Consider the following 55,642-nt stretch of genomic DNA (forward strand, 5'->3'; position numbering starts at 1 on the left):
TCTTTGCCGCTTCGGTGGGACTCTGATCTGATAGTTGAAGGCGATTAGGCAGACAGCACACTTACTTCTGCGCCCCCGCTGCTCTTCGGAGCGGCGGGGGCACTTTTCGTGCGCCTGCGGGGCGCGTAGCCTGGGCGCATGTGCGGGAGAGTCATCGTCGACTATGACGAGAACATGGACGTAGCGGGCGGCGGCGAGATAGCGGCGTGGATGCAGCAGCGTCCCGATGGTTACGCGCCGAGCTGGAACCTGAAACCCACCCAGGACATCCCCGTCGCGCTGACGGACCACAAGTCAGGCGAGAAGCAGCTGCGTTACGCCTATTGGAGTCTCGTACCCATCTGGTCGAAAGAACTCAAGACGAAGTTTCCCACCTTCAATGCGCGGTCTGAGACTGCAGCGGAGAAGGCGAGCTTCAAGGCGTCGGTGAAGAGCCGGCGCTGCATCATCCCAGTTACGGGCTTCTACGAGTGGACCGGCCCCAAGTCGAAACGAACACCGCACGCGATCTTCGGCCCGCGGCCAGTTCTCCCGATGGCTGGCCTGTACTCGTGGTGGCACGAGCCCGATGCCGGCGACAATGAGGGCTGGCATCTCACGGCGACGATCCTCACGCGCGCCTCAGCCGGAGTGATGCAATCGCTGCACGACCGCATGCCGGTCTTCATGGCAGACGAGCTCGTACGGGATTGGCTCGACCCCGAGACCGAGGGTGATCAGCTGCTCGTCGACGCGGTATCGGAGGCGTCGGTGCCGATCTCTGAGCAGCTGCGCGAGTGGGTGGTGCGCCCGCTGCGTGGTGACGGGCCAGAGCTGATCGAGCCGGCTTAGTCGCCGTCGTAGTTCTCGAGGTAGGCGTTCTGGCAATTCATCGATCGTCGCATAATTCACGACTCGCCTACTCGGCTTGCGAATCACGATCTCGCGCCTACAATCGAACATATGTTCGAAGCGGTGATCGGCCCCAAAATGCAGGTGAACGACGACACGGTCATGGTCTGGATGGAGCACGACCTGCCCGCACGCCTCGTCTACCGCCGCTCCAGGTGGCGGGTCATCGGCACCCCGACGCCGATCATCGAAGTGCCCGACGAGGAGATGCACCCGCTCATCACGCACCCCACAGCCCGCCGCACAGGCTGGCGCTGCACGGTGCAGTCCGCGTCGAGCAGCGAAGTGCGCACGCTCGCCCTGCGCCGTCACGCCGGCGAGTGGAGGGCAGAGGAGCCACGATGAAACGAGGCGACCTCTCACCGACCGCGGAGAGCGATATCGATCGGATGCTCGACCGGTGGAACGCGAAGAGCATCCCGCTCGGCCTCGCGAAGAGGCAAGCAGAGCGCACGGGGCTGCCGCACATGTGCGAACCCGTACCGGTCACGGTGTCGCTACAGATGATCCGTACCTGGGTCGATGACCAGGTGCTCGACGGCGAGGTCATCGCGTACACGTCGAAGGCAGTGCTCGTACGGATGGAGCTCCCGGGCTGGACGGGGCCTCAGGAGGTTTGGGTCTGGGCGAACGCCGTCGAGCGCAAGAGCCCGAAGAGGCCTAAGCCTGACGCACGCTGAGCATCTGCCACCCTGCGGGGATCAGCTTGCGTAGCTCGTCCATGGTCTCGGCCTCGATCTCGCCCGCGATGTCGCGCCCAAGCACCGGGAACGCGGCCAGGATCGCGTCGGCAAGCCAGACATCCTGCACCTTCGGGATTCCTTCCCTGCCGGGCATGTATTCGGTGATGAGCTGGAGCAGTCGTTCCCGCGCGTCTCCGTCCGGTACCGTGAGCGCTGAGATGGTGTCGGCAGCTTGCTCGATCAGGTCGGCTCCGGTGTGATGCACATGGACGCTCGCGCGCAGGGCGGTTGCGTACTCTCGCAGGTCCGCGATCCGTGCGCGGGTCTTCTCATCGGCCATGGTCAGTCTCCTCTCCGAGAATGGCGCGAGCAAGGTACAGGGCGAGGTCCACCGTCGCTGCGGCCTGCTCGCCATGAATCTGCGCGCCGAACAGGCCGCGCGCGAACCGCAACATGTCAAGCATCGGGTCCACCGTGCGAGACAGGGCGAGAATCGCATCGACGTGCGGCTTCGAATCTGTCGTGAAGATGCACCTATCGGTGGAAAGCCCCGGCCCCTCATACACATATATGTCGTAGTCGGGGTCGAACGGGTCGCGGATGGGCGCGGCCCAGAGGTCCAGCCCCGCCTCGTCGCGCATCTTTTCGAGCTTGCTGATCGCACGCTCCAGAGTCTCGGTCGCGGTCGGCGCGGTTCGTCTATTCGTCATGGTTTTCTCCTGTCAGGTCTTCGGGGGTGATATCGAGACGAGCAAGCACAGCCAGCTCGGCGGTAGTGAGTGGGCGTGTCATCCGGCGACCTCCGCAAATGCCAGATCCCAGGCATCACGCTCAGCCGGCGGCGCGAGCAGTGCTGCGAGGATCGCTTCGGCGAGCAGCGGCGGCACAGCGTTCCCTATCGCGAGGAACCGGGAGCCCTGATTCCCTGGCCACCGCATCGACGGCGGGAAGCTCTGCAGCGCAGCGGCTTCGAGGTAGGTGAGGCGCAGCGAGGTTCCCGACTGCTCCCCGTGCTCGTGGTGCTCACGCGCGGTAATGCGCGGGTCGCCCGCAATGGTTGTTGCCGGCGCGTCGAGCCATTCCCAGGCCGCGAGTTCCTGCCGGAACACGAACCCGCCCGGCTCCATCCCGCCGGCGTTCCCGCGGATCGTGAATGCTGGCTGATCGAGCGTTCGGCCTGGGCGGTCGCCGCGGCGCTCCACCATGCCGGCACCCATCGCCTTGCGAGCGACAAATCGAAATAGATCGGCTTGGCCCGTGATCGTCTGAGCGGGCGCATCGATGGAGCGGGAGTGATACTCAGTCATGCCGGGCGGGCGCTGATTGCCCCGCAGCACCCAGTCATCGCTATCCGTCCACCTGGCGAGCTTCGCGATGGGCTCGGCTCCGCCCGTCTCTGTCCCGCCACCTGTGATCGTGGGTGACGGGCGCGACGCAAGGCCGAAGCCGAGCGCCTCAGCCATCGACACCCACTTCTCCACACCCGGGTCAAGGCGGCCCGGATCGGTCGAGTAGTAGCGCGAGTGCGTTGGCACCGGCGGCTCCACTTTGCCGTCGAGGCGGGCCATGAGGATCGCCCGCTTCCTGGTCTGTGGCACCCCGTACTGCTCTGCGCGGAGGATGCCCGCCCACACCGAGTAGCCGATGCTTCGCAGCACGATCGCGTAGGCGTGCCAGACAGGTAGCACCTCGGGTACTTGCTCGAGCGCGACCAGGCGGGGGCGGTGCTGCCAGATGTGCGCGAGCGGGGTGAGGACGAGCGCTGTGCGTGGGTCGAGGGTTTCGGTCAACTGGTGCAGTGCGGCGGCATCCTCGAAGCGGCGCTCGAAGATCGCTTCGTGCACATCGTCGAGCGCTTTTCGGCCCTCACCTTTCCCGGCCATTGAGAAGGTTTGGCAGGGCGGGCTGGCGATGTACATTTCGTGCTCAGGCACCAGTTCGGAGTTGAAGAGTCCGGTCCACACGTCCCGGTAGACCGTCCGCATGCCGTTCGCTGAGCGCATGCGGATCGCGGACGGGGCGATCTCCACCCCATACTCACGAATCCCGAGACGTTCACACGCGACACCCCAGCCCAGGCCCGCGAAGTGGTCGACCGCGATGATCGGAGCGCTCATGCTGTACCGCCTCGGTGCGTGCGTGTTTTCACGTTGTCCTCCTGGTGGAATGAGGAGAGCGCCCCACTGATGCGATGGGGCGCTCTCTGGGTACGAAAATGCCCCGCTACTGGGCGGGGCTCGGTGATGTCAGCAGGTGCTTTCAGAAGGGCTGGTTGTCATCAAACCCACCCCCGAAATCTGCGTTCTGAGCAGAGTTCGTGTCACCGGATGACCATCCGCCCGTCTGGGGTGCTCCTGCCGTGGCAGGGCCTCCCTGAAAGCCGCCCTGACCGCGATCCTGTGTGCGGCTGACCTGAGCGGTGGCGAAACGCAGCGACGGGCCGACCTCTTCGACCTCAAGGTCGAGCGAGGTGCGCTGCTGCCCCTGGTTGTCGGTGTAGCTGCGCTGCGTGAGGCGGCCCTGCACGATGACGCGCATGCCCTTCGTGAGCGATGCCGCGATGTTGTCGGCGTATTCGCCGTACGCGCGACATCCCAGCCACAACGCTTCCCCATCGGACCAGTCGCCGGACTGCTTGTCGCGGACTCTCGGGGTGGATGCGATACGGAACGTGCACCACGACTTCCCCGACTGAGAAATGCGCGGTTCGGGATCGGCTACGAGGTTGCCGATTACGGTGATGAGCGGTTCGCCGGCCATCAGTTATCGCCCCCGCTTGTCTTCAGATCGATATCTGGGATGATCGCTTCCGGCTTGAACATGACCTTGTAGTGATAGGCGCTCACAGCCGATGTTTCGAGCTGCTCGATGAAGTAGGTGACGTTGTCGGAGAGTCCGAGGAAGTGCTTCTTGTACTCCCCGTCTGCGACCTTGCACGTCACTTCGAGCTGTGATTCATCCATGTCAGGTTCGATGGAGCACTTGCCTTCAATGCTGAGCAGGTAGGTGTCAGTGATTCCGTTGAGGAACACGATGCGCCGGTCCACTTTGAAGTAGTCCGATTCTCGCGAGATGTTGTGTGATGCCACGCTCGCGTCGCTACAAGCTGCGAGTCCGAGGACTGCTCCTACCGCAATGACTGCGGGGATGATTTTCTTCATTGGTTCTCCTTCTGGTTGATTCGGTCTGCGACCCGCTGCACAGCATCAGGCCGGAACGGGGTTACTTCTTCGGTTTCCATCACGAGCACCCGCACCCCAACCGGGTTGCCCGCATGCTCGTAACGCTTCACGGCGTGCAGGTCGACCACGCGGGAATCCTCCGCGAGCAGGCCGCCGTCTTTCATGCCGTCAAGGAGCGCCCGGGCGAGCTTGTCGACATCCGGTTTCACTCCGGGGAGCAGCCACCTCGGGCGCTGCGGTTTGGGCAGGTAGAACACCGCGAACACAACAACTGGGCAGTCGAATGACGCACCCGTGTCTGCTGCGGCTGCGACCTTTGCCCGCCACGGCTTCAGCTTTGTGGCGTTCGCGTCGCGAAGCCATGTCTTCCCGCCACCCTTCGCGACAGTTTTGGACCCCTGAGGGATCGGCAATCCCTCGACTGAGAATGCGACACCACTCATGCGGCCTCCCTTCGTTCTTTCATGAGGGCCGCGAGCTTTGCCCGCGCCTCGGCTAGTTCCCGGTCGCGGTCAGCGAGTTTGGCTTCCACGGACCTCCGCTTCTGGTGCGCGATCCGGTAGGCGGTCATGAGATCGCCGCCCGGCACCGCGCGCTCGCTCTGCCTAAGCCGCGCGAGCTCCGCCTCACGGCCCTCGGCCTCGGCCAGTAGCGCTGCGATCCACTCCGCTGCGATCTGCGCGAGCGTCCCCGGTGGCGTGTAGTGCAGACACGCACTGATCACATCAGCGTCGCGCTCACGTACTGCAGCCACGAACTCACGCAGCACCGGAAGATGCTCATCGACGACGGTCATGTGATCACCTCCGTGTCGATCCATTCCTGAATCTTCAGCGGGTCGTTCTTGATTGCGCGCTCGGTGTAGGCGTGGGGGTAGCGAACTGGTGCGGGTGACTGCTCCACGATCCACTTTGAGAGCCGCAGAGCAGCTGATTCGTCGATCACGGTGTCGCAGATTGTCTCTACCAACTCGGCGATGCGACGTGGATCGACTGGACGAGAGGTGGAGCTGTTTTCAAGTCCGTCAGTCTTGCTCGCGCGCGTTACATCAAGACTGACTGACTTAGTAAGTAATCTCTCTATCTCTAGCTCTGACTCTGACTCTGACTCTGGTTTCGTTTGGGTTCCGCTGGGTTCCGTCCGGTTCTGTTTCGAAACCCCCTGGGTTACTGCTGGGTTCCCCCTCGGTTTCCGAGGACGGCCACCCTTCGCCCCATTCTCACGAGCGATCCGGGCCAACTCCTCACGCTCCGCACGAGTCTGCTGATGCTCCGCATAATCCCTGATCACATAGCAACCAGCGTCATCTTTCACGAGCAGTGGGCGACTCGGATGCGACCCCAACAACGCTTCAAGATGCGCCAACGGCCACATGAACTCAGCATCCTCAGAAGCAAACACTCCGTCGTTGTCAGCGATACGCGCCTCACCCAACATCTCAATGAACGTCCACCGAACCTCTACTGGCAGGCGCGTGATCTTCGGGTGCCTATGAAAGTCCACCACGATCTGGGTGAACAGGCGCTTATCCTTCGCCAACGTCTTCCTCCTCTCTGTTTGGCGCTTCCCCTACAGCCCGCATCGCGACGGCCTCACGGCACGCCCATGCGAGATCGGGCATTCTGTTAGCGGTCGCGTAGTGCTCGGCGGCGAGGATGTCTGAGATGCGCCCGTTCCCGAACGCGATCTGGTACGCCTCCTCAAAACGGTTGCCCGCTCCTGCTTCCGTCGTCGTCAAGCCACCACACCTCCCCGTCTGGGTACTCGACCGGGGTTACTCGCGCCCGGATCGCTGTCTTCTCATGAGTGGAATCACCACGCACCCTGACCCCCCTGCGTTCGAGTTCGTCACGGTCAGCGTTGGATTCCTTGTAGCCGTTGCAGATCCCACACGCAGCGATCAGGTTCGAGGGCCGGTCGAGCACCCCCGACTTCGCTCCCCCGTGGCCTCGGTTCGCACGGTGGTCGGCACAGGTCGCGTCGCCCATGCAGTCGGGGGCGATGCGGAGAACGCAAAGGCCGCGGTCCCGTTCGAGAACCGCGGCCTTCGTCTTCGCAGGAATGCTCTTGCTCATGGCACCTCGCAGAGCTCGTGCCCGAACAGGGTCGCTTTCCCGCAGTGCACGCAGTGCGCGCGTCCCTCGGCGTGCCGGCACCCGCACTCGCCGCAGTCGATGATCCGCATGCCAGCCGGTGTCGTGGTCATGGGTTCTCCTTCCGGCAGGGGCAGGCAGACGAAAGGCTCGGGCTGTGATCAATCCAGCCCGAGCCAAAACAACGCTCACAACCAGGTTTCGGGTTCATCAGGAACCACCTCGATACGAGTTGTACGCTGCCGTGACAGCCTTGTTGATGTTCAACATCGAGAAGATCCGCGCCTGCAACGCCTTCGAGAGATCCTCAAGATGGTGGTACTCCGCTTTCAGATTCAGCCACGCCTCATATTCAGCACGGGACTCGACCTCGGCTTGAGCGCGCGCGTACGTGACGTTCTTCCCTGCGTCGATCCAGTGCGCCATGCGACTGTTCTTCTTCTGCGAGTAAGCGACCTCAGCCGCATACCGACGACTGTTCGTGTCTCTCAGTGCTTCAACGAGTGCGTCGAACAGGTCATTCGCTTCGCCGATCTTCTGTTCCATCTGTGCCGGGTTCGCCGGCTGGAACGTTCGCATCTGCTCCGCTCGCCGGGTCAGGTTGCTGTCCGTCATCGTCCACCTCCTCCGCATCGACCATGTTCTGCTCCTGCGCTTGCAGCACCCCAAGGCGTGCGGCACGCTTCACCCGCAGTTCGTCACTGCCGGCTCTTGCTTCTCGAATCCGTGCTGAGACATCCTCAAGCTCGTTGAGCGTTTCGCATGCTTCGATCAGCGCCGCCCAGTCAGTGCCGCTGTCGTCAACGACTTCGGCTTCGTCCTGCCGGGCGGACATCTCGTCGTCGGTGTACATGCCCGAGAGGTCTTGCGGGAACGCTTTGCGGAACGCGAGCGCTTCGGCACACTTGGCAAGCTGCCCCGGCCCCCGCTGCTTCCACATTGCAGTCAGATCACCCTTGCGGGTGTACTGGGCGTACTCATCCCACGTCGCAACACCAACCGCGGGCTTGTCCGGGTTCCAGTCGTGCCGGTACACGTTCACTCGGGCGGCGAGAGGGTGCTCGCCGTGCAGCGCCTTCACGAACACAGGAACCCATTCACCAGTCTGGGTCAGCCACTCCGCAGCGTCTTGCCCTGCATACTTCGATGAGCGTTCAGCAATGACTCGGAACCCATCGATAGCAGTCTGAATCGACCACTCCACGGTGCCGCCGCTCAGCCGGCCGATGCAGTAGATCTGCTTCGCAAGCGGGTCGAGCCCGGTTCGCTGGCACGTGTGCATGAACCGCGCCACAACTGGGCGAGGGGCGAGCTCCTTCTGCCCTTCCTTCGCGCCGTAGCTGTGTTTGAACACCAGACCTGACGCTTCGACAACAGCCTTCTCTTCGGCTGTCCATGCCGCCGCGTCTGATGACTTCGGCATAGTTGCTACCGCACTCAAAATGGAGCCTCCTCAAGTTCCTGTTTGGCCGCATCCAATGCGGCGATTACCTGCTCAGCAATAGGGATAATCAGCCCCATCGCAGCGATGATCTTCGGGTGATCACGCGGCACTTCCAGACGCGAGTACCCGCCTTCTCGTTCGACCCATTCGTCATGTTCACCTCGCACGAGCGTGAGCGTCCCGAACAGCACTCGCTCGGCTTCCGGGAAGCAGAACAGTTGCGCGGCGAGCTGCCGCCACTCCCCCGCATCCGGGTCCGGCTTGATGACACCGTGCCGTGTTTTGCACTCCGCAAGGGTGAACGGGTCACGGTCTGAGATACCGTCTGGCGTGCACGCGATCCGCTCATGCGTTGGTGAATGCACGAACGCTTTGTTCTCAGGCACCCCGAGATACGCGAGAATCATCGGCTCCCATCGGTGCCCCGATTGCGTGGTCTCGTTCCCGAAGAACGACTTCGGTCGGATCTTCGCGGCGACGTACTTCTCGATCGAGTTCGGGTTCGCGAACATCTTCATGTCCGATGCCCCGATGTAGGGGGCGCGAGCGCGCAGCCATTCCGAACGATCTTCTCCCGAGACAACGATGCGCTCGCGCCAACTCATGCCGCTTGCCCGTCGACCATCTCAACGAACGTCGCCACAAGCCCTCCCACGTCGGGGCGACCCCGCTCAATGATCACCGTGTATCCGCGCTCGGCAGCGATCTCATCGATCCTGGCAAGCGACCCTTCATCCATCAGGTCACCGTTCTTCACGATCACCAACCGAAGATCCGGCTGGCCAGCGGTGGCGATCGCGAACGCCGCCTCCTCACGCTGCCCGGTGTTGACCTGCGAGAACGGCACCCCGTCGAACAGCACACCCTCATCCGATACAGACAGTGCGGGGTGCGGGAAGGTGGCCTGCTTCAGCCCGTCCGCCTTGAGCTTCTGAATGTGCTTCACCAAGGCCGCAGCCTCTTCGTGATCCTTCCGCTTCGACTCGGCCTCTTCCTCGAGCGCACGGTAGATCTGCCCGAGCTGCACGTTCCGGTTCACCTCGTCCACGTTCGCGACCTGCGCTTCGAGCTCGGTCGTGGCAATGAGTGGCTGCTCAGCGGCCTTCTTTGCCTCTGTACGTGCCGCGCTCTCCTCGGCATACTGTTGCCGCAGTCGCTCGATCTGCGCTTCCAGATCGTTGATCTGGTCCGTGATCCTGTCCTGAGCTGCACTGTGCTGCTGCTCAGCCCGGACAGCCTGATCGATCCGCGCGTTGTGGGCCCGCGCTTCTTCGAGCCTCGCGACAAGATCAGCGGTCGACACGGGCGCATCCGGCGTACCAGGTGCGGGCCGTTCAGCGTTCGTCACTGCACCATCAGCGGCACGCGCAGCCTGCCCCTTCTTGAGCCGCTCATCCTCGGCGGCACGCTCTCGTGATTCGAGCTCATCGAGATCGAACGGCAGATCGACCGCCCGCAGCAGCATGTCCCTCTGCGGCTTCGGATCCAGAAGCAGGAAACGTGACGGATCGAAGATCAGCCCGCCTGTCAGGTTCGCGATTACCTCTGCCGGCTTCGCATGCTTCGCGCCGTCGAGCGCATGGACCGTCAGCACCGACTTCGGCTTTCCATCCTTGCCGCGCTTCCACTCTCGCGTGATCTTCACATCGAGTTCGGTGTCCGTGAATTCGGCCCGCGCCTCTTCCTCACCTTCGTGAATGGGGTGCGGGGTGAGCCGAATGCCACGGGCATCGAACAACTCCACGATGCCGTCGATAAAGCTCGACTTCCCGGCTGCGTTCTTACCCTGCACGATGACGGACCCACCATCGGTGGATACTTCCACCGTGCCGCGGATGCCCTTGTAGTTTTCGATCTTGAACGTCTGCATGATCTCTACGACCAGCCTCTCTGCCGATCCATCTCGGCGTCTCTGGAATTGGTTTGTGCCGCGTTCCACGCGGCGGCGTCCTGCTCTACGCCGCAGATGGGCTCCTGACCTTGGGATGCCGGCCACCCTGACGGGTCGTCGGGGCACCATCCGGTGTCTGGGTCGTACTCAAGATCACGGCCCCAAGGATCCTCACGCGGCTCCATCAGGTGTCTCCCTCTTGTGAATTGGGCGATCGCATGCGGGGTTCGATACTCCGCGCACGGGATGGTTGCCGCAGTTCCCGCAGCGCACCGACGGATGCGACTGGTCCACGTCGGATACAGTGAGGCCCCCACCGAGGTTGGTGGGGGCCGGGGTGCCGTAGTCGGTCGGCGCAGTCATGGCGTCGAGGTAAGCGTCACTCATCAGACACCTCCGGCCAGATACGGCGGGCATCGGTGATCTCGGTGGCGGTGAGTTCGTAAGGTTCCTCTTCCGCGTGATCCATGAACACGATGCCTTCTTCGGCGTACTCCATGACCTGAAGAGCAACCTCATCAAACGTGGGCCCGGTTGAAAGCTTTGCCACCCACACTTCGCCGGGCTTCGCTTCGTGCCACTGCTTCGGTTCAGGATGAGCAGCGAAGTAGGCGGCGGCGGCTTCAGAGAGCGCCGGGTTCGTCTCACGCCATGCCGCCTGACCTTCGTGACGCATGTGCAGTCTGCCGGTGCGATCGTCGAGAACGTTCACGGCACGAGCCCGGTTGCCCGGCTGGTGATTCTCGGCTTCGTAGACCGTCAGGTAGGCATTGAAACGCCATCGCCCGAGTTCCTGGTCGCGTTCGTGCTGAAAGAACTCACGCAGAGCTTGAACGTCACCGTCGTAGATATTTGTGCGGCAACCAAAGTCGGGCGCAACGGCTATGCCTTTCGCAACACCGGGCGCGGTGATCGGGACCACCTGCGTTCCGTTGCTTGCTGTGAACTTCTCCATCACTCCACCTCCTTGCAGCGTGCTTGGTGCGCGTCGTCCCACTCGATTGCAGGACCAAGCTCATCGGTCACATGTGCCCCGCACTTGTTGCAGGTGATCGTGACGCTCATTTCTCCTCCTTGAGTCCGACCCACACCATGAGTGCGGGCCCGTAGATACGAATGAGGGCCGCCACCAGTACCACCAGCAACGGCCCCAGAACCTCGTTCGGGATCACCTCAACCATCAGAGCCGCCCTTCACCGTGTCGAACATGGGACGCAGCATCTCGATCAACGCCGCACCCACCGTCGTGTTCTGATGCATCCGCCCGATCTCAAGCAAAGCCATGAACACATCCGCTTCACTGTCTGCCCTCACAACAGTCACGATCTCTCTTGCCATCACCGGCTCCTTCCTTCTTCCAAGTCGTTGTGCGGGGGATGCGCCCGTGGGACCTACCACGGCACGCTCGTCTGGGTCGCCGCATGCGCGGTTCACCCGTCGGCACTCCCCCGAGCACCGGCCCTCGCCAATCTGGGACTTCCGTGCTCGTGCGCCGATCCGCGAGCGCACGCACGAGCGGGCAGTCACCGCGTTTTGATCCATTCGAGGATCCCGAGCGACTTGAGTTCGGTGATCGTGAAAGCGTCACTAGTCGACGACTCTGCAAGCCTGATCAGGCGCTTGATCGCTACCTCGTTCTCGCTCTCCTGCTGTACAGGAGGCTTGGGGACCGTCTTGGCAGCCTCTACCGTCCACACTGGGTGTCGATAGTTGGTGCCGCTGTCGTTGATGCGCTTCGCGAACGCCTCGATCTCAATCTTGTCGTCTGTCAGATCGCGGACCGCTTGTCGCAGGTTCTTCTTCGCCCGCCCGATGCGAGCACGGTCTTTCTCCCATTCCGCGAGCGAGCTCTCATGACGCTGACGACTACGTTCCGCCTGCTCCTTCAATCTCGCCGCGAGCGCCTCAATTACTGCTTCCTTGCTGAAACCGGCCATGACAACCTGCCTTTCATCTCGTTGTTGTCGTGGCGGTCGGAGGTTCGAACTCCGTGACGCACCGGGTATCCCAGTCGTGCGCCAGCACCATGCACCGCCCGCGCTTCACCCCGCGCCGGTTCCCCCACAAAGGGGGGCCAAAAGACTCTGCCGCCGGGACATACCGGTCGGACTCTCATTCACCGCGCCACTACCGCCCCCACCACGAGACGGTCAACATGACCTGGATCCATATGTGCAGTTCCCTCTGGGGACCGGGCTCGTAGTAGAGCATCGGGATTTCGGGAAGCTGTTTGTAGTTGTGAGCCGTGAGGCCGTGCATTGCGCCCGACTCGAACGGGACTGGTGACCTGAAAACGGCAATGCTGTAGCTGTGCCAGGGTCGGAACCCCAGCGAGAGATGGGCGGGCGCCTAGACGACGCGGATGATGTCCATGCGGATGAGATCTTCAACAGTCAGATGCCGAAGAGACTTACGACGCCCACGCTGAGGACAAGCGACGCTCTCGAGATCGTCCTCGGAGATCACCCCTCCGCGAACCATCTGCTTCAGGGCCGCGTTCGAGCGACGGCGCTGCGCCTCGTCCACCTTGCGGATCTCCTCAATGAGATATGGCTGGTTCATGACGCCCCCTCCTCAGTCGCGCGGAGGGCATCGTTTACAGCGGCCAGCTCTTCGAGGACCCGTGCACGCTTATCCTTGAGCCACTTCGCTTTGCGCTGCGCGTTCGCTGCCGAGACTGTCATCCACTCAGGCGTGCACTCCACCAGCACTGCCCGCCCGCCCCAGTGGTTGATGATGTCGACGCGGCGCTGAGCTGCCGACCGTGACCGGAAGATCCGATCAGTGGAAGGCCAGAAGAACGGCTTGTACCCCTGCGGCCAGTACTCATTCTCCGGGGGCACGGTCCCCCACTTCTCGATGGCGTACTCACGCCACCCGGCGGGCTCCGAGAGCGGTTCCCCGTACATCTCGTAGTCGTAGTTCTCCTCGGCGTCGTGAACCCACTCGGCCTTGTACAGACGCTGCGCGCTCATGCTGCGATCTCCTTCTTGGGAAGTTCCAGGTGCCCGTGCTCACGGACATAGTTCTCGATGCGGGTCCAGGCGTACTCGACACCTTTCGGTGTGAGCTTCCCCGTTGCGTAGGCGTGACCGTTCTCGGCTGTGCCTTTGACCGTTGTGGACAGCCCGCGCCGCTCACCGGAAAGCGTGGCCTCACCCTGATCAGCGCGGTGCCCGACCACGAACATGTCGAGCTTGCGGCCCAGGAACTCCATGACCTGCGGCTGCTTGACCGCGAACCCTTCAGCGAGCGCCCACTTGATAATCTCCCTGGCGAACGCCTGCCGGCTGACGTTGCCCTTGCCAAGGTTGTGAGTTCGAGCCTGAGCAGCAAGCGGAGTCAGCGTCTCGATCTCCTGCGCCTGCTCCTGCACCTTGGCGTGCAGTTCACCCACAAGCTCAAGCGTGCGCTCCTCGAGCGACTTCGGAGCCGAGTAGCTGCCGGTGCGACGGATCTCCGGCAGCACCGTCTCGAACACCCAACGCTCGAACTGCTCAGCTGCGGGGAGGCGGGAAGAGACGATCATGCGGAGCACGTCTGCCTCGTTGATGACCCTGGCCTTCTGCGTTCCGCCTGCCGTCTGAAGGGGGTGGTGATTCGCCACCCCCTTGCAGTGGGCCTTGATCGCGTTCACGGGGTCCGCATATCCGAGGACCTGGGCTACGTCTCGGGCGACGAACCACGGCTCTCCGTCGATCGTCACCGTGCGGACCGCCCAGCCCTCGAAGTTGAAGCTCTGCTCTACCGCACTCACTTTGCGCCCTCCGATGGCTCGAGCTGCTCGCACTCCGAATGCATTGACTCGTCATACGGGCCAAGGTTGCTTCCGCAGCTCCTGCAAGGGCGAGAGGTGTTATTCTGGATTTGGGACATTGCTTCTCCTAGTTGTTGATGTTCTGGCCCGCTGTTACCGCAGCGGGCTTTCTCGTTCCGTACGTGTGCGCCTCGATAAAGGCGTTGATCGAAGATGCGGGGATCCTGCGCTTCGACTTCCCCTCGCCGAAGTTCGCGGTCACGAACGTCCCGTCCTTCAAGCGGTCATAAACCCAGTCCTGGGACATGCCCAAGAGTCGGGCGACCTCTGACACGGGGTAGTGCCGTTCAACCTCCCCCGGGCGGATGGGCATCTCTGCGCGTATCATCAGGCCACCTTCTTCTCTGCAGCTGCCTGAGTGGGATCCGCGATGAAGGCGCATAGGCGGCCAATAGTGTTGGCAACGTACTTCTCAGTCACGTTTTCCGCCTTGCCCGTTTCGACTTGAGAGAGGTATCCCGCCGAGCGGCCCGTCAAAGCCGCGGCTTCTGACAAGGTGAGGCCGGCAAGCTCTCTCACTGTGCGGATACTCATCCCCGCTGCAACTGCTGAATCATTCCTCATGGGGAAGAAACTACCAGAGTTCCTCACAGATAGAAACCACAACACTGTAATTCTTCCCCAAAGCTAGACTTGATTGGGGAACTTATGTAGTGTTAACCCCATGCACGAGAGCCAAAATGGGGAAGAACTCGAAACTCGGATCTTCGATGTCGATTCCATGACAGCAGAAGACCGAATGAAAGCTGGCGTGTTAGTCGGCCAGATCATTGACGCACGCAAGATCAAACGAATCGCCCTCGCTGAAGCAGCGAACGTCGACCGGAAGACCCTCCGAACGCTCGAGAGTGGCACGCGCGCACCTCAGCCTGAGGTTCTCAAGCGTGTTCTCGAAGCACTAGGGCTTCCGCAGAAGGGCGACTTCGACCTTCGCTACAGTGATCGCACGCGCGCCTTTATGGCTAGCGTCGCCCCGATCTTCGACCAACTCCCCGCAGAGGCAATGGATGACGCACAGAACGATGTCGTCGTGCTCCTAACAGGCAAACTTGCGCGGGCCACCCACAACAGCGGGGTAATCAGCCACATGGACAACTTCCGGCGTAGGAATGACAGTAGTGCCAGCGAAGATGAAAGTTCGACGGAAGAGAAGGCAGCAGCATTCGACGCGAATAAGATCAAGCGCCGTGACGACGATTCGGAGTTCTTCTAATGCTCAACCATCAGTTCTACGACATTCTGGATAACCTCGGGTACACCGTCGAGTACGCTGACCTGTCCGGCAGGGATCGCCTTGGTGAATGCATTCCGGCAAAGAAGCTAGTTCGACTCCATCATGACCTCACCGAGCGCGAACACCCATTTGTGCTCGGACACGAGACCTGGCACGCCATCAATGGCGATGAACCAACCATGTTCGGGTGCTTCGATGCCCGCATGGAACGACGTGCTGACGAGTGGTCTGCCTCGCGCTGCATCGATATGAATCGCTTTCGGGAGCTCGAGGAACAGTTCTCGGGCCACGTGCCGACGATTGCGTTCCACCTGGGCGTGCCGGACGAGGCTGTCAATGTCTACACGAGCATGCTACTCAGGCTTGGGGACGATCTGTTTATGGGCTCGAAGATGGGGGCCGGGCAATGGCGAATGAAAATTGAGGTTGCCTGATGGCCAAGGGGCGCGCCACAAACGGAGCGGGAAGCGTTTATAAGACCGAGAAGGGGTGGCGAGGCAGCATCCTTCTAAACGGTCGCCGCCGCTACGCATCAGGGAAGAACAAGACCGAGGTTACCGAGAAGCTTCGCCAGCTCAAGCGCCAGGCTGATGAAGGCTTTGTCCAGTCGGGCCGCTCCCCGAAGCTGAAGGATTGGATTGAGCATTGGCTCGATGCCACTGCCCCGCTCGCCGATCCTGCCGAGTCCAAGCGTGCCAAGCGCCACAGTTTCAAGACCGATGAAAATTACCGTGATGTGGTGCGCCTCTACTTGCCTGACTGGCTTGGGAACATCATGTTGTCGAAGCTCCTCCCCGACCATCTTGAGGACGCCTATAGCGATCTCGCGGCGAAGAAGCTTGCACAGTCCACGATCTACAAGCTGCACTCAGTGATACGCGCGAGCCTCACACTCGCTGTGAAGCGCGGACATGTCCCTCAGAACGCCGCGAAGAACCTCATCAGCCCACCGCAACCGACAGCTTCAAAGAAGATGGAGGCCTTCTCGCGCGCCGACCAGCGAGCTATACGGACTGCCCTCGTTGAGTCGCGGTCTCGCACACGATGGGAGATCGCTCTCACTCTCGGTGCCCGACCGGGCGAGGTCCTTGGGCTGGAGTGGCAGCACATGGACTTCGAGGAACGATCCATCCTGATTGAGCAACAGATCCAAATGATCGACGGGACACTTACCTTGGTCCCGTACACGAAGAACGCGACGAGCCGTCGCAAGATCCCGATGCCAGAGTTCATAGCTGTTCTGCTCCTAGAGCACCGTGAATCTCAGCTATTGGAGCGCGGTGCAGCCGGGGACAAGTGGGTGGACTGGAGCCCTGATGGTCGTGCGCACGCATTCGTGTTCACGTCGCGCGCCAAGCCTGGCCGGCCGATCACCCCTAGCGGTGATCGTACGCAGTGGAAGCGCATCCTAACGAGCGCCGGGCTTCCCGAGTCGGCCCCCTACCGTGCTCGACATACCGCTGCTTCGGAGATGATCGCTGCGGGGCTCGACCTGACCGTTATCGCTGAGATCCTCGGACACGCGAACACGACGATCCTGCAAGAGGTCTACGCTCACGCGATCGAGGAACGCAAGCTCGCTGCGGCGACAGTCCTGGATCTCGCCTTCGCGTCGACGCATTCAATTGATGCACTAATTGATGCACCAAACGAAAAAGAGCCCCGCACCTGAACGGGTGCAGAGCTCTTCTTCCCTGTGATATCAACGGAGTTGGGTGGTGCCCTGGAGAGGAATCGAACCTCCGACACCTTCTTTAGGAGAGAAGTGCTCTATCCACTGAGCTACCAAGGCGGGGCCCACAGGGCCTCTGCGAGTCTATCAGCCCGCAGACAGCACAGCGGGCGGGGTCGAAACCCCGCCCGCTGTGTGAAACTTCTTGACCTTTAGCCGAAGCGCACGACGCCGCTGGGGGCCCCATCGAGGAACGCGCTCGCAACCACGGTCTGGTTGCCCTGGAAGCCACCGTGCACGGCCTGACCGTTGCCGATGTAGACCGCCACGTGGCGACCCGACCAGATCAGCACATCGCCGGGGGCGTAGTCGCCGCTGGTAACGAGGGTGCCGCCGAGGCCCGTGTATTCGCCAATCTGCGTGCCGAGGTCACCAGCGGGGATGCCGACGGCGCGCAGCGACTTCTCGACCAGGGCGGTGCAGTCCTGCATCACGCCGAGCTGGGCGAGGGCCGCGTTCACGATGCCCTGAGCGCCGACACCCGCGGGGATGTCCTTACCCGAGAACGACGATGACGTCTGAGTCTTGAGCTCCTCAGCACGCTTGGCAGCCTCCTCGGCTTCCTTCTGCTGACGTTCCTGCTCAAGAGCCTCGGTCGACACGGCACCGTCAGGAGCGGCGATCGGCACGATCGCCTCCTCAACGACGGGCGTCTCGAGGCTCTGCGCTGCGGCAAAGCCATCAGGCAGGCCCTGCGACTCGGGTGCGGTCGCATAGGCAGGAAGGCTGAAAGTGCCGACCAGTCCGAAGCTGAGTGCCGCAGCACCCGCCATCTGTGCGATTCGCTTTGCCTTCTTTGCGGTCGGCTGGGCGGCGTCACCGGAGGCTACGAGCTCCGTGCTGGGATTCTGTGTCACGAGATTATCTGCCTAACGTTGCTTTGCGGTGTCTCTGCGTGAGAAACGGCCCTTTCGAGCCGCGACCGTTTAAGAGTAACTGAAGATCACGGGAATGTCACGCTCAGGTCACGAAACCCTCAACCTCCCTTGAAACTTCAAGGATCATTGGGTTTCTCGGGCGAAAAACTCTCTCGACGCCGAGAGATCAGATGACGCCCTGTTCGAGCATCGCCTGGGCAACGGTCACAAAACCCGCCGAGTTCGCCCCGAGCACATAGTCACCGGGGCGACCGTAGCGTTCAGAGGCTTCATACGCCGCGGCGTGCACATCGCGCATAATGTCGTGCAGTCGCGACTCGCTCTTGTCGCGATCCCAACGCGAACGCGCGGCGTTCTGACTCATCTCGAGCGCAGACGTCGCCACACCACCCGCATTTGCGGCCTTCCCCGGCGCGAACAGCACGCCCGCCTGCTGGAAGAGTTCAACCGCGCCCGGCGTGGTAGGCATGTTCGCTCCCTCCGCCACGGCGCGCACGCCGCCCGCGATGAGTGCGCGTGCGTGATCCTCATGCAATTCGTTCTGCGTGGCGCACGGCATTGCGATCTCCGCAGGCACATCCCACACCGAACCGGTGGCCACGAATCGCGCCCCTGGCCGACGCGCCGCGTACTCCGAAATGCGGGCGCGTTCAACGCCCTTCACCTGCTTCAGCAAGTCGACGTCGATGCCGTGCTCATCGACCACATAACCGCTGGAGTCGGATGCGGTGATGGCCTTGCCGCCCAGCTGCTGAATCTTCTCGATCGCATAGGTCGCCACATTGCCCGAGCCCGAGACCACGGCCCGCCGGCCCTCAATCCCTTCGCCAGCGCGCAGCAGCATTTCCTCAGCGAAGAACACCGCACCGTAGCCGGTAGCCTCGGTGCGCACCTCAGCACCACCCCAGCCCACACCCTTGCCCGTCAGCACGCCGGCTTCATAGCGCTGAGTGATCCGACGGTACTGGCCGAACAGGAAGCCGATCTCGCGTGCACCCACGCCGATGTCGCCCGCAGGGATATCGGTGTGCTCACCGATGTGGTGCACCAGCTCAGTCATGAAGCTCTGGCAGAACCGCATCACCTCGGCGTCGCTCTTGCCACTGGGGTCGAAGTCGGATCCGCCCTTGCCGCCGCCGATCCGCTGCGAGGTAAGCGCGTTCTTGAAGATCTGCTCGAACCCGAGAAACTTCACCACTGAAAGATTCACGGAGGGATGAAAACGCAGACCGCCCTTATACGGCCCCAGCGCAGAATTGAACTGCACGCGGAAGCCGCGATTGACGCGCACGAACCCCGCATCATCAGTCCACGGCACCCGGAAGATCAGTTGCCGCTCCGGTTCGACGAGTCTGTCGAGAATGCCAGCCTCGATGAAGTCGGGGTGCTCTGCGAGCACCGGGGTGAGGGTGTCGAGCACCTCATGGACGGCCTGCAGAAACTCTGGCTCTGCAGGGCTGCGATGCTTGACAGTCTCGGTGACGGCGCGGATATGCGCCTCGGGGGTGGGCAGCGTCAACGTGGACTCCTCGGTCTATCAGCTCCATTGCGAACAGGAGCGGTGCACTCCCGTCTGTTACCTGTGTCCGCCCGCTTGCACGGGCACGCCTCTACACCGAGACGAAAATGTGGGCCGCGATTTCGAACGGCAGATCGATCGCCTCATCGGATGCATCGGCTTCGATGTGCACCATGTCTCCGCGGCGCGTGAACGTTGCCGAACGGCCGGGCACCACGCCCGCCGCCGCGAGCTGTTCGAGCAGTTCGGGGTCGACCTGCATGGGTTCGGCGAGGCGCTTGATGTTGGCGGTCACGGATCGGTCGTGCTCGATGAGCAGCTCGCCGAGCCCGGTGACACCTGTCTGGAACGAGCCGGTGCGCGTGCCGCCGAGCTCTTCGAGGCCGGGGATCGGATTGCCGTACGGTGACTCGGTGGGTCGACCGAGAATGTCGAGGAGTTTGCGTTCAACGCGCTCGCTCATGACGTGCTCCCAGCGGCAGGCCTCCTCGTGCACGTATTCCCACTCGAGCCCGATGACATCGGCGAGCAGCCGTTCGGCGAGGCGGTGCTTGCGCATGACGTGCACCGACTTCATGCGACCCTCGGCCGTCAGTTCGAGTCGGCGATCATCGGTGACGATGACAAGACCGTCGCGCTCCATGCGTCCCACCGTTTGGGATACCGTCGGCCCGGAATGCCCGAGACGCTCTGAGATGCGCGCACGCAGCGGCACGATCCCCTCTTCCTCGAGCTCGAGGATGGTGCGGAGATACATCTCGGTCGTATCGATGAGATCAGTCATCGCCGTCCTCTCAGCACGTCGAAGTTGCTCCCACGGCGCCCGGCGCCGGGAATACCCAGCCTAGAGCATTGGGGGTGTCGGTTTCCGCGCTGCGAGCGAAGGCGCTGAGCTCGGGGGCCCGGTGCATGAGTGTCCGAGGCCGTCGATAAGATATGAGGCATGGCCGACATCACGATCCCCTCCGACCTTCTTCCCGCCGATGGCCGCTTCGGCTGCGGGCCTTCCAAGGTGCGCGACGAGCAGCTCAGCTTTCTCGCTTCGCTGCAGCCCGGGGTGCTCGGCACCTCGCACCGTCAGGCACCCGTGAAGGATCTGGTGGGCAGCGTTCGCTCGGGTCTCGCCGAGCTCTTCCGCGCCCCCGAGGGGTACGAGATTCTGCTCGCCAACGGCGGCGCAACGACGTTCTGGGATTCCGCAGTGCACTCGCTCATCGAGCGTCGGAGCCAGCACCTCACCTTCGGCGAGTTCGGTGCGAAGTTCGCGAAGGCCGCTGCTGCGGCTCCGTTCCTCGATGAGCCCGATGTGCGCAGCGCAGATGCGGGCTCGCGTTCCCAGCTCGCGGCTGTCGAGGGCGTCGATGTCTACGCCTACCCCCACAACGAGACTTCTACGGGTGTGATGGCTCCGGTGCAGCGCGCGGCCGGCGATGCTGGGGCGCTCACCGTCGTCGACGCGACGAGCGGTGCCGGTGGCATCGACTTCGATTCGAAGGAGGTCGACGTCTACTACTTCTCCCCGCAGAAGAACTTTGCCTCGGATGGCGGCCTGTGGTTCGCACTCGTCTCGCCGGCAGCGATCGAGCGTATCGAGCGCGTCACCGCCTCGGGCCGCTACATTCCCGAGACCCTGAATCTGGCCGGTGCGATCGAGAACTCCCGCAAGAACCAGACGCTCAACACGCCGGCGCTCGCAACCCTCGGGCTCATGGATGAGCAGGTGCGGTGGATCAACGCGCAGGGCGGCCTTTCCTGGGCGGCGGATCGCACCCGCGAGTCGTCCCAGGTGCTCTACGACTGGGCCGAGCGCTCCGCGGTCGCCACGCCGTTCGTCGCAGACCCCGACCATCGCTCGCAGGTGGTCGTCACCATCGACTTCGACGAGTCCATCGACGCCGCCGCGATCTCGCAGGCGCTGCGCGCCAACGGCATCGTCGACACCGAGCCCTACCGCAAGCTCGGCCGCAACCAGTTGCGCGTCGCCACCTTCACCGCGATCGAGCCAGACGATGTGCGCAAGCTGACCGGCGCGATCGACTACGTGCTCGAGCGCCTCGGCTGACTCGCCCGGTGCTGGGCCGTCTTCGAGCGAGACGGCCCAGCACCGGCCCAACACACGCAAGAACCCTCCGATCACACGATCGGAGGGTTCTTGCGTTGGGGAGGGCTACTCCTCTTCTGAGCGGTCCCGCCCAGTCGAGACGTCACCATCGGCGTCATCCGCCTCGTCGTCGGCTTCATCGTCAGCGTCATCGGCGTCGTCGAACAGTTCGCTCTCGTCGACGTCGTCTTCGCGATCCTCGTCGAAGTCATCGTCGTCCGAATCGTCATCTTCCGAATCGTCTTCGATGTCGACCCCGTCGAGTTCATCGTCGAAGTCGCTGAAGTCGTTGTCGAGGATGTCGGATTCGGCGTCTTCGTCGTCGAGTTCAGCTGCGGCCTCTTCGGCGGCAGCAGCCTCTTCGGCGGCCTGCTTCGCCTGCGTCTCACGGTACTGCGCCAGTCGCACCGACCACGGCACCCACTCGGGCGCCACGACCGAACCCTCACTGGGCAGCAGTTCGACCTCGAGCACGTTCACCGGCGATTCTTCGTCGACGCGGGCAAGTGTGGCCGCCCAGCGCCAGCCGGGGTAACCGGCCAGGCTGCACTCGAAGAAGAGAGTGAGAACGTGGTCCTCGTGCACTTCGTGGCCGGCCTCGGCACCGATCGACCCCGGATCGGCGATCTCGGCAAGCGCCTCTCGCGCCTGCGCGCGAGCGGCAAGCAGCACCGGGTCTGCGGTCGCGGGCTCAGACATCGAAGTCATCCGCGACGTGACGCAGCACCGTGGCAACCTTGCGCGATTGGGCGCGCTCGGGGTACTGCCCGTTCTTGAGCCTGCCGCCGATCCCGTCGAGCATCTTCACCAGATCTTCGAGAATAATCGCGAGCTCATCAGCGGATTTGCGAGATCGCTTGGCGAGCCGCGGGGTCTCGAGCACGCGCACTGAGAGCGCCTGAGGCCCCTTGCGCCCATCGGCGACGCTGTACTCCAGCCGGGTGCCTGCCTGCACATCGGCACCGTCAGGGATCACCGACGCGTGCAGATACACCTGCGCTCCGTCATCCCCCTGGATGAACCCGAAGCCCTTCGCCTCGTCATAGAACCTGACCTTGCCGTTCGGCATGCCTCGTTCCTTTCCTGTCCGGCGGATCTTCCGCGCAATGAGGGCCGAGCGCCGAGCGCTCGCATACCCGACCAAGTCTATCCGTCAGAGCTTCGCGTCACACGCAGCGCTTCCCGCGATAAAATGGAGCGGATGTCCACAGAACCCAGCAATCCGTCGCTTCTCGAGCGCATTCTTGCGTATGCCTCGCTTTCCATCATCGCGGTGGCACTCTTGTCCTTCTTCGTCACGCTCATTGTGGGGATGAATGATCGCTACGCCATGGCCGAGGGGTTGTGGCCCTTCGTGTATGGGTTCTCGCTGTTCGGCCTGCCGGTCGGCTTCGTGCTATTGATCCTGCTGCTGATCCTGAGTCAGCGGCGTCGCCGCGCCGAGTTCCGGCGCGAGAACGAGCGCTGAGCGATACTCGCACGATGAGCGGCACCCTCGCGCTCGCCTCCGCCGTAGCGGGGATGGATCGCGCCGAGCTTGATCGGCTCGTGCGCAGCAGGCGCGTGCAGTCGCCGGCCGCGGTGCTCGATCCGATCGGTCTTGCAACCGAGCTGCTGCGGCCTGAATCAGTGGCGCGCACACTATCGAGGCTTGATCGGAGCAGCCTCGCCGCATTGTTGGATGCGGATCACGCTGCTCCGTCGACGCTCGACGCGCTTGCCGCGCTGGGGCTTTTCGGCCACGACGAACGCAGCAGCGAGGCTCAGCACGGTGACCGGGTGCCTCTGCCCGAGGTCGAAGCGGTGCTGCACGACGCGCTCGCGGCCGCGGGTATCGACCCCGCTGACGTGCAGCGCAGCGAGGATCGGATCTCGGGTTCGAATGTGGATCCCTCACTCGCATCAGATCCCGCCGTTTCCTGGTTCGCGACAGGGCTCACCGCTGTTGCGCAGGCGGCCGAATGCCTGCGTGTGCTCGGCGAACGCCCTGGGCGCCTCAATCGCAACGGCACAGTCGCCGTGTCGACGGTGCGCGCGCTTGCGGAGGCGACGCGCATCGACGCAGATCAGACGGCCCGCACACTGACTGCACTCGACAGGGCAGGGCTCATCAGCACCGTTGCTGCAGAGGCTGTGCTGGTTCCGTCAGCCGATTCGGTCGCGTGGCTGCTGAGCCCGTCCGCCCCACGCTGGCTCACCCTCGCAGAGGCCACGCTCGACGCGATGAGCCGAGAACTGCGCATCACGCTGCTGCACGGCGATCCTTCCGACCTCGCCGTTGCAGTCAACACGCTGTCGCATCGCTTCCCGCTGCTGCCAGACGCCGAGTTCGCGGCGGCGCGATCCTTCGCCCTCGACGCCGAGCATCTGGGGCTCACTGTGCGGGGCAGGCTCAGCGAGGCGGCTCGGCAGCTGCTCGCCGGAGATCTGGCGGCGGCGAGCGCGCACGTCGACCACGTCTTCCCACCCCCATCGCCGGGGGTCTATGTGCAACCCGACCTCAGCGTTGTCGTGCCCGGCCCGCTCTCCCCCGACGATGAGAGCGTGCTGGCCTCGCTCACCGCGCCCGAGCATGTGGGGGTGGCCTCCACCCGTCGCGTCACGGAGGCCTCCGTCTCAGCGGGCCTCGAGCGCGGGCTCTCAGCGCCAGAAGCACGCGCCGCCTTCGAGCGGCTCTCACTCACCGGGATTCCGCAACCGCTCGACTATCTGCTGAGCTCACTTGCCGAGCGCCTCGGCAACATCGTCGTCGAGGAGCACCACGGTGACGACTGCCGCACGCGGATCACCGTGGCCCGGCCAGAGCTCGCCGAGACGCTGCTCGTCGATCGCGCCCTGCAACACCTGCAGCTGCGACGCGCCGCCAGCACCAGCACCAGCACCAGCACCAGCACCACGCTCCTCTCCCGGCTGCGCATCGACCACGTGCTCGCCGCGCTCGCCGACGCCCGCTACCCTGCAACCGCCCGTCGACCCGCACCCTCGGACGGCGCTCCGGGATCCGCCGCCCCTGTCAACGCGGCGAGCGCAGCAACCGCAAGCACAACGCGCCCCCCGAGCAACCCCGGCACCGCACCGGATGCGCAAGCACACGATCTCCTCACGGCACTCGTCGACCGCGTGTTCACCGCGGCCCGCTCCGAACCGGGATCGGGCGACTTCACACGGCGGCTCGAACTTGCAATCAGAGACCGCAGCCCGGTGCGCGTCACAGCGGAGGCGCGCGGCGAAAGCCGCACCTTCACCCTGCTGCCCGTGTCGGTGAATGCCGGCAGGCTGCGGGCCAGCGACCAGGCCGCCGGTGTCGAACGCACCCTGCCGATCAACACGATCACCGCCGTCGACCCCGTCTGACACGCGCCCCGCAGCTCACCTGCACCGCGCTGCAGGATCCGCGCAGAACACCCTCCCGCGACCACCGCAGACACCATCCACCGGGGCAGATCCACATCAGAGCGGCGTAGACTCGATAGCTATGACTCTCGGGCCCCTCATCGTGCAGAGCGACCACACCGTGCTCCTGGAGGTCGCGCACCCCGACGCAGAAGACGCCAGGCACGAGCTCGCCGTGTTCGCCGAGCTGGAGCGCGCTCCCGAGCACATCCACACCTACCGAGTCACCAGGCTTGGCCTCTGGAACGCCCGCGCAGCCGGGCACACCTCTGAAGAAATTCTCGGCACACTAAACCGCTACGCCAAGTTCCCCGTGCCCACCGGCGTCGCAAGCGACATCGAAGACACCATGCGCCGCTACGGCCGCCTCACCATCGAACGCGACGCCGATGGCGCACTGGTGCTGCGCTCAGACGACCCCGCGATCCTCCGCGAAGTCACCAGCGCGAAAAAGATCGCACCGCTGCTCGGCAACCGCATCGACGAGCGCAGCTACCCGCTGGAGCCGTGGGCGCGCGGCGAGCTGAAGCAGCAGCTCGTGGTGCGCGGCTGGCCCGCAGAAGACCTCGCCGGCTACACCCCCGGCGAGCCCTACGCCATCGACCTCGAACAGCAGGGCTGGCAACTGCGCGACTACCAGGCGAAGGCCGTGGACGCTTTCCAGCGCGGCGGCTCCGGCGTGGTGGTGCTGCCCTGCGGGGCAGGCAAGACGATCGTGGGTGCGGCGGCAATGGCCGCCGTCGGCGCGAAGACGCTGATCCTCGTTACCAACGCGGTCTCAGCCCGCCAGTGGCGCGACGAACTGATCCGCCGCACGAACCTCTCCGAGGACGAGATCGGCGAATACTCGGGCCAGGTGAAGGAGATCAAGCCCGTCACCATCGCCACCTACCAGATCCTCACCAGCCGCCGGAAGGGCGAGTACCAGCACCTCTCGCTGCTCGACGCCGAAGACTGGGGCGTGATCGTCTACGACGAGGTGCACCTGCTGCCCGCGCCAGTCTTCAAGCTCACCGCCGACCTCCAAGCGCGGCGCCGCCTCGGCCTCACCGCGACCCTCGTGCGCGAAGACGGCCGCGAAGGCGACGTGTTCAGCCTCATCGGACCGAAGCGCTACGACGCGGCCTGGAAAGACATCGAGGCTCAGGGCTTCATCGCCCCAGCAGCCTGCTTCGAGGTGCGGGTGCAGCTGCCGGAGTCGGAACGCATGGACTACGCGGTCGCCGAAGATCAAGACCGGTACCGCATCTCATCATCGACGCCTGAGAAGCAGCGGATCGCGCGGCGCATCATCGAGAAGCACCCAGATGAGCAGGTGCTCGTTATCGGCCAGTACATCGACCAGCTCGAAGCGATGTCCGATGCGCTCGGCGCCCCGCTCATCACCGGTCAGACCCCCGTCGACGAGCGCGAGCGCCTGTTCCAGGCGTTCCGCAGCGGCGAGGAGCGCATTCTGGTGGTCTCCAAGGTTGCGAATTTCTCGGTGGATCTGCCAGACGCTTCGGTCGCCATTCAGATCTCCGGCTCCTTCGGATCGCGTCAGGAGGAGGCGCAGCGCCTAGGGCGCTTGCTGCGGCCCAAGCGGGAAGGCATCACTGCGTCGTTCTACACGCTGATCGCGCGCGACACCGTCGATCAGGATTTCGCTCAGAACCGGCAGCGCTTCCTCGCCGAGCAGGGCTACAGCTACACGATCCTCGACGCCCACGAGGTGTAGCGGGTGGTGGCTACGGCCCGTCGGCTTGCCCACAGCCAGCGCAGACCGCGCAGACAGCCCAGCTCCTCCGAGCAGCTCGGCGACACGCAACACGCAATCGCGCACACTGTCAGCCGCTTCATAGCAAACTTCCAGATACTGAAGTCATGACTACGCAGAACAAGGGACCCCGGATCCTTATCGTCGACGACGAGCCCAGCATCCGTGAGCTGCTCAGCACGAGCCTGCGATTCGCAGGTTTCGGCGTGCGCGCGGTTGCCAACGGCGCGCAGACCATCTCGGCGGTGCTCGAGGAAGAGCCAGACCTCATCATCCTCGACGTCATGCTGCCAGACATGAACGGCTTCAGCGTCACCAAGCGGCTGCGATCCGCTGGCTACACTGCACCGATCATCTTCCTCACCGCGAAGGATGACACCGAAGACAAGGTGGAGGGCCTCACCGTCGGCGGCGACGACTACGTGACCAAGCCGTTCAGCCTCGACGAGATCATCGCGCGCATCAAGGCCGTGCTACGCCGCACCATCCAGGAGGATGAGGACTCGGTGCTCGCCGTCGGCCCGATCACGATGGATCAGGACACCCACGAGGTGTCTGTCGACAACACCCCTGTCGAGCTCTCCCCCACCGAGTTCAAGCTGCTGCGCTACCTCATGCAGAACGCGAACCGCGTGCTCTCGAAGGCGCAGATCCTCGACCACGTGTGGGAGTACGACTTCAACGGCGACGCCGGCATCGTCGAGTCGTACATCTCGTACCTGCGCCGCAAGCTCGATCCGCTCACCGAGGAATCGCTGATCCAGACCAAGCGCGGCTTCGGATACATGCTGAAGACCGAGACCAAGTAGGGTGGCTCGCCTCGCCGACCGCTGGGCCGATGTCTCGCTGCGCGCGAAGATCACCGGCGTCACGGTGTTCATCCTCTTTCTGGGGCTCATCGTGGCCGGCGTTGGCACCCTCTCGGTGCTGCGGCCTATGCTCGCACTGAATCAGACGAACACGCTCATTCAGCTGCGCAGCAACCCAGCCGACGCGCTCGCGCAGGGTGCTGACATCAACAACCTCACCCGCAACGATATCCTCTACGCGGATCGCCTGTACTACGTCGCGCTGCTGGGCTCTGACGGCACCCTGCAGTACGACAACGCCAGGGGCGAGGGCACCTCGTCGACCCCGCAGGTGCCCGAACCCGACGCGATCAACCGCGAGGGCTTCACCCCACTGTCGAGCCCCGACGGCACGGAGTGGCGCGCTATCGCGCTGCCCATCGCCGAGAACGGTCAGATCCGCGGCACCCTGCTCATCGCGGCATCGAGCGGCTTCATCAATCAGGTGCTCGCGCAGTACGTGGTGATCTTCACAGCCTTCGGCATCGCGGTGATCCTGCTGGGTGCGGCGCTCACCCGCCTGCTCGTGACCGCCACGTTCCTGCCGCTCGCCGAGGTCGAGCAGACCGCGCTTGAGATCTCGCGCGGCGACTACTCGAAACGCATCATGGTGTCGAGCCCGCACACCGAGGTGGGACACCTCGGCGAATCGCTTAACGTGATGCTCGACCGCCTCGACGGGTCGCTCGAAGATCAGGCTCGCACCATCGAACGCATGCGCCGCTTCATCGGTGACGCCAGCCACGAACTGCGCACCCCCCTCGTGTCGGTGCGCGGCTACGCCGAGCTGTACCGCATGGGCGCCCTGCAGAACGACGAGCAGGTGGGTCAGGCCATGGAGCGCATCGAAAAGGAAGCGATCCGCATGACCTCGCTCGTCGAGGATCTGCTGGCGCTCGCCCGGCTCGACGAACGCCGCTCGCTCGAACTCGCCCCGCTTGCGCTCGGCAGACTCGCACACGATGCCGCGCTCGATGCGCGCGCCCAGGCCCCCGACAGGGAAGTCAGCGTGGTCGAAGACCCCACTGACCCGCAGGTGCTCGGTGACGAGCACAAAGTGCGCCAGCTCATGACCAACCTCATCGGCAACGCGATGCGGCACACTCCCGAGGGCAGCCCGATCGAGATCGTGGTCTCGGCGGTGCCGCCGGAGGAAGGCAAGCCGGCCATGTCGCGCTTCGACATCGTCGACCACGGCGAGGGCATCCCCGAGCAGATCCGCGATCGCATCTTCGGCCGTTTCTGGCGGGCGGACACCTCCCGCAACCGTGAAACGGGCGGATCGGGCCTCGGTCTCGCTATCGTGAAGTCGATTGTCGACGCCCACGGGGGCAGCGTCAAGGTGCACGAAACCCCCGGCGGCGGCGCGACGTTCCGCGTCGAGCTGCCCGCACCCGGCACCGACTCCTGAGGGCGGCAGCGCTCCCGCAACCGCTATGCGGCGCGGGAGCGCGTGCGCGACCAGGCGCCCGCAATGCACAGCGCTGCGAGCGCCGCGACCACCAGTGCGCCACCCCACCAACGCGCCGCACCCTGCTCCCACATCGTGTCGGGCTCGGCCAGCGAGCCCGCAACCGCGGCACGCTCGACCTCATCAGCAATGACGAGCAGGCCATGCAGATCGATGCTGTTCGCACCCAGCGCCAGCGTCCAGCGCGTGGGCACCCCCATCGACGCAGCGTTCAACACCGCGCTGTCGACCAGCGGGATGAGACCACCGTTGAGCACCATCTGCGCCATCAGCACCACGATCAGCACCGGCATCACCTGGTTCTGCGAGTTGACGAGCGCTGACAGCAACAAGCCCATACACGCGCCCACGATGATCGTCGCGGCTAGGGCCATTCCGAGCTCGACACGCGCGCCCAGCCCGATCACCCCATCACCCGTGGGTGGATCCGCAATCACCCCCGACACCCCACAGATCACCGCGGCACCAAAGAACGCAAGGGCCGAGAAGACCAGCAGCTTCGAGCCGAGATACGCCGAGGTGCTGAGCCCCACCGCGCGCTCCCGCTCATAGATGCTGCGCTCACCAACGAGATCGCGAATACTCATCGAGATCCCCATGAACACCGCACCAATCATGAGCAGCGTGAGGATCATCTGCGGCTCTTGCGCGTTCTTCGCCTGCTGCACCTGGGTGAGCCCGGTTTCGCCGGGCACCACGATCGGCAGCAACCCCACGAACAACGGGAGGGCGAGCAGGAAGAGCGTGTAGCCGCGATCCGCGACCATCAGCGCGAGCTGACGCTGCACGAGGGTAGCGAGCTGCGCCCCGCGCGAGGTGGCCCGAGACGCACGCTCGGCTGTCGGCAGCTTCTTCGGCACTGACGGGCCGGCCGGTGCGGAGATGCGCTGCGCGGTCTCCGTCGCGGCCCAGCGGGCCGCACAGCCTTCCGGGTCGGCCGCAAGACGCTCGAAGATCTGCGACCAGTCATCGGTTCCAAAGAATGCCAGGGCGTCGCTTTCTGGGCCGATGAACGCGGGAGCACCGCCGGGCACCAGCACCACCACCTGGTCGCAGAGCGCGAGACAGGCCACCGAATGGGTGATGGTCACGACGGTTCTGCCGCCATCTGCCAGCGAACGAAACTCCTCCATCAGCTGACGGTCAAGAGCCGGATCGAGGCCCGATGTCGGCTCGTCGAGCAACAGGAAGGCCGGCTCTGTCAGCAGCTCCAGCGCAACCGACGCCCGCTTGCGCTGACCGCCGGAGAGGCTTGAAATGCGCGTGCCGACATGCGCTTCGAGGTCGAGCTGCGCGAGCGCGCGCTGCACGCGGGCCTCCCGCTCCGCAGGGCTGACGCCATCGCCGAGCCGCAGCTTCGCAGCGAAGCGGAGGGCGCGGATCAGCGTCAGCTGGCCGTGGATCACGTCTTCCTGCGGCACCAGGCCGATCATTGGCTTCGCACGGTCATAGTCTTCATGCACGGTGATGCCGTCGAACGACACCGTGCCCTCGCTCGCCTGGCGTAGCCCGGTCACCGTGCGCGCAAAGGTCGACTTTCCGGCGCCCGACGGCCCCACCACAGCAGTGAGGGTGCCCCGCGGCGCATCGAGGGAGATATCCCGCAGCAGCGGCCTGCCGTTCGCCAGCCGAAAGCCCAGACCGCGGATGCGCAGCCCCTCCCCCTGCACGACAGGCCGTGTCAGTGCCTCGGCGGCAGGCCTGTGGGTGACAGAAATCGGGGCGGCGGCATGCGACGGGTCTCCCAGGAGGAGCTGGGTCCCCACCGGGTGCGGGGCTCTGGCAGGAGCGCCTCCGTGCTGGTGCTGCGGCTCTGCGCTCGCGGGCTGGGCATCGAAGAGCGGCGGCGGGTCGAGCTGTCGAAGCGCGGCGCCGAACACGTCTCGCGTGATCGGAGCGCGAGTCGGCTCGGCTGCGGGGACGAGCCTGATGAGCGGGCCGGTTCGCGGATCGCCGAGGCGCAGCTCGGTGGAGGCCATGATGGCCTCACGCGCGATTCGCTCCTCACCGATGTAACTGCCGTTGCTCGAACCGAGATCTTCGACGAACCAGCCCTGCTTGTAGCCGATGACCAGGTGCCGACGCGACACGATCGGGGTGTCGAGGCGGAGGTCGGGATGCCCTGACCTGCCGACCACGAAGAATGTGCCGGGCAGCACCGTATGCCGCGTTCCGTCGCTGATGACTTCCAGCCTCGGCGAGAGCACCGCACCGCCGGTCATCGGCCCACCTGCCGAAACACCAGCGTCACCCCGCCGAGCATGATGCGCTGCGGAAGCAGGTAGGGGGTTCCCGGTGCCGCCAAGGGCGCCGAGGCATCGGAACCGAGGCAGGTGCCGTTCGTGGAGCCCAGATCGGTAATCCACCAGCGGCTGCCGTCGAACTCGAGCAGCGCGTGCATCAGCGAAATCATGCGGCTCGGGTCGACGATCTTCACGAGCTGCTCCGCGCTGCCGCGTGTGGTGCGGGGGCGCCGGCCGAGGATCACGCGGCGGGCGAGGAGCTTGGCTGCGGTGCCGTCTGGGAGGAACAGTTCGACGCCGCTCTCGCCCGGGGTGACCGGTGTAGCCGGCCCATCGGCGGGAGACGCAAGAGGGGCGGGGCCGGCGGGAGCCACGGGCCGCGGCCAGCCACCGCCCGGGAACGTGGTCATCTCGGCGTTGGTGTCGGGGTGCCCTTCGCTCACCAGTGCGTCTCGCAGCCGGTGCAGCATGTCATAGAAGCGGATCGCCTGCACCGGAAGCTCGGCACCTGCCGCGAGCTTCGCATCGGATCGCGCAAGGAAGCTCTCGACCATCCGCACCCGAAGTTCGTTGTCGCAGCTCTGCCAGATATGGTGCCGAAGGGCTTCATCGGCCGACGGGTGCTCGGCGACGTCGAAGGCCAGCGACGCATCGGCGGCAAGAGCCTGCTGCAACTGCGGAAGGGTGGATCCCGGGTGGAGGTGGGGCCTGTGCGAGCCGCTCAGGGCGAACTGCGACATACTCGGAAGTTCCTCCACGGGCGCTGGCATGACTCCTGAGATTCTAACAGCTCACGCACATGCGATCATCCCGGAATACACAAACGCGGCGGCCGCACCCGAAGGTGCGACCGCCGCGTTTGCAACAGGCTGTGGACTTAGAAGTCCATGCCGGCACCGGGGTCAGCCGGAGCCGCCGAGGCGGGCTCAGGCTTGTCGGCGACAACAGCCTCGGTGGTGAGGAAGAGGCCGGCGATCGATGCCGCGTTCTGCAGCGCCGAGCGGGTCACCTTGGCGGGATCGAGGATGCCCTGGGCGACCAGGTCACCGTACTCGCCGGTGGCGGCGTTGAGGCCGTGACCGGTGGGGAGGTTGGCGACGCGATCCGCAACAACACCGGGCTCGAGGCCCGCGTTCTGAGCGATCTGACGCAGCGGTGCCTCGATAGCAGCGCGCACGATCTTCGCACCCACGGCCTCATCAGCCGAGAGCTCCAGCGTGTCGAAGACGTCCTTGCCGGCCTGGATCAGGGCGACACCGCCGCCGGGCAGCACGCCCTCTTCGACAGCAGCCTTGGCGTTGCGCACGGCATCTTCGATGCGGTGCTTGCGCTCCTTGAGCTCGACCTCGGTCGCAGCGCCAGCCTTGATGACGGCGACGCCACCGGCGAGCTTCGCAAGGCGCTCCTGCAGCTTCTCGCGGTCGTAGTCGCTGTCGGTCGACTCGATCTCGCGGCGGATCTGAGCCACGCGGCCCTGGATCTGCTCCTCGTCGCCGCCACCCTGGACGATGGTGGTCTCGTCCTTGGTGATGATGACCTTGCGGGCGCTGCCGAGCATGTCGAGGGTGGCGTTCTCGAGCTTGAGGCCGACCTCCTCGGAGATGACGGTGCCGCCGGTGAGGATCGCGATGTCCTGCAGCATGGCCTTGCGGCGATCGCCGAAGCCGGGAGCCTTGACAGCAGCCGACTTGAAGATGCCGCGGATCTTGTTGAGCACGAGGGTGGCAAGCGCCTCACCCTCGACGTCCTCAGCGATGATGAGGAGCTGCTTGCCCGACTGGATCACGGGATCAACGACGGGGAGCAGATCCTTGATGTTGGAGACCTTGCTGTTGACGATGAGGATGTAGGGATCCTCGAAGACCGCCTCCTGGCGATCAGCGTCGGTGACGAAGTAGGCCGAGAGGTAGCCCTTGTCGAAGCGCATGCCCTCGGTGAGCTCGAGCTCGGTGCCGAAGGTGTTCGACTCCTCGACGGTAACGACGCCCTCCTTGCCGACCTTGTCGATCGCCTCGGCGATGAGCTTGCCGATCTGCTCGTCAGCGGCCGAGATCGAAGCGGTGGCGGCGATCTCGTCGGTGGTCTCGATCTCCTTCGCGTTTTCGAGGAGCTTGGCCGAGACAGCTGCGACAGCCTTCTCGATGCCCTTCTTGATCGCGATGGGGTCGCTGCCGGCGGCAACGTTGCGCAGGCCCTCGCGCACGAGCGCCTGAGCGAGCACGGTGGCGGTGGTGGTGCCGTCGCCCGCGACGTCGTCGGTCTTCTTGGCGACCTCCTTGACCAGCTCGGCGCCGATCTTCTCGTACGGGTCGTCGAGCTCGATCTCCTTGGCGATCGAAACGCCGTCGTTGGTGATCGTGGGGGCGCCCCACTTCTTCTCGAGAACGACGTTGCGGCCGCGCGGGCCGAGCGTCACCTTGACGGCGTCGGCGAGGATGTTCAGACCCCGCTCAAGTCCACGACGCGCTTCCTCATCAAACGCAATGATCTTTGCCATGTGTTTCGCCCCTCCCGGACGTCTCTACTGATGGTGGGCTCCGTGCCGGCGCCGGGCACCGACGCACGGATGTTTTAGCACTCAGTCGATTCGACTGCTAACACCAATCTTGGCACTCAAGCATGCCGAGTGCAAGCAGCGCTGCTCGCGAGGAGCGAACACGCAGGGAGCGCGAAGTGCTCCGCCGAAGACTGCCCCGGCAGGCGAGGGCTACGGCGCGGGCAGCGTCGCGGGGTCGACAGGCTCGCCGGTTTCAGGGTTGACCGGCCAGCCGGAATCCGGGTCGATCAGCCAGCCCGTGCCCGGATCAATGAGACGCCCGGTTTCTGCGTCGATCTGATAGCCCGTCGCGGGATCGACCTGAGGCTCCTCCGCGGCCGGGCTCTGGGTCTCCCCCAAGCCGGGCCCGGCATAGTCGGCTCCCAACAGCACGATGAGGCGCGCGCCGTACTCCTGATAGGTGTCGGCCGGGTAAGTGGAGATGCCGCCCAGCTTCGCGGCAAGACCCGCAGCAGCAGAGGCGTCAGCGGGGTCGGAGTAAAAGACTGCGGAGATCTGCACATCGCTGGCAGCCGCGCTGCCACTGAACAGAATGGTGCCCCACTGCTGCTCGGTGATGATCTGATCGACAGCCGCGGCAAGATTCGGGGTGGGGGTGCCGTTGAGCACCGCGACAGTTGCGGCGGGGTCGAGAACCGCCTCAGGCGCTTTGGTTGAGCTCGACGAACTCGAGGGAGTATCGCCAGTGAACTTACCGGCGTTGCCGATCCCCGTGACAATGGCGATACCAACGGTGGTGAGCAGCGCAAAGCCGAGCAGCCCAGCGATCAGGTACTGCCAGACATAGCGAGGACGAGGAGTGATGCGGTGCGCGCCGACACGACCACTGCGCGGCACCCTGTCGAAACGATCTTCCGGGTAGTCCTGGCGCACGCCACGAGTGATGCTCGTGTCTTCGATCTTCTGCGCCAAGCCTGCTCCCGTTCCTTCGCCCGCGGCCCCTGCCCCGCGGATTCCACTAGCGTACCCCGACCATCCCTGACAGTTCTCCAGCTGAGGGGTGAGTTGATCGCGACAACGCTTCGCGTTGTCTACAGCGAATCTCCTCCGCGCTCCGCACGTCGACTGGCTCGTAAGCCAGCGCCGGATCGCGACAACGCTTCGCGTTGTCTACAGCGAATCTCCTCCGTGCTCCGCACGTCGGCTGGCTCGTAAGCCAGCGCCGGATCGCGACAACGCTTCGCGTTGTCTACAGCGAATCCGGCGCATATATCGCGCGGGCGAGGCCGTCGATCACGTCGGGGATCCGCGTGCCGCCCGCGAAGAGCACCGCATCGTCGACATCAATGATGCGACGATGCTGCCCCGCCGAGGTGAGCGCGATACTCGGTTGCGCCTGCAGCAGCCCGTCAACCCCGCCGGCACTGTCGAGGCCCTTCGTCATCACGATGATGATGTCGGGGTCCATCGCGATCAGCGCCTCCTCCGTCATCGGCTTCTCGCCGTTCCAGCCGATCTCGGCGGCCACATCGACGGCACCCACCGAGCGGATCAGTGAATCCACACCGCTGCCCTCACCGAAGAGATAGAAGACGCCCGCGGTGCCACGCACATACAGGAACGCCACCCGAGGCAGTTTCGAGGTGTCTTCGGGCAGCAAGCGCTGCACCTCTGCCTCCTTGGCTGCAATGGCCTCGCGCAGCGAGTCGACAAGGGTGGGGCCTGCGGTGCCTACCCCGAGTGCGTCGGCAACCTGCTGGGCGGTGACAAAGCTGCTCTCGGCATCGACCGCCCGATCCACGGTGACCACGGGAATCCCGGCATCGCGCAGCTGCAGCACCACATCGCTGGGCCCGATACTGCCGTCGGTGATGATGAGGCTTGGGTTGAGCGCGAGCACGCTTTCGGCGTCGATCGAGTGGCCGTCTTTCGTGACGACTGGTACATCGTCGGAGCCCGGGAAGGTGGTGGAGATGTCGCGACCCACAATGTTGTCTGCGAGACCGAATGCGGTGACGAGTTCGCCGACCGATCCGCTGAGCGAGAGCGGCACGATGCGCGAGTTATCGGTGACCGTCACGTCGGTGTCGCCGGAGCGGTCGTGGGAGACAACGGTGACGGGGAGCTGCGCCTCTGCCGCCTCGGCGAGCGGAGGAATGCTGGGGCCGCCCACGAGCGCGGTCGTAGGGCCCTCATATGCGGTCGGGTCTTCGAGCGGGGTGACCTCGCTCAACGGTGGCAGATTGATCGGTTCGGCCGCTGCAGCGCCTCCCTGCGAGCCGCCGCTCTGGCAGCCTGTCACACCGATCCCGAGCAGCGCCACGAGCGCGAGCGCGGCCACGCGACGCTTCGTTCCCAACTTCATACGACGGCGCTCCTCAATCCATCAGACGAATACCGGGTTTAGCCTAACCCAGCTAGGTATGATGATTCTCGGACTTCGAAGATCCACCCCATTTCCACACCGGCCGAGCCGCGCTCGCCGCGTGTGTCACGCAAAGGTGTTCCGAGCTCGCATGACCCCATCCTCGTCCGCCACGACGTCACGTCACGCGACGACGAAGACAGTGCTCTTCGTATGTCTCACAGTGGCGCTCATCGTCTCGATCGTGCTGTCGGGCAGCACGGGGCAGCTCGGAATCCCACCGCAGGAGGTGCTCGGTTCGCTGCTGCACCGCGTCGGCATCGACTGGCTGCCGCTGCCGAGCCACCCGATGGGCGATCAGACCCTCTGGACCGTGCGCTTCCCCCGCGTCGCGATCGCGGTGCTGATCGGCGCGGGCCTCTCCGTGGCCGGTCTGCTCATGCAGGCGATCTTCGGAAACCCGCTCGCCGAACCCGGCGTGATCGGCATCTCCTCGGGAGCAGCTGTGGGCGCAGGGCTCGCGATCGTCTTCGGCGTCACCGTGTTCGGCGAGTGGACTACGGCGGTGTTCGCCTTCGTCGCGGGCCTCGGAGCCACTCTGCTCGTCTATGCGATGAGCCGTGCCGACGGCCGCACCGAGGTGGTCACGCTGGTGCTCACCGGCATCGCAGTGAACGCGATCGCGGGCGCCGGTATTGCCCTGCTCACCTTCCTCGGCGATACGCAGTCGCGTGAGCAGATCGTGTTCTGGCAGCTCGGTAGTCTCGCCGGCAGTCGCTGGTCGCAGGTCGCGATCATCGCCCCGGTGATCGCGGTGGGCCTGCTCGCGGCTTACTTCGCGGCCCGCAAACTCGATCTGTTGTCGCTCGGTGAGCGCAATGCGCGACACCTCGGCGTCAATGTCGAGATGCTGCGGATCACCATGATCTTCGTCGTGGCACTGCTGACCGGGGCTGCGGTCGCCTTCGCCGGCATCATCTCCTTCGTAGGCCTCGTGATCCCGCACTTGATGCGCATGATTCTCGGCCCGGCGCATCTGCCGCTCGTGACCGCTTCTGCGCTGGGCGGGGCGCTGCTGCTCACCCTCGCCGATCTCGCGGCCCGCACGGTTGTGCCGAACGCCGACATGCCCATCGGCATGCTGACGGCGCTCGTGGGTGGCCCGTTCTTCTTCTGGCTGTTGCGACGCACCCGCAAGCGGAGCGGGGGGTGGGGATGATGGCCCGCCATATCGAGGTGCCGCAGCGCGCCATGCTCGGCGAGACCGTTTGCGCGGCGGAGTCCGTGCACCTGGAGCGCGGCGGTCGCGTGCTGCTCGATTCTGTTTCACTTGAGCTGCGGGCGGGCGAGGTGCTCGCTCTGCTCGGCCCGAACGGCGCAGGCAAGTCGACGCTGCTGAGCGTGCTCTCGGGTGATGTCACCCCGGATCGCGGATCTGTGCGTTTTGGCGACCGCGACATCTCCGACTGGTCGCTCTCTGATCTGTCGCGGCGTCGCAGCGTGCTGCTGCAGGACAATCAGCTGCTGTTTCCGTTCACCGTGCATCAGGTTGTCGAAATGGGGCGGGCGCCGTGGCGCCGCACTCCGCTCGAAGAAGACGACAATGCGGCGATCTCCGAGGCGATCACCGCAGCCGACGTCGCGCATCTCGGCAATCGCAGGGTGCCGTCGCTCTCCGGCGGCGAGCGAGCCCGCTCAGGCTTCGCGCGGGTAATGGCGGGGCGCACGGGTGTGCTGATGCTCGACGAACCCACTGCCGCACTCGATCTGGGTCATCAGGAGGCAGTGCTCGGGATCGCGCGCGAGCGCGCCAAGGCCGGCGACGCCGTGCTCGTGGTGCTGCACGACCTCAATCTTGCCGGGGCGTATGCGGATCGGATCGCGCTGCTGCGCGACGGCAGCATCCTCGCCTGCGATGCACCGGATCGGGTGCTCACCGCGGAGATCGTGAGCGAGGTGTACCGCACCCCTGTGGAGGTGGTGCCGCACCCCGTGACGGGTAAGGGGATCGTACTCCCCCTGCGCGTCTGACACGGGGGCGGATCCGCGATTCGGATCCGCCCCCGCACCGGTCTGCGCAGGCAGCAGTGTGCCGTTCCGCAGCGCGGCGTCATCGAGTCAGCCCAGATATACCGAGATGGCCCACGATTCACGTGAATCGTGGGCCATCTCGGTATTCGTAGGCCGGCTCAGACCTCGGTCGACGACGCGTCGTCGGTGCCTGGCTCAGCGGTGGGCTGCTTCTTACCCCGGCCGGCGATGAGCATGCCGACGGTGACGCCGATCACGAGCACCGCAACGCCGGCGATCACGATCGGCACCCAGGGCACGCTCGGCGCTGCGGCCTGCTGCGGCGCAGCCACCTCGGCGGGGGCCGGCTCTGCAAGCGCTTCGACGCTGCTCGCCGCGAGCAGGCAATCGACGGTGGCGGTGACGTTGACGGGATCGAGTTCGTCACCCGAGACGTAGCTGCCGTACTCACCGTTGAACGCTTCGGCACCCTCAGCCGTGAGGCGGGCGGGAGCCGACACGATCTTCAGATCACCGTCCTGCGCCGACACGGCACCCGCGAGGTCGATCTTCGCAGCCCGCACCTCTGATGCGCTGGCCGCGCCGCCCGCGTTCGCGGTGTCGGTCGCGCCCATTGTGAGCATCAGATAGGCGGTGTCTTCGCCCGCGAACTCGATCACGGGATTGGCAATGTCGAGCTGCATCGCACCGTCGTGGCCAGTGAAGTGCACGGCGCCGGTGAAGGCAATCCGCCCCTCATCGAGCGTCTCAGAGACGCTTCCCGTGGCCTGGTTCCAGATGAAGTTGGGCGTCTCGTAGCGCATATCCTCGCTCACGGTCCATTCACCGTTCGCAATCGATCCGCTGATGTATGAACGAAAGCTCTCTTTCACCCCCCAGGTCATCTCCGCGGTCTGCACGGGGCAATTGCCTGCGGCCACGGACGCGGCAGGGGCCGCTGTCGCGGCTGCTGGCGCCGCCAGAGCCGCTGCAGCAACGATAGTGGCCGTGAGAAACCCTTTGATCACTGCCGTTGTGTTCGTCATTTCTCTCCCGCGTGTCCTCGGCGCTGCACGACCACCAGACCGGTGGTCGCTCCTGCGATCACGAGCAGCGCGATCGCCGCGACCCACCATACCCACACGGGGCCCGCATCCGCTCCGAGCACTCCGGCGGCCATCGGTTCGGCCTGCTCTGCGATCTTCGCGGTGGCGTCCTTCTTGGCCTTCTCCGTTTTCACGGTCTCGGCCTTCTCGGCGACCTCAATCACCGCACCGGCGTTGATGCTGCCCTGCAGGGTGATCGTGTGCGTGCCAGGTGCGAGATCTTCGGGCAGGGTGCCAATCCAGCGCACGGTGCCGTTCTCATCAGCGCCCGCGGCCTCGTCGAGCACGATCGGATCCGAGTACACCACCACGAGGATGTCCCGCTCCTTGCTCTCGAAGCCGGAAGCCTCGATCTCAATCTCGCCGCCCGGCACGAGCTTCTTCGCCGGAGTCACCACGGTCACGCCCGTGGTTGCCGGAGGGGCCGCAGCGGGGGTGCGCTTCGTCTGCTTCGCCGACACCGTTGTGGTGCCGTAATTTGCTCCGCTCACCGCGCCCACGGTGAAGGTGACCGGGTCGATGCCGAAGGAGCCTCCACCCGCTCCGCTGCCCGTCGATCCGCCGCCGCTGATGGCACCGGCGACGGGTGCCCCAGCCCAGGTGGCCTCGCCGTTCGCCCCCACTGACTTGGCCGCGACGGCGAGATTGAGGGCGTACGATTCGCCGCGCACCGTGATGGTTCCCGAGAGCGCGTTGTGCACGGTGATGACGGGGTTGGCGAAGGTTTCACGCATGAGTCCGGCGTGCCCGGTGAAGGTCACCACGCCCGAGTACTGCACGGTGCCGGTGTGCGAGGCGGCGTTCCAGGCGCTGCCGGCCTGCGGGAAGACGTAGCCGCCCGCGCCGCCGCCGACGCCGTTCCCCGTTACGCTGCCCTTCGCGATGGGACCTGTCGCATAGGCCGCGAAACCTGAGGACACACCCCAGCTGAGTGAGCCGGCCTGCTGTGTGCCCTGCGCGGGCACGGGTGCCGGTGTCTCGGGCTTCGGCTCGGGCTTCGGCTGCGGAGTCACCGGGTCGGTGGGCTTCGCATCAGAGGCCGCGCCAACGGTGAAGGTGACGGGATCCATCTGGCTGCCGGCGGTGTAGAAATCGAGGAAGTGCGTGACGGCTTCTGCCCGGAGCGTGCTGGGCGCGCCGGACCAGGTCACGGCACCGTTGTCTTCGCTTCGCTTCGCCTTGCTCAGGTCGATATCGGCGAGCGCCAAGCGGGCGTTGTCGATCTTGGCGCTCAGCACGGCTCGTGATGAGCTTTCGACGGTGATCTGCGGATCGGCGAGCGTGAGCGCGAGTGCGCCGCCGTGCCCGGTGAACGTCACCCCTCCCGCGTAGTGCACATCACCGGTGCCGTTCTTCGCGTTCCAGGATCCGCCATCGATCTGCGGGAACTCGAACACGCCGCCGGAGCGCTTCGCCGCACCGAGCATCGAGATGCTGCCGCCGGCACCACCCTCGACGTAGCTGCGGAAGCTATCCTTGACGCCCCACTTCAGTCCGCCCTTGGTGAGGTCGGGGTCGGGCTTGGGCGTGCGATCCTTGCCTGCGAAGTTGATCGCAACCATCCGCTCCTGGGCGGCGTTCTTCGTGTTGACGCCGCCGGCGTAGGTGTAGATGCCGAAGTTCCCGCCGTTTACGAGATCTGCGGGCTCTTTCAGCGTTACCGTCCAGGTGAAGGATCCGCTCGCGGGATCGATCTCTGTCCACTCGCTTCGGATCGTGTCTCGGTACTGCGCGGGAACGTCCTGCTCCAGGGTGTCCTTCGCAAGTGCCCAGGCCCGGTTACTCTTGTCGATCTTGCGCTGGTCGCTCGGCGCACCCTCAGAGGGACGCCAGTGCTCACCGAAGTGACCGAAGACAGCAAAGGTGCCCTGGGGCTTGTCGGACGGGATCGGGTTGCCGAGGCCGCCGAGATCGCAGACAGGCTGCGCCGTGAAGCACTTGTTCACGTAGGGATCGTAGCCGGTGCCCTTGACGACGAGCTTGTCGCCTTCCTTCACCTGACGGCCGTCGTAGGGGGTGACGCCATCGGCGAGGAACACCTTGAGGTCGGCTTCGTACGAGGGTGCGACGGGCCGCTCGGTGTCGGTGTAGTTGAGCGCGAGCTTGGTCTCCTGCGCCTTGTTGTTCACACCACCCGCACCATAGGTGTAGATGCCGTAATCACCCGTCACCGTCGCGGCATCCTTCGGATCAGCCAACGTCAGCTCAGCAGTCCACGAACCATCAGCGGCAAGCGGCACCCACTGCGCACGCACAATGCTCTGGTAGCCACGATCATTCGGAACCTGATTCAGCACACTCTCCGCAAGCACCCACCCCTGCGGGCCAGCCTTCCGCGCCGACGCCGCAACACCATCAGCCGGGCTCCACACCGGAGCAAACTTCCCGAACACCACATACGAACCCTGCGGCAGCGTGTTCGGAATCGGAACACCACGACCACCCACATTCGCAGCCGGATCAAACCCGGTGCCCGTGATCCTCAACTTGTCACCCTTGTACACCTGCGCACCCGGAGCAAGCGGAGTCGTCGAATCACCCAAGAACACCTGCACCCCAGGCGACCACACCTTCGGCCGCTCGGTGTCGGTGTAGTTGAGCGCGAGCTTGGTCTCCTGCGCCTTGTTGTTCACACCACCCGCACCATAGGTGTAGATGCCGTAATCACCGGTCACCGTCGCGGCATCCTTCGGATCAGCCAACGTCAGCTCAGCAGTCCACGAACCATCAGCGGCAAGCGGCACCCACTGCGCACGCACAATGCTCTGGTAGCCACGATCATTCGGAACCTGATTCAGCACACTCTCCGCAAGCACCCACCCCTGCGGGCCAGCCTTCCGCGCCGACGCCGCAACACCATCAGCCGGGCTCCACACCGGAGCAAACTTCCCGAACACCACATACGAACCCTGCGGCAGCGTGTTCGGAATCGGAACACCACGACCACCCACATTCGCAGCCGGATCAAACCCGGTGCCCGTGATCCTCAACTTGTCACCCTTGTACACCTGCGCACCCGGAGCAAGCGGAGTCGTCGAATCACCCAAGAACACCTGCACCCCAGGCGACCACACCTTCGGCGGCGCGGCGGGAGTGGAGAAGGTGAAGACATCGGTGGCCTGGCCCTGGTAGCGCGCGACTCCGGTCGGCGCGAGCGTTGACGCGAACACGCCCTCCGCGGCCGTCCACTGCTGCAGTGAGTTCGTCTCGGCCGAAGTCCCCGTCGCAGCGATCGTCGCCAAGACAATGCGGGCAACGGAGTCGGCTCCAGCGGTGTCGGTGGTGCTCATCTCAGCTGAGACGGTGGCCGCGCCGTCGGCCGCAATGGTGATCCGCGGGTTCTGCAGCGCGATCGTGAAGCCGTGCGCGGGGTTATCCCAAATCACACCACCGGTGTAGGCGATCTCACCGGTGCCCGCAGCTGGGTCGAAGCTCGACGCGGCCGACTCGGGGAAGTGAGTGGTTCCGTCAGGGTTGAGTGTTGCACCGCCGTACGGGGTCTGCGTGCCTCCCACGCCCGCGAGGTAACCGCGCCAGCTGGCCTTGAAGCCCCAGTCGAGCGATCCGCCATTCTCACGCACCGCTTCCAGCGTTGCGGGCGGCGCCGCGGCGAGCAGCGAGGGAGCCGCTGCTGCGGTGTCGTCGACGGGCTGAGCGGTGTCAGCTTCGGAGGGCGTTTCGGCGGCAGGCTGCTGCGGTGCGGCTGGCTCTTCAGCGGGGGCCTCGCTCGGCGTGCCGTTGCTGGGGGCCTCGGGGATCGCGGTCTGCTCGGTCAGCGGATCGGCGGGCAGTTCTTCTGCGGAAGCGGCGGTGCCGCCAAGCAGCGCACCCCCCGCGACCAGGGCCGACACCAGCAATGTTGCGAGTGACGCTCGCAAACCCTGACGTGCAAACATGCGCAACGCACTCCTTGATGGATGGAATTGGGGTGTGCACGGGATTGCGGCGGAGCCGCAATCGGTGTCACATCCGACTCAGATGAGGTATGCCTAACTCGAGGCATCGCAGAATAGTCTGACGAATATCATCCGATGATGCAAGTCGGGGTGATCCGCCCCTCCCGCGCACTCGCCATTCCCGGCCCGCAAGCAGCCTCGCGGCGTACACTGACAGCGCACCGCAGCGCGCAAAGGAGCATCATGAGCCAGCCCATCGGATCCGACAACAACTACGAAGTAAGCCTCGAAGATGCCGAGTGGCGCGCCCGCCTCTCCCCCGAGGAATACGCGATCCTCCGCCAAGCCGCCACCGAGCGCGCTGGCACCGGCGCACTGCTGCACGAGGAACGCGACGGCCTCTACCACTGCCGCGCCTGCGGCAACGAACTCTTCGTCGCGGGCACCAAATTCGATTCAGGCTGCGGCTGGCCCAGCTTCTACGAGAGCATCCGCCCCGAGGCCGTCGAACTCATCGAAGACCGCAGCCTCGGCATGGTGCGCACCGAAGTGCGCTGCGCGAAATGCGGATCGCACCTCGGCCACGTCTTCCCCGACGGCTTCGGCACCCCTACAGGCGACCGCTACTGCATGAACTCCCTCGCACTGTCGTTCGAGCCGGAGGCCGGATCCGCCGACGAGCGCCGGTGATCGAGATGCCCGCAGAATCATTGACGCCCCGCCCTGCGCTACAGGCGGTTCGCAACCGACGGTCCCACTCCAAAGTCACCGAAGACGCTCCCTCACCGACTGAAATCGCAGAACTCGTCTCAGCAATGTCGAGCATCGCCGACCACTCCGGCCTGCGCCCCTGGCGCATCATCAGCCTGCGCGGGAACGCTCGCAACAAGCTCGGCAAAGCCTTCGCCAAAGCAGAGGGCGGATCGCGCGGCAAGTACATCGCGAAAGCGCAACGCGCGCCCCTGCTGCTCACCATCGTGGTGAGCCCACGCAAGAGCAAAGTGCCGCTGTGGGAGCAGGAAGCCGTCGCGAGCGGCGTCGCCCACACCCTCGGACTGCTGCTGCACGAGGCCGGCTGGGGCACCTTCTGGCGCACCGGTTCGCTCACCCGCGCCAAAGCGGTGCGCAAAGCACTCGGCGTGCAGAAGCCCGAATACCTGCTCGGCTGGATCTACGTCGGTGGCATCCCCGACACAGACCGGCGCAGCAAACCACGCAAACCCATCGACCTGTCACGGCATCTCAGCGAACTCTGAAACGCCCCTCCGGTCACGACCGTGAGCGCCGCCCAGGCAACGACGCGATCAGCACAGCCACCAGAGCCACCACTGTGCCCATAGCCATCAACGTCGTCACCCCGCCAGCGAGCGGCAAGGACGCCTCAAGTAGCACCGAAGCGATGAGCTGCCCCGCAACATTCGACATACTCAGCAGCAGCACCCCTGTGAGCCTCACGAGCATCGCAGCTACCGCGATAAAGATCATGCCGATCGCCCCACCCGCATAGAACCAGGGCTCGCTCGGCCAACTCGCAGGCCACCCCTGCACCGCCAACGACACCGCAGCCGCCACAACCAGCACCGCAGTGCCCACCACGAAGTTCACAAAAGTCGCCGCGATCGCGCTCTGCGCCGCAGCCCGCACCAAGCCGTTCACAGCCGACTGCCACGCCATACCGACCCCAGCGATCAGCGGAACCACGACAAGCCACGGCGATCCAGAACCCCCCAGCCCGCCAGCTACAGACACCGCAACAGCCACCACCGCGAGCCCCGTGCCCACCACCCGCGGTAGCGACGGATCAACGCGACCACCAGGGCCGATGCCGATGCGATCCATCAGCAAGCCGCCAAGCACCTGGCCCGCCACAATGCCAACAGTAAACAGCGCCAGCCCGATCACCGACGCCACCAACCCCTGCGTGAGCACAAAGAACGCGCCGCAAGTGCCCCCGAGCAGACCCCACACCGGGTAGCCCCCCGAACGCACCTCAGCAGAGAGCAGGCGCATGCCACGCCGCGCCCGTGGGGTGGCAAGCGTGATCAGCGCGAGCAGCAGCATCCCTGAACCAAACGAGACAGCGGCCGCAAGATATCCGTTGCCGATCTGCTGGCTCAACCCGCCATTGATGCGCGACTGCACCGCAACCAGCATGCCCGCAGTGCCCGAACCGAGCAGTGCGACGGGAACCCTCAACCTCACATGCACTCGGACAACCTTACTCCCGCGGCAGGAGCAGGGCGAACGAGCGGTGAGGGGAGTGGGTGCGGCGCAACGAGCGCAGCGAGTGGAGCCCAGCCCGCGCTTCGCTCCTTAGCCGGCGCTTGTGAGCGCCGCGGCTCTGCGACGAAACGCTGACGCGTTTCTTACTTGAGCCGCCTGTCGGACTTACTTTCCGTGCTTGATGCAACGCGCCAGCGTTGCGCACGGGAAGCCGGTGGAGCCTGCGACACCGGAGTCGGTTCGCAGGCCAGAAGGCGGCGCAACGAGCGCAGCGAGTGGAGCCGCCTGTCGGACTCGAACCGACCACCTGCGCTTTACAAGGGCGCTGCTCTACCAGATGAGCTAAGGCGGCAAAGGGGCGGTAGCGTGCGCTACCGCCCCGGATAGCTTACTCCGACTTCTTCGTGTCTGCAGAATCAGTCTTGTCTGAGGCCGCGCTGTTCTTTTCGACCTCGCCCTTCACCTTCAGCAGGTACGACTCGAGGTCGCCGTCACGGGCCTGGTTCCACTGCTGACCGTTGACGATCACGGTGGGGGTGCTGACGAGACGCTGCGCCTGATCGGCGGGCTGCAGCTCGGTGCCGCCGGGGCCGAACATCTGGGCACCCTTGGCGAGGCCCTGCACGCCGGTTTCGCTCACGGCCTTGTAGTTCGCCGAGATGAAGCTGCCGAAGCGCACGTCCTTGACGCACTGGCGCAGTTCGGTGGTGAGCTCGGCGCCGGCGCTCTTGGCCTGTTCGAGCAGCTGATCGTCGGTGAGGCCGGTGCTGCCTTCCTTGGGCTGCACTTCTGCGCTCAGGAGCGTGTTGTGCAGCTTGAACGCGACGTCGGGCTGCTGCTCGACGACGCAGGCGAATAGGTTCGCTGCGCGCGTCGAATACTTGGTGCCGAGCGATGCGCTGTCGAGGAAGTTCAGCGGGTACACCTGCAGATTGACGTCACCACTGCCCACGTAGTTCTCGAGCATGGTGCCGTACTGCTGTTCGAAGGCACCACAGGCGGGGCACATGTAGTCGACGTAGATGCTGACATCGAGGGGCAGCTGTTTGCGATCGACCTCGGGGGCCTTGCGCTCTGAACCGGCCTGCAGTGCGGGCGTCTCGACCACCTTGAGATCCTTGGTGAAGACCACACCACCGGATGCCATGTTCTCGGGGCCCGGGCCGGCGGGCTTCATGGTCTGGGTGAGGACGAGCGCGACGACCGCGAGGATCGCCAGCACACCGACGACGATGCCACCCTGCAGCATCAGGCGGCCGCGCTTCTCGCGGCGCTTCTCGGCTTCGCGGGCGAGGCGCGCCTGCTCGCGGGCGCGCTCTCGGCGCTCGTTCTTCGTGAGTTTCTCTGCCATGGCTCTCTCCAGGTCGGGCCGCAGTCGGCTCCGGTTCTTCGTTCGGGTGCGTGGGCGGCGCTGCTCGCCGCCCACGCCCTACTTCTTCTTGTTGGCGCGACGCTCGGCGCGGTTCGCGGTGCCGCCCTCAGCGGGCACCTGCTGGCCGAAGGCTCCGCGCTGCGTGGGCTGCTGGGGCGCCCCGGCGGCCTTGCCGCCAGCCGCCTGCGCCCCGCTGACAGACGGCGCGCCGTCTTCGTCGGGGGCGGTGTAGCTGAGCTTGGACTGATCCGGAGTCTGCTGCTCTTCGAGCCCGCCGCCTTCGAGGTGCACGTGATCCTGCGGGCCTTCGGCGGGGCGCACCTTTACCTCGAGGTTGTAGAGCAGCCCCATCGACTCTTCCTTGATCTGGCCCATCATGCCCTCGAACATGGTGAAGCCTTCGCGCTGGTACTCGACGAGCGGGTCGCGCTGCGCCATTGCGCGCAGGCCGATGCCCTCCTTGAGGTATTCCATCTCGTAGAGGTGGTCGCGCCAGCGACGGTCGATCGTGGCGAGCACGACGCGGCGTTCGAGCTCGCGCATGGCTTCCTCGCCGAGTTCTTCTTCGCGTTTGCGGTAGGCGACCTCAGCGTCGGAGAGGATCTCACGGCGCAGGAAGCCCTTGTCGACGCGGGTGCCTCCGGCCTCAGCGATGAGCTCGTCGACGGTAATGCCGATCGGGTACACCTGTTTGAGGTCGCTCCAGAGGGCGTCGAAATCCCACTCACCGTCGTGTCCGTGGGAGTCGAGGATCGCGTCGAGCGTCTGCTCGCGGAATGCGTCGATGCGGCCTTCGATTTCTTCGCCGTCGAGGATCTGCTGGCGGTCGCCGTAGATGGCCTTGCGCTGGCGGTCGAGAACGTCGTCGTACTTGAGCACGTTCTTGCGAATCTCGGCGTTGCGCTGTTCGACCTGGCTCTGCGCGCTCTGGATGGCGCGGGAGACCACCTTCGATTCGATCGCGAGGTCGTCGGGGAAGCCCTCACGGTTCATGAGTGCGGCTGCGGCGCCCGAGTTGAAGAGGCGCATCAGGTCGTCGGCGAGCGACAGGTAGAAGCGGCTCTCGCCCGGGTCGCCCTGACGGCCGGAGCGGCCGCGCAGCTGGTTGTCGATGCGGCGCGATTCGTGGCGTTCGGTGCCGAGCACGTACAGGCCGCCGACGGCGCTGACCTTCTCGGCTTCTTCTGCGACGGTGCGCTTGACGGCGTCGAAGACGTCGTCCCAGGCGGCTTCGTAGGCTTCGGGATCTTCTTCGGTGGAGAGACCGCGGGCTGCCATTTCCTGCACGGCGAGGAACTCGGCATTGCCGCCGAGCATGATGTCGGTGCCACGGCCGGCCATGTTGGTGGCTACGGTGACAGCCCCCAGTCGACCGGCCTGCGCGATGATCGCGGCTTCGCGTGCGTGGTTCTTAGCGTTCAGCACCTCGTGGCGCACGCCCTTCTTGGCGAGCAGGCGGGAGATGTATTCGCTCTTCTCGACGCTGGTGGTGCCGACGAGCACGGGCTGGCCCTTTTCGTGACGCTCGGCGATGTCTTCGACCGCCTGCTGGAACTTCGCCTCTTCGTTCTTGTACACGAGGTCGGGCTGGTCTTTGCGCTGCATGGGCTTGTTGGTGGGGATGGGCACCACGCCGAGCTTGTAGGTCGACATGAACTCGCCGGCCTCGGTTTCGGCCGTGCCCGTCATACCCGAGAGCTTCTCGTAGAGGCGGAAATAGTTCTGCAGGGTGACGGTGGCGAGCATCTGGTTCTCGGCCTTGACCTGCACGCCTTCTTTGGCCTCGATGGCCTGGTGCATGCCCTCGTTGTAGCGGCGGCCTGCGAGGATGCGGCCGGTGTGCTCGTCGACGATGAGCACTTCGCCGTTGAGCACGACATAGTCCTTGTCGCGGGTGAAGAGCGCCTTCGCCTTGATCGAGTTGTTGAGGAAGGAGATGAGGGGGGTGTTCACCGACTCGTAGAGGTTGGTGATGCCGAGGTGGTCTTCAACCTTTTCGATGCCGGGTTCGAGCACGCCGATGGTGCGCTTCTTCTCGTCGACTTCGTAGTCAGTGCCGGCTTCGAGCTTGCGGGCGATGCGCGCGAACTCGGCGAACCAGCGGTTGGCCTCTCCTGAGGAGGGGCCGGAGATGATGAGCGGCGTGCGGGCTTCGTCGATGAGGATCGAGTCGACCTCGTCGATGATGGCGAAGAAGTGGCCGCGCTGCACGCGCTCTTCGGCGCTGGAGGCCATATTGTCGCGCAGGTAGTCGAAGCCGAACTCGTTGTTGGTGCCGTAGGTGATGTCAGCGTTGTACTGTTCGCGGCGGGTGGCGGGATCCTGCCCGGAGACGATGCAGCCCGTGGTCATGCCGAGGGCGCGGAAAACGCGGCCCATGAGCTCGCTCTGGTAGCTGGCGAGGTAGTCGTTGACGGTGACGACGTGCACGCCCTTACCTGCGAGCGCGTTGAGGTAGGCCGGCATGGTGGCGACGAGGGTTTTACCTTCACCGGTCTTCATCTCGGAGATGTTGCCGAGGTGCAGGTTGGCACCGCCCATCACCTGCACGTCGAAGGGGCGCAGCCCGATGGTGCGTTTGGCGGCTTCACGCACGGCGGCGAATGCTTCGGGGAGCAGGTCGTCGAGGGTTTCACCCTTCGCGAGCCGCTCGCGGAACTCGTCGGTCTCTCCGCGCAGGTCTTCATCGCTGAGGTCGGCGAAGGAGCTCTCGAGCTCGGTGACCGTTTTGGCCAAGCGCTGGAGCTTCTTCAGGGTGCGACCCTCGCCGACGCGAAGGAGCTTTTCGAGAACTGTCGCCACGTTGTGTCTCCTGTAAGGTTCTGCACGGTGGTCCGCTTCGCGACTTCACCGCCGTTGCCGAATTGTGACAACTCCTCAGCTTAGCAAGGCGTAGCCCAGCATCGGCTGGGGACTTGCCCGGATGGAGATGCTGTGGGCGAACCCTCGCACGCTGTGCTCGTGATCCTCCCTACGTACAACGAAGTCGGCACCCTGGCGGCCGTGGTTTCGCGGGTGCTGCATGCGGTGCCGGAGGCGCAGGTGCTGGTTGTCGATGACGGCAGCCCCGATGGCACGGGCGCGCTCGCGGATCGTTTGGCGGTGGCGCATCGGCGGGTGAGGGTGTTGCATCGCTCGGCAAAGGGCGGGCTCGGCACGGCGTACATTGCGGGCTTTCGGTTTGCGCTGGCGGAGGGGTTCGGGCTAGTTGTCGAAATGGATGCAGACGGATCGCATCTCGCCGAGGAACTGCCGCTGCTGATCGATGCTGCGCGCCGCGCGGGCGGTGCCGCGATCGGGGCGCGCTGGGTCGAGGGCGGGCGCATTGTGGGCTGGCCGCGTTACCGGCGGTGGATCTCGCGCACTGGCACGCGGGTGGCGCGGATCGCGCTGCGTTCGGGCTTGCACGACTTGACGAGCGGGTTTCGGGCGATCGACGCTTCGTGGCTGGCGCGTCTCGATCTGGGGGCGCTCGACTCCGAGGGGTACGGCTTCCAGGTGGAGTCGGCGTGGGAGTTGGAGCGGATGGGTTGCCCGATTATTGAGGTGCCGATCACGTTTGTTGAGCGTGTCGGCGGCCGTTCGAAGATGACGTGCGGGATTGTGTTCGAAGCGCTGTGGAATGTGCTGCGCCGCGGCTGGCGGCTGCGGCAGACTTCGTAGTGGACGCCGGAATTTTCAAACGCGCAAGACATGTTCGGGCCAACATCTTCGGCTGACAGCACCGCAGCAACTCCCGGAGCACCGCACAACTGAGCCCGCCGCCCCTGCGATACGCAGGAGCGGCGGGCTCCATATGAGGATCAGCGCCTCACGCAGCAGCGGACGCTGCGCTCGGCGACAACCCTTACTCCTCGGTGAGCGTGATCACCCCGTAGTTCCACCCCTTACGGCGGTACACCACACTGGGGCGACCCGAACCGTGCTCGACGAAGAGGAAGAAGTCGTGCCCCACGAGCTCCATCTGATCGACAGCGTCTTCGACAGAGAGCCGCTCAGCGGGAAACTCCTTGCTGCGAATCACCACGGGCGAGTACTGCTCGTCGCTGCCCTGCTGCTCGGGGATGGGCACAGCGCCGGTTGCCACAGCATCGATCACCTCGGCGGGAGCCGGCGTTACATCGACCTCAGCGAAATCATGAGCTGCGGCATCTCCCAGAGAGAGACGTCCGTGGCCGCGGCGATCCTTGCGCTTGTCTTTCATACGGCGAATGCGTTCCAGCACGCGCCCGTAAGCCATATCAAAGGCCGAGTACTTGTCTCCGCCGGCAGACTCCGCGCGAATCACGGGGCCCGGGCCGATCAAGGTGATCTCAACAAGATCACCGTGCTTCGGGCTGCGATCACTCTGCCGCGAGACCTTCACCTCAAGCGACTGAGCCCTGGGCAGCAGGCCCGACACCTTCTCGGTCTTCGATTCGACATAGCTCTCGAAGCGGTCAGTGATCCCGACGTTCTTGCCGCGGATGTTCACGTCCATGGTGACCTCCCAGGTGACTCAGGCGGGTGGGCCTCTGTGGCGCACCGTTACGCCTTTCCCGAACTCTACTGCACTCGGCAGCAGCGTTTCCACCTCATCACCGGGCTCCCAGCGGAAACCCCGGAAACTCATTGAAGCCCCGCCGCACCCATCCGTTCGAGCACCGTTCTCAGACGAGAATCCCGCGCGTGTCTCGGCGTTGCGCGTGACATAGCGCCACAATCGCTACCACCACCGCACCCTCAGCTTCGAGTGCGTCACGACACGCAAGCACCGTCGATCCCGTGGTGATCACGTCATCGACGAGGATCACCTCGCGGCCGCGCAGCACGGCACTTCGTGAGGCCCGCACCCGCACTCTCGCGGCATTGCGGGCGCGTTCACCCGCCGCGAGCCCCACCTGGCTGCGCCGCCCCCGCCCCGCCCGCAACGCGGCAACCCGCAAGACACGCACCCCCTGCCCGCGCAGCGCGCAACTCACGAGCAGCTCGACCTGGCGAAAGCCGCGCCGCCGAACGCCGGCGCGGCGAGAGGGTGCCGTGATGATCACGGGCGCGGCCGGCCCTCGGCATACGGCGAGGGCCGCCACGAGCGGCACACGCAGCTGCTCCCCCAGTTCACCCGCAAGCCCAACCCTGCCGCGATGCTTGAACGCCACCAGCGTCGCCCGCAGCACCCCCGCATAGGGCCCCCGCACGAAACAGGGCGCTCCGATATCAGGGCGCAGCAGTGGTGCCGAACGGCGCAGCTCCACGCGACACGGCAAGCAGCAGTCACGATCGGGCTCACCGCAGCCGACGCAAGCAGCGGGCCACAGCAGCGCAAGCAGGTCGAGGCCGAGCTCGGTGAAATTCAACAGGGGCGCCATGCACCGATCCTGCCGCGCCGAAGACCCTCCGCCGCGGCGTTCGCCGGCATCTGTGGAGAACTGCCGCACCCACCGCTGAGACGCTCACTGTGAGCGAAGCCTGCTCCCAGTGCGAGAAGCCCAGCGAGTCAGTTGCGGCGGCGGATCCGCGACACACGGCAGTCCCGCGGCGAGCGCGCACCCGCCCCGATTCACCCCCGCTTCGCGAGCAGCGACACCCCGCTATCCATGCGCTGCCAGCCGCTACCCTGCGCCGCGAAAAGATCGCCGCTCTCGCTGCGCACGCGCAGCTGGGTGCGTCCGCCCCCGCCCGACACTTGCGTGCCACCCGAGATCGAACCGCCCTGCTCCACGCCGAAGCGACCCGGACCGCCGACAGTCACCTTACCGGCGTCGTCGACGCGGGTCAGGGCAACAAAGCTCTGCTGCCCCACCCAGTCGAGATCCGTCGGCTTGCCAGCCGCCCACATCTGCACATCGGCCGCCTCGGTCGTCGCTACAGGCACACCGTTCTCGCCTCGCACCACCCCGGCAACGAGCACCTGGCTGCCCGATTCGCTGGACACGAGCGCCGCGATCCGCGCCCCCTCAGGCGACACCCGCACCGCAACCGGTTCGCGCCCCGCAAGCCACGGTGCCGGGATTGTCACAGACGAACCGTCAGGGCCCCACACCTGCAACTGCTGCGCCGAAGACCGCTGCACCGTCCAGACATGGCCGAAAATATCGACCCCGGGCTCGAGCAGCCCACTACGGGCATCGACCAGCACGCGACCGTCAGCGTCGAGGCGCGTCACACCCTCGGCGTTCAGCACCGCCGCCGTCTTCCCGTCGAGCGAGAGCGCCACCGCCTTCGGCGCGAACGCCGCGATGCCCTCCGTGAACCCCGGCGCAGCCGCGAAACGGTCGGAGATGAGCGTGCCGAAGCGCCCGTCGACGAGCACCGACGGCTCATACACTTCGCTGAGCACGCTCGGCCCGGTGCCCTCTGGGGGAGGCTGCACCTGCACCCCGTCGACGAACATATCGAAGCCGTTGACATCGGCAACGGTCTGCAGGCTCATGCGCACCTGCTGATACACCTCGGCGAGCTGATTCTGACCACCCTGCAAGAGCGCACCGGAAAGATCAATCCGCGCCCGGCCATCGACCACGGGAACCGCATTCGACACGAGCGACGTGCCCGAGGGGAATCCGCTGTGCACGGCCTCGCGCAGCCGCTCCGATGGCCCATCGAGCAGTCTGCTCACGATCGCCGTCGGCAGCGACGAACGGTTCAAGAACCAGCGCGTGTCGGGCACGAGTAGTTCGCCAGGCCCCACGAAGTACAGCTGCCGCGGCGACCAGATCGAGGTGAACGTGGTGCTGTCGAGGATCACGCCAGCCGGTGCCGACGAGATGCGCCACTCCCCGGAAACCTTCGTGAACTCGAACCGCATATCCGTTGCCGGCCCCGGCGGCACCGGCAACATCACACCGCTCTCGTCGACCTTTGCAACTGCGGCGAGCGACAGCACACCCGCAGCCTCGCCCTCCGCTCGATACGGGCGGCTGCCGTCATCGATGAGCACTCCCAGATGCGGATCCCACTGCCCCGCATACTCGGGCGCCAGGAACTCCCGCGCCACAGCGTAGTCGTCAGCACTCGAAGACGCCGCTTCGACAAAACCGCGCACCACGTCTTTCTGGCTCGCGCCAGAGGACGGCCCCGAAGGAATGCTCTGCCACGTCTGGTCGACCTGCTGCAGATTCGTGAGCCCCGGCTGCACCGCCCCGGAGGAGGGAATCGCCGCGCACCCCGCAAGCAGCGTTACCGCAGCAAGCGCAGCCGCCGCACTCGTCCACCTGGTCATCGCCGCTCCTTTCGGATGCGCCGGCCCGGGCGCCGCAACCACCCACCGGTCTTCTGCTGATCGCCCGCATCGGCCTCGACGTCATCCGGAACAAGCGGTAACGGCGACATGAAACTCGTGATCGCATCCCCGCGCGGCAGCGTCAGTCTGAAGTTGGAGCCCTCACCGGGCCGTGACCAGGCCTCCAGAATGCCGCCGTGCACCGCGGCATCCTCCTGCGCAATCGCGAGGCCGAGGCCCGTGCCGCCGAGGGTGCGTTTGCGCGAGGGATCCGCCCGCCAAAAACGATCGAAGACGTGCTCGACATCCTCCGCCCGCATGCCGACCCCCCAGTCACGCACCGCGATCGAGATCGCCGCAGCATTGGAATCGATCGTCACCACGATCGGATGCCCCTCGCCGTGCTCGATCGCGTTGCCCACGAGGTTCGAGACGATACGGCGGATCCTGCGGGCATCGACCTCGACAGGCGCGTACCCGCCGAGCGGCCGCACCTCGATCAGGCTGTCCGACAGCGGCTGCAGGCCGTCAACAACCTCGTGCGCGAGCGACACCAGGTTAGTGGGCTCGGTATCGAGCGTCACCCGCCCGGCGTCATAGCGCGAGATCTCGAGCAGATCACCCAGCAACGACTCGAAACGCTCAACCTGCGTTCCGAGCACCTCGACGGCGCGCTGCTGGCCGGGGCCGAGCCCTTCGGCGCTGTTCTGCAGCACCTCGCTCGCAAGCCTGATCGTGGTCAGCGGCGTACGCAGCTCATGCGACACGTCCGAGACGAAGCGCTGCTGCATTTCGGAGAGATGGTCGAGCTCACGGATACGGGCTTGCAGGGTGTCGGCCATGTCGTTGAAGCCCTCTGACAACGCATCGAAGTGCTCATCGTTCTGCCAGGGCATGCGGGCGTCGCTCTCGCCTGCTGCGAGCCGCCTGCTGGTGTCGGCTGCAGCGCGGATCGGTCGGAACACGATCCGCGTCATGATCCATACCAGGATGCCGATGAACGCCATCATCGCCGCCGCCGTGATGAGCAGCGTACGCTGCACGAAGCTCAGGGTGTCTTCGGTGTCGGCGAGGTTGTAGCCAATGAAGAGATCGTAGCTGCCGGCCTCCGCAGGGAAGGTCAGTGTCGAGCCCACCACAATGCCGGCAGACTGCGAACCGTCGTCGCCGTGGAACGTGACGGCCTGCCAGTGCTGCGGCGGGGTGCCGCTGCCGACAGCGCGGCTCAGCTCCGCACTCACCGCCTCGCGCAGCATCGCGCTCGTCGCAGCCGAAGAAGGTGCCTCGGGGTAGGACGGTTGACCGGGCTGCCGTCTCAGGTACACGAGCTGGCTTGCCGAAGTGTCTTGCACCGTGCGCCGCACCGACACGGCCAGCTCTCTGAGCCCCACCGCGTCGGTGGCCTCAGAAGCATCGATCTGACGCTGCGCGGCGAGCGTCGCGCGCGCTGAATCCTGCAATGCCTGATCGCGGCGCGACGAGTAGAGATCGTCGCTGATGCTCGTCAGTGTGAACACGCCCGCGACGAAAATGATAAAGCCCGTCACCAGGCCCGTGATCGTCATGGTGCGCAGCATCAACGAACGCCGCCACCTGGCACGGAACGGTCCGAGCACCGGTTGCGTGGCCCTGAACCAGCGCAGCTGCAGACGCCGCAGCGCAATACCCACGCGGGATCGCCCCCGGTGCGGCAGGGGCGGCTGCGCTCGGAGGGAGGGCACGGGCACCCCTACTCGACGGGTGTGCCGGCGCGGTAGCCGACTCCGCGCACAGTTGTCACAATGGTCGGGTGATCA

The 55,642-nt window shown here is 65.1% G+C and carries 58 protein-coding genes, 2 tRNA genes and 1 pseudogene (1 of these 61 cut by a window edge); 17 read left to right on the forward strand and 44 right to left on the reverse strand.

The window, feature by feature from the left end; translation table 11 throughout:
* Positions 1 to 138: 138 nt before the first annotated feature.
* The 3 genes from WFI54_RS10155 (at position 139) to WFI54_RS10165 (ending at position 1,571) form a co-directional block, all read left to right on the forward strand.
* Positions 139 to 831 carry an SOS response-associated peptidase gene (locus WFI54_RS10155; RefSeq protein WP_336652680.1) on the forward strand — a complete coding sequence of 231 codons (693 nt, stop codon included), beginning with the start codon at positions 139 to 141 and terminating at the stop codon, positions 829 to 831.
* A 111-nt stretch (positions 832 to 942) separates the two neighbouring features.
* Positions 943 to 1,236, forward strand: coding sequence for a hypothetical protein (locus WFI54_RS10160; RefSeq protein ID WP_336652681.1), 294 nt, complete (start codon positions 943 to 945; stop codon positions 1,234 to 1,236).
* Entirely contained in the window at positions 1,233 to 1,571 is a 339-nt protein-coding gene (locus tag WFI54_RS10165) for a hypothetical protein (protein ID WP_336652682.1), read from the forward strand. The genes WFI54_RS10160 and WFI54_RS10165 overlap by 4 nt, the downstream gene beginning before the upstream one ends.
* Here the strand turns inward: WFI54_RS10165 and WFI54_RS10170 are convergent.
* The 22 genes and pseudogenes from WFI54_RS10170 to WFI54_RS12750 all read right to left on the reverse strand — a co-directional run.
* The gene (locus WFI54_RS10170) at positions 1,552 to 1,914 is read right to left on the reverse strand and encodes a hypothetical protein (RefSeq protein ID WP_336652683.1); all 363 of its coding nucleotides are present in this window, start codon (positions 1,912 to 1,914) and stop codon (positions 1,552 to 1,554) included. The genes WFI54_RS10165 and WFI54_RS10170 overlap by 20 nt on opposite strands.
* Positions 1,904 to 2,284: a hypothetical protein gene (locus tag WFI54_RS10175; protein ID WP_336652684.1), complete on the reverse strand. Its 381-nt coding sequence runs from the start codon at positions 2,282 to 2,284 to the stop codon at positions 1,904 to 1,906. Before WFI54_RS10175 ends, WFI54_RS10170 begins: the two co-directional genes overlap by 11 nt.
* A gap of 78 nt (positions 2,285 to 2,362) precedes the next feature.
* Positions 2,363 to 3,691, reverse strand: a complete 1,329-nt coding sequence (locus tag WFI54_RS10180) for a DNA cytosine methyltransferase (RefSeq protein WP_336652685.1) — start codon at positions 3,689 to 3,691, stop codon at positions 2,363 to 2,365.
* Positions 3,692 to 3,833: 142 nt separating this feature from the next.
* Positions 3,834 to 4,334, reverse strand: coding sequence for a single-stranded DNA-binding protein (gene ssb, locus WFI54_RS10185; RefSeq protein ID WP_336652686.1), 501 nt, complete (start codon positions 4,332 to 4,334; stop codon positions 3,834 to 3,836).
* Positions 4,334 to 4,735 carry a beta-sandwich lipoprotein gene (locus WFI54_RS10190; protein ID WP_336652687.1) on the reverse strand — a complete coding sequence of 134 codons (402 nt, stop codon included), beginning with the start codon at positions 4,733 to 4,735 and terminating at the stop codon, positions 4,334 to 4,336. Before WFI54_RS10190 ends, ssb begins: the two co-directional genes overlap by 1 nt.
* Entirely contained in the window at positions 4,732 to 5,199 is a 468-nt protein-coding gene (locus WFI54_RS10195; RefSeq protein WP_336652688.1) for a RusA family crossover junction endodeoxyribonuclease, read from the reverse strand. The genes WFI54_RS10190 and WFI54_RS10195 overlap by 4 nt, the downstream gene beginning before the upstream one ends.
* Entirely contained in the window at positions 5,196 to 5,552 is a 357-nt protein-coding gene (locus WFI54_RS10200) for a hypothetical protein (protein WP_336652689.1), read from the reverse strand. Before WFI54_RS10200 ends, WFI54_RS10195 begins: the two co-directional genes overlap by 4 nt.
* Complete coding sequence (locus tag WFI54_RS10205; protein WP_336652690.1) at positions 5,549 to 6,295, reverse strand: hypothetical protein; 747 nt, start codon at positions 6,293 to 6,295, stop codon at positions 5,549 to 5,551. The genes WFI54_RS10200 and WFI54_RS10205 overlap by 4 nt, the downstream gene beginning before the upstream one ends.
* 161 nt (positions 6,296 to 6,456) lie before the next feature.
* Positions 6,457 to 6,831, reverse strand: coding sequence for an HNH endonuclease (locus WFI54_RS10210; protein WP_336652691.1), 375 nt, complete (start codon positions 6,829 to 6,831; stop codon positions 6,457 to 6,459).
* Positions 6,828 to 6,962, reverse strand: coding sequence for a hypothetical protein (locus tag WFI54_RS10215; RefSeq protein ID WP_336652692.1), 135 nt, complete (start codon positions 6,960 to 6,962; stop codon positions 6,828 to 6,830). Before WFI54_RS10215 ends, WFI54_RS10210 begins: the two co-directional genes overlap by 4 nt.
* 97 nt (positions 6,963 to 7,059) lie before the next feature.
* On the reverse strand, positions 7,060 to 7,395 hold the full coding sequence (locus tag WFI54_RS10220; RefSeq protein ID WP_336652693.1) for a hypothetical protein: 336 nt from the start codon (positions 7,393 to 7,395) through the stop codon (positions 7,060 to 7,062).
* A complete protein-coding gene (bet, locus tag WFI54_RS10225) occupies positions 7,367 to 8,272 on the reverse strand; it encodes a phage recombination protein Bet (protein WP_336652694.1) in 906 nt (301 codons plus the stop codon). Before bet ends, WFI54_RS10220 begins: the two co-directional genes overlap by 29 nt.
* A gap of 14 nt (positions 8,273 to 8,286) precedes the next feature.
* Positions 8,287 to 8,898, reverse strand: coding sequence for a YqaJ viral recombinase family protein (locus tag WFI54_RS10230; protein WP_336652695.1), 612 nt, complete (start codon positions 8,896 to 8,898; stop codon positions 8,287 to 8,289).
* Positions 8,895 to 10,163 carry a hypothetical protein gene (locus tag WFI54_RS10235; RefSeq protein ID WP_336652696.1) on the reverse strand — a complete coding sequence of 423 codons (1,269 nt, stop codon included), beginning with the start codon at positions 10,161 to 10,163 and terminating at the stop codon, positions 8,895 to 8,897. Before WFI54_RS10235 ends, WFI54_RS10230 begins: the two co-directional genes overlap by 4 nt.
* A 400-nt stretch (positions 10,164 to 10,563) precedes the next feature.
* Positions 10,564 to 11,139, reverse strand: coding sequence for a hypothetical protein (locus WFI54_RS10240; RefSeq protein WP_336652697.1), 576 nt, complete (start codon positions 11,137 to 11,139; stop codon positions 10,564 to 10,566).
* Positions 11,140 to 11,357: 218 nt separating this feature from the next.
* The gene (locus WFI54_RS10245) at positions 11,358 to 11,522 is read right to left on the reverse strand and encodes a hypothetical protein (RefSeq protein ID WP_336652698.1); all 165 of its coding nucleotides are present in this window, start codon (positions 11,520 to 11,522) and stop codon (positions 11,358 to 11,360) included.
* Positions 11,523 to 11,707: 185 nt separating this feature from the next.
* On the reverse strand, positions 11,708 to 12,121 hold the full coding sequence (locus WFI54_RS10250) for a hypothetical protein (RefSeq protein WP_336652699.1): 414 nt from the start codon (positions 12,119 to 12,121) through the stop codon (positions 11,708 to 11,710).
* Between the two features lie 412 nt (positions 12,122 to 12,533).
* A complete protein-coding gene (locus WFI54_RS10255) occupies positions 12,534 to 12,746 on the reverse strand; it encodes a hypothetical protein (protein WP_336652700.1) in 213 nt (70 codons plus the stop codon).
* Positions 12,743 to 13,159 carry a hypothetical protein gene (locus WFI54_RS10260; protein WP_336652701.1) on the reverse strand — a complete coding sequence of 139 codons (417 nt, stop codon included), beginning with the start codon at positions 13,157 to 13,159 and terminating at the stop codon, positions 12,743 to 12,745. Before WFI54_RS10260 ends, WFI54_RS10255 begins: the two co-directional genes overlap by 4 nt.
* Positions 13,156 to 13,941 carry a BRO-N domain-containing protein gene (locus tag WFI54_RS10265; protein ID WP_336652702.1) on the reverse strand — a complete coding sequence of 262 codons (786 nt, stop codon included), beginning with the start codon at positions 13,939 to 13,941 and terminating at the stop codon, positions 13,156 to 13,158. The genes WFI54_RS10260 and WFI54_RS10265 overlap by 4 nt, the downstream gene beginning before the upstream one ends.
* Positions 13,942 to 14,068: 127 nt before the next feature.
* Entirely contained in the window at positions 14,069 to 14,329 is a 261-nt protein-coding gene (locus tag WFI54_RS10270) for a helix-turn-helix domain-containing protein (RefSeq protein WP_336652703.1), read from the reverse strand.
* Positions 14,330 to 14,421: 92 nt separating this feature from the next.
* A pseudogene (locus WFI54_RS12750) lies at positions 14,422 to 14,565 on the reverse strand (helix-turn-helix domain-containing protein); the annotation flags it as partial.
* A gap of 100 nt (positions 14,566 to 14,665) precedes the next feature.
* Here WFI54_RS12750 and WFI54_RS10280 point away from each other — a divergent pair.
* Genes WFI54_RS10280 through WFI54_RS10290 form a run of 3 tightly spaced genes read left to right on the forward strand, consistent with a single transcriptional unit; the run spans position 14,666 to position 16,907 of the window.
* The gene (locus WFI54_RS10280) at positions 14,666 to 15,214 is read left to right on the forward strand and encodes a helix-turn-helix domain-containing protein (RefSeq protein WP_336652705.1); all 549 of its coding nucleotides are present in this window, start codon (positions 14,666 to 14,668) and stop codon (positions 15,212 to 15,214) included.
* Positions 15,214 to 15,669 (forward strand): ImmA/IrrE family metallo-endopeptidase, encoded by a 456-nt coding sequence (locus WFI54_RS10285; RefSeq protein WP_336652706.1) that lies wholly within the window; start codon positions 15,214 to 15,216, stop codon positions 15,667 to 15,669. Before WFI54_RS10280 ends, WFI54_RS10285 begins: the two co-directional genes overlap by 1 nt.
* A complete protein-coding gene (locus tag WFI54_RS10290) occupies positions 15,669 to 16,907 on the forward strand; it encodes a tyrosine-type recombinase/integrase (protein ID WP_336652707.1) in 1,239 nt (412 codons plus the stop codon). The genes WFI54_RS10285 and WFI54_RS10290 overlap by 1 nt, the downstream gene beginning before the upstream one ends.
* Positions 16,908 to 16,951: 44 nt before the next feature.
* Here the strand turns inward: WFI54_RS10290 and WFI54_RS10295 are convergent.
* From WFI54_RS10295 to WFI54_RS10310, 4 genes are all read right to left on the reverse strand, one after another.
* Positions 16,952 to 17,027 (reverse strand) — tRNA-Arg (locus WFI54_RS10295).
* 92 nt (positions 17,028 to 17,119) lie between these two features.
* Positions 17,120 to 17,824: an NlpC/P60 family protein gene (locus tag WFI54_RS10300; RefSeq protein WP_336652708.1), complete on the reverse strand. Its 705-nt coding sequence runs from the start codon at positions 17,822 to 17,824 to the stop codon at positions 17,120 to 17,122.
* A 187-nt stretch (positions 17,825 to 18,011) separates the two neighbouring features.
* On the reverse strand, positions 18,012 to 19,364 hold the full coding sequence (gdhA, locus tag WFI54_RS10305; protein ID WP_336652709.1) for an NADP-specific glutamate dehydrogenase: 1,353 nt from the start codon (positions 19,362 to 19,364) through the stop codon (positions 18,012 to 18,014).
* A gap of 91 nt (positions 19,365 to 19,455) precedes the next feature.
* Complete coding sequence (locus WFI54_RS10310) at positions 19,456 to 20,148, reverse strand: metal-dependent transcriptional regulator (protein ID WP_336652710.1); 693 nt, start codon at positions 20,146 to 20,148, stop codon at positions 19,456 to 19,458.
* Between the two features lie 159 nt (positions 20,149 to 20,307).
* On the opposite strand from WFI54_RS10310, the gene serC reads away from it, so the two are divergent.
* Entirely contained in the window at positions 20,308 to 21,426 is a 1,119-nt protein-coding gene (gene serC / locus WFI54_RS10315) for a phosphoserine transaminase (protein ID WP_336652711.1), read from the forward strand.
* A gap of 105 nt (positions 21,427 to 21,531) precedes the next feature.
* Here the strand turns inward: serC and WFI54_RS10320 are convergent, their stop codons facing one another.
* Positions 21,532 to 22,164 carry a DUF3027 domain-containing protein gene (locus WFI54_RS10320; protein ID WP_336652712.1) on the reverse strand — a complete coding sequence of 211 codons (633 nt, stop codon included), beginning with the start codon at positions 22,162 to 22,164 and terminating at the stop codon, positions 21,532 to 21,534.
* Complete coding sequence (locus tag WFI54_RS10325) at positions 22,157 to 22,534, reverse strand: cold-shock protein (RefSeq protein ID WP_336652713.1); 378 nt, start codon at positions 22,532 to 22,534, stop codon at positions 22,157 to 22,159. The genes WFI54_RS10320 and WFI54_RS10325 overlap by 8 nt, the downstream gene beginning before the upstream one ends.
* 132 nt (positions 22,535 to 22,666) lie before the next feature.
* Between WFI54_RS10325 and WFI54_RS10330 the strand changes: the two genes are divergently transcribed.
* From WFI54_RS10330 to WFI54_RS10350, 5 genes are all read left to right on the forward strand, one after another.
* A complete protein-coding gene (locus WFI54_RS10330; RefSeq protein WP_336652714.1) occupies positions 22,667 to 22,933 on the forward strand; it encodes a hypothetical protein in 267 nt (88 codons plus the stop codon).
* Between the two features lie 14 nt (positions 22,934 to 22,947).
* Positions 22,948 to 24,819 carry a helicase-associated domain-containing protein gene (locus WFI54_RS10335; protein ID WP_336652715.1) on the forward strand — a complete coding sequence of 624 codons (1,872 nt, stop codon included), beginning with the start codon at positions 22,948 to 22,950 and terminating at the stop codon, positions 24,817 to 24,819.
* Positions 24,820 to 24,940: 121 nt separating this feature from the next.
* Complete coding sequence (locus tag WFI54_RS10340; protein WP_336652716.1) at positions 24,941 to 26,575, forward strand: DNA repair helicase XPB; 1,635 nt, start codon at positions 24,941 to 24,943, stop codon at positions 26,573 to 26,575.
* Positions 26,576 to 26,721: 146 nt separating this feature from the next.
* Entirely contained in the window at positions 26,722 to 27,423 is a 702-nt protein-coding gene (locus WFI54_RS10345) for a response regulator transcription factor (protein WP_336652717.1), read from the forward strand.
* Position 27,424: 1 nt separating this feature from the next.
* A complete protein-coding gene (locus WFI54_RS10350; RefSeq protein WP_336652718.1) occupies positions 27,425 to 28,873 on the forward strand; it encodes a sensor histidine kinase in 1,449 nt (482 codons plus the stop codon).
* Between the two features lie 23 nt (positions 28,874 to 28,896).
* Here the strand turns inward: WFI54_RS10350 and WFI54_RS10355 are convergent, their stop codons facing one another.
* The 5 genes from WFI54_RS10355 to WFI54_RS10375 all read right to left on the reverse strand — a co-directional run bounded on the left by WFI54_RS10355 (position 28,897) and on the right by WFI54_RS10375 (position 36,038).
* Entirely contained in the window at positions 28,897 to 31,155 is a 2,259-nt protein-coding gene (locus WFI54_RS10355; protein WP_336652719.1) for an ATP-binding cassette domain-containing protein, read from the reverse strand.
* On the reverse strand, positions 31,152 to 31,916 hold the full coding sequence (locus WFI54_RS10360; protein ID WP_336652720.1) for an FHA domain-containing protein: 765 nt from the start codon (positions 31,914 to 31,916) through the stop codon (positions 31,152 to 31,154). Before WFI54_RS10360 ends, WFI54_RS10355 begins: the two co-directional genes overlap by 4 nt.
* A 137-nt stretch (positions 31,917 to 32,053) precedes the next feature.
* Complete coding sequence (gene groL / locus WFI54_RS10365) at positions 32,054 to 33,673, reverse strand: chaperonin GroEL (protein WP_336652721.1); 1,620 nt, start codon at positions 33,671 to 33,673, stop codon at positions 32,054 to 32,056.
* A gap of 210 nt (positions 33,674 to 33,883) precedes the next feature.
* Positions 33,884 to 34,645 carry a LytR C-terminal domain-containing protein gene (locus WFI54_RS10370; RefSeq protein WP_336652722.1) on the reverse strand — a complete coding sequence of 254 codons (762 nt, stop codon included), beginning with the start codon at positions 34,643 to 34,645 and terminating at the stop codon, positions 33,884 to 33,886.
* Positions 34,646 to 34,922: 277 nt separating this feature from the next.
* Positions 34,923 to 36,038 (reverse strand): heme/hemin ABC transporter substrate-binding protein, encoded by a 1,116-nt coding sequence (locus tag WFI54_RS10375; RefSeq protein ID WP_336652723.1) that lies wholly within the window; start codon positions 36,036 to 36,038, stop codon positions 34,923 to 34,925.
* 151 nt (positions 36,039 to 36,189) lie between these two features.
* Here WFI54_RS10375 and WFI54_RS10380 point away from each other — a divergent pair, with 151 nt between their 5' ends.
* A complete protein-coding gene (locus WFI54_RS10380; RefSeq protein ID WP_336652724.1) occupies positions 36,190 to 37,257 on the forward strand; it encodes a FecCD family ABC transporter permease in 1,068 nt (355 codons plus the stop codon).
* Positions 37,257 to 38,069 (forward strand): heme ABC transporter ATP-binding protein, encoded by an 813-nt coding sequence (locus WFI54_RS10385; RefSeq protein ID WP_336652725.1) that lies wholly within the window; start codon positions 37,257 to 37,259, stop codon positions 38,067 to 38,069. The genes WFI54_RS10380 and WFI54_RS10385 overlap by 1 nt, the downstream gene beginning before the upstream one ends.
* Positions 38,070 to 38,227: 158 nt before the next feature.
* On the opposite strand, the gene WFI54_RS10390 is transcribed toward WFI54_RS10385, so the two are convergent.
* Entirely contained in the window at positions 38,228 to 39,094 is an 867-nt protein-coding gene (locus tag WFI54_RS10390) for an HtaA domain-containing protein (RefSeq protein WP_336652726.1), read from the reverse strand.
* Positions 39,091 to 43,050: an HtaA domain-containing protein gene (locus WFI54_RS10395; RefSeq protein WP_336652727.1), complete on the reverse strand. Its 3,960-nt coding sequence runs from the start codon at positions 43,048 to 43,050 to the stop codon at positions 39,091 to 39,093. The genes WFI54_RS10390 and WFI54_RS10395 overlap by 4 nt, the downstream gene beginning before the upstream one ends.
* Positions 43,051 to 43,293: 243 nt before the next feature.
* Between WFI54_RS10395 and msrB the strand changes: the two genes are divergently transcribed.
* Complete coding sequence (msrB, locus tag WFI54_RS10400) at positions 43,294 to 43,740, forward strand: peptide-methionine (R)-S-oxide reductase MsrB (protein ID WP_336652728.1); 447 nt, start codon at positions 43,294 to 43,296, stop codon at positions 43,738 to 43,740.
* 5 nt (positions 43,741 to 43,745) lie between these two features.
* The gene (locus WFI54_RS10405) at positions 43,746 to 44,306 is read left to right on the forward strand and encodes a nitroreductase family protein (RefSeq protein WP_336653089.1); all 561 of its coding nucleotides are present in this window, start codon (positions 43,746 to 43,748) and stop codon (positions 44,304 to 44,306) included.
* 13 nt (positions 44,307 to 44,319) lie between these two features.
* Here WFI54_RS10405 and WFI54_RS10410 read toward each other — a convergent pair whose 3' ends face one another.
* From WFI54_RS10410 to secA, 4 genes are all read right to left on the reverse strand, one after another.
* Positions 44,320 to 45,252: a DMT family transporter gene (locus WFI54_RS10410; protein WP_336652729.1), complete on the reverse strand. Its 933-nt coding sequence runs from the start codon at positions 45,250 to 45,252 to the stop codon at positions 44,320 to 44,322.
* Between the two features lie 297 nt (positions 45,253 to 45,549).
* Positions 45,550 to 45,625 (reverse strand) — tRNA-Thr (locus tag WFI54_RS10415).
* 36 nt (positions 45,626 to 45,661) lie between these two features.
* On the reverse strand, positions 45,662 to 46,624 hold the full coding sequence (locus WFI54_RS10420; RefSeq protein ID WP_336652730.1) for a DsbA family protein: 963 nt from the start codon (positions 46,622 to 46,624) through the stop codon (positions 45,662 to 45,664).
* A 78-nt stretch (positions 46,625 to 46,702) separates the two neighbouring features.
* Entirely contained in the window at positions 46,703 to 49,447 is a 2,745-nt protein-coding gene (gene secA / locus WFI54_RS10425; protein WP_336652731.1) for a preprotein translocase subunit SecA, read from the reverse strand.
* A 132-nt stretch (positions 49,448 to 49,579) separates the two neighbouring features.
* Between secA and WFI54_RS10430 the strand changes: the two genes are divergently transcribed.
* Positions 49,580 to 50,308 carry a polyprenol monophosphomannose synthase gene (locus WFI54_RS10430; RefSeq protein WP_336652732.1) on the forward strand — a complete coding sequence of 243 codons (729 nt, stop codon included), beginning with the start codon at positions 49,580 to 49,582 and terminating at the stop codon, positions 50,306 to 50,308.
* A gap of 184 nt (positions 50,309 to 50,492) precedes the next feature.
* Here WFI54_RS10430 and hpf read toward each other — a convergent pair whose 3' ends face one another.
* From hpf to mtrA, 5 genes are all read right to left on the reverse strand, one after another.
* Positions 50,493 to 51,125 carry a ribosome hibernation-promoting factor, HPF/YfiA family gene (gene hpf / locus WFI54_RS10435; RefSeq protein ID WP_336652733.1) on the reverse strand — a complete coding sequence of 211 codons (633 nt, stop codon included), beginning with the start codon at positions 51,123 to 51,125 and terminating at the stop codon, positions 50,493 to 50,495.
* Between the two features lie 169 nt (positions 51,126 to 51,294).
* Positions 51,295 to 51,993, reverse strand: a complete 699-nt coding sequence (locus tag WFI54_RS10440; protein WP_336652734.1) for a ComF family protein — start codon at positions 51,991 to 51,993, stop codon at positions 51,295 to 51,297.
* A gap of 191 nt (positions 51,994 to 52,184) precedes the next feature.
* Positions 52,185 to 53,846, reverse strand: a complete 1,662-nt coding sequence (locus WFI54_RS10445) for a GerMN domain-containing protein (protein WP_336652735.1) — start codon at positions 53,844 to 53,846, stop codon at positions 52,185 to 52,187.
* Positions 53,843 to 55,567, reverse strand: a complete 1,725-nt coding sequence (mtrB, locus tag WFI54_RS10450; protein ID WP_336652736.1) for an MtrAB system histidine kinase MtrB — start codon at positions 55,565 to 55,567, stop codon at positions 53,843 to 53,845. Before mtrB ends, WFI54_RS10445 begins: the two co-directional genes overlap by 4 nt.
* Before the next feature lie 8 nt (positions 55,568 to 55,575).
* Positions 55,576 to 55,642: the end of an MtrAB system response regulator MtrA gene (mtrA, locus tag WFI54_RS10455; protein ID WP_336652737.1), read on the reverse strand. 617 nt of this gene lie beyond the right edge of the window; the window shows 67 of its 684 coding nt (coding positions 618–684); its start codon lies off the right edge, out of view — the gene reads right to left on this strand; its stop codon occupies positions 55,576 to 55,578.

Origin of the sequence: Leucobacter sp. MMO-125 (genome assembly GCF_037148395.1) — a bacterium.
Classification (GTDB): Bacteria; Actinomycetota; Actinomycetes; order Actinomycetales; family Microbacteriaceae; genus Leucobacter.

Coding starts and splice junctions, on each gene's coding strand:
- WFI54_RS10215 (WP_336652692.1), bottom strand. CDS start 6,962: ATGACCACGACACCGGCTGGCATGCGGATCATCGACTGCGGCGAGTGC.
- WFI54_RS10190 (WP_336652687.1), bottom strand. CDS start 4,735: ATGAAGAAAATCATCCCCGCAGTCATTGCGGTAGGAGCAGTCCTCGGA.
- WFI54_RS10320 (WP_336652712.1), bottom strand. CDS start 22,164: ATGTCTGAGCCCGCGACCGCAGACCCGGTGCTGCTTGCCGCTCGCGCG.
- WFI54_RS10280 (WP_336652705.1), top strand. CDS start 14,666: ATGCACGAGAGCCAAAATGGGGAAGAACTCGAAACTCGGATCTTCGAT.
- WFI54_RS10255 (WP_336652700.1), bottom strand. CDS start 12,746: ATGAACCAGCCATATCTCATTGAGGAGATCCGCAAGGTGGACGAGGCG.
- WFI54_RS10440 (WP_336652734.1), bottom strand. CDS start 51,993: ATGGCGCCCCTGTTGAATTTCACCGAGCTCGGCCTCGACCTGCTTGCG.
- WFI54_RS10325 (WP_336652713.1), bottom strand. CDS start 22,534: ATGCCGAACGGCAAGGTCAGGTTCTATGACGAGGCGAAGGGCTTCGGG.
- WFI54_RS10175 (WP_336652684.1), bottom strand. CDS start 2,284: ATGACGAATAGACGAACCGCGCCGACCGCGACCGAGACTCTGGAGCGT.
- WFI54_RS10160 (WP_336652681.1), top strand. CDS start 943: ATGTTCGAAGCGGTGATCGGCCCCAAAATGCAGGTGAACGACGACACG.
- WFI54_RS10290 (WP_336652707.1), top strand. CDS start 15,669: ATGGCCAAGGGGCGCGCCACAAACGGAGCGGGAAGCGTTTATAAGACC.
- WFI54_RS10335 (WP_336652715.1), top strand. CDS start 22,948: ATGAGCGGCACCCTCGCGCTCGCCTCCGCCGTAGCGGGGATGGATCGC.
- hpf (WP_336652733.1), bottom strand. CDS start 51,125: ATGGACGTGAACATCCGCGGCAAGAACGTCGGGATCACTGACCGCTTC.
- serC (WP_336652711.1), top strand. CDS start 20,308: ATGGCCGACATCACGATCCCCTCCGACCTTCTTCCCGCCGATGGCCGC.
- WFI54_RS10210 (WP_336652691.1), bottom strand. CDS start 6,831: ATGAGCAAGAGCATTCCTGCGAAGACGAAGGCCGCGGTTCTCGAACGG.
- WFI54_RS10390 (WP_336652726.1), bottom strand. CDS start 39,094: ATGACGAACACAACGGCAGTGATCAAAGGGTTTCTCACGGCCACTATC.
- WFI54_RS10420 (WP_336652730.1), bottom strand. CDS start 46,624: ATGGCAGAGAAACTCACGAAGAACGAGCGCCGAGAGCGCGCCCGCGAG.
- WFI54_RS10195 (WP_336652688.1), bottom strand. CDS start 5,199: ATGAGTGGTGTCGCATTCTCAGTCGAGGGATTGCCGATCCCTCAGGGG.
- WFI54_RS10355 (WP_336652719.1), bottom strand. CDS start 31,155: ATGACCGGCGGTGCGGTGCTCTCGCCGAGGCTGGAAGTCATCAGCGAC.
- WFI54_RS10200 (WP_336652689.1), bottom strand. CDS start 5,552: ATGACCGTCGTCGATGAGCATCTTCCGGTGCTGCGTGAGTTCGTGGCT.
- WFI54_RS10235 (WP_336652696.1), bottom strand. CDS start 10,163: ATGCAGACGTTCAAGATCGAAAACTACAAGGGCATCCGCGGCACGGTG.
- WFI54_RS10245 (WP_336652698.1), bottom strand. CDS start 11,522: ATGGCAAGAGAGATCGTGACTGTTGTGAGGGCAGACAGTGAAGCGGAT.
- WFI54_RS10405 (WP_336653089.1), top strand. CDS start 43,746: ATGCCCGCAGAATCATTGACGCCCCGCCCTGCGCTACAGGCGGTTCGC.
- msrB (WP_336652728.1), top strand. CDS start 43,294: ATGAGCCAGCCCATCGGATCCGACAACAACTACGAAGTAAGCCTCGAA.
- WFI54_RS10330 (WP_336652714.1), top strand. CDS start 22,667: ATGTCCACAGAACCCAGCAATCCGTCGCTTCTCGAGCGCATTCTTGCG.
- WFI54_RS10375 (WP_336652723.1), bottom strand. CDS start 36,038: ATGAAGTTGGGAACGAAGCGTCGCGTGGCCGCGCTCGCGCTCGTGGCG.
- WFI54_RS10155 (WP_336652680.1), top strand. CDS start 139: ATGTGCGGGAGAGTCATCGTCGACTATGACGAGAACATGGACGTAGCG.
- WFI54_RS10230 (WP_336652695.1), bottom strand. CDS start 8,898: ATGAGTTGGCGCGAGCGCATCGTTGTCTCGGGAGAAGATCGTTCGGAA.
- WFI54_RS10170 (WP_336652683.1), bottom strand. CDS start 1,914: ATGGCCGATGAGAAGACCCGCGCACGGATCGCGGACCTGCGAGAGTAC.
- bet (WP_336652694.1), bottom strand. CDS start 8,272: ATGCCGAAGTCATCAGACGCGGCGGCATGGACAGCCGAAGAGAAGGCT.
- WFI54_RS10165 (WP_336652682.1), top strand. CDS start 1,233: ATGAAACGAGGCGACCTCTCACCGACCGCGGAGAGCGATATCGATCGG.
- WFI54_RS10340 (WP_336652716.1), top strand. CDS start 24,941: ATGACTCTCGGGCCCCTCATCGTGCAGAGCGACCACACCGTGCTCCTG.
- WFI54_RS10380 (WP_336652724.1), top strand. CDS start 36,190: ATGACCCCATCCTCGTCCGCCACGACGTCACGTCACGCGACGACGAAG.
- WFI54_RS10385 (WP_336652725.1), top strand. CDS start 37,257: ATGGCCCGCCATATCGAGGTGCCGCAGCGCGCCATGCTCGGCGAGACC.
- groL (WP_336652721.1), bottom strand. CDS start 33,673: ATGGCAAAGATCATTGCGTTTGATGAGGAAGCGCGTCGTGGACTTGAG.
- WFI54_RS10360 (WP_336652720.1), bottom strand. CDS start 31,916: ATGTCGCAGTTCGCCCTGAGCGGCTCGCACAGGCCCCACCTCCACCCG.
- ssb (WP_336652686.1), bottom strand. CDS start 4,334: ATGGCCGGCGAACCGCTCATCACCGTAATCGGCAACCTCGTAGCCGAT.
- WFI54_RS10240 (WP_336652697.1), bottom strand. CDS start 11,139: ATGGAGAAGTTCACAGCAAGCAACGGAACGCAGGTGGTCCCGATCACC.
- WFI54_RS10250 (WP_336652699.1), bottom strand. CDS start 12,121: ATGGCCGGTTTCAGCAAGGAAGCAGTAATTGAGGCGCTCGCGGCGAGA.
- WFI54_RS10285 (WP_336652706.1), top strand. CDS start 15,214: ATGCTCAACCATCAGTTCTACGACATTCTGGATAACCTCGGGTACACC.
- WFI54_RS10310 (WP_336652710.1), bottom strand. CDS start 20,148: ATGACTGATCTCATCGATACGACCGAGATGTATCTCCGCACCATCCTC.
- WFI54_RS10270 (WP_336652703.1), bottom strand. CDS start 14,329: ATGATACGCGCAGAGATGCCCATCCGCCCGGGGGAGGTTGAACGGCAC.
- WFI54_RS10220 (WP_336652693.1), bottom strand. CDS start 7,395: ATGGAACAGAAGATCGGCGAAGCGAATGACCTGTTCGACGCACTCGTT.
- WFI54_RS10260 (WP_336652701.1), bottom strand. CDS start 13,159: ATGAGCGCGCAGCGTCTGTACAAGGCCGAGTGGGTTCACGACGCCGAG.
- WFI54_RS10345 (WP_336652717.1), top strand. CDS start 26,722: ATGACTACGCAGAACAAGGGACCCCGGATCCTTATCGTCGACGACGAG.
- WFI54_RS10180 (WP_336652685.1), bottom strand. CDS start 3,691: ATGAGCGCTCCGATCATCGCGGTCGACCACTTCGCGGGCCTGGGCTGG.
- WFI54_RS10445 (WP_336652735.1), bottom strand. CDS start 53,846: ATGACCAGGTGGACGAGTGCGGCGGCTGCGCTTGCTGCGGTAACGCTG.
- WFI54_RS10395 (WP_336652727.1), bottom strand. CDS start 43,050: ATGTTTGCACGTCAGGGTTTGCGAGCGTCACTCGCAACATTGCTGGTG.